A 50351-nucleotide genomic window follows, 5' to 3' on the forward strand; every position below is an offset into this window, starting at 1 on the left:
GCAGCCCGCCGGCCGGCCAGCCTCCTCGCGTCAGCTTTCCTTTTCTGCGGAGTCGCCTGCGGCTGCCCCGGCCGGCCGCAGCGCCATCGGGCGCTGCACGATCCACAGCCGGATCGCGAAGCCGATCGTCGCGAACGTCAGGCCGGCGGTGATGCCGACCCAGAAGCCGTAGGGACCGAGGCCGGTCCAGGCGGCAAGCGCATAGCCGAGCGGGATGCCGATCAGCCAGTAGGAGACGAAGGCGACGATGAACGGCACCTTGACGTCCTTGTAGCCGCGCAGCGCTCCTTGCAGCGCCGCCTGTGAGGAGTCGGACAGCTGGAAGACGAGCGCGAACAGCAGGAACGTCACCATCAGCGAGGCGACCTCGGGGTCGTTCGTATAGAACGAGGCGATGGCCGGGCGGATAAAGTAGAGGGCTGCGGCCGCCGTCACCATCAGTCCGACCGCCGTCGTCACGCCGAGCAGGGCGTACTGCCGCGCATGGCGAGCGCGTCCCGCGCCGGCCTCGTAGGCGACGAGGATCGTCAGCGCCATGCTGATGCTCAGCGGCACCATGAACAGCAGCGACGAGAAGTTGAGCGTCGCCTGGTGGGCGGCGATATACGTCGTGCTGAACATTCCGCCCATGAGCAGCGTCACGACGGCGAAGATGCTCGCCTCGAAAAACGTCGACAGCCCCATCGGAACGCCGATGCCGAGCAGCTCCTTCCAGCTGCGCCAGGACGGCGCGTACCAGCGCCGGAACAGCCGGTGGGGGCGCAGCGCCTCCGTGCGGAACGTCAGCCAGACCGAGACGCCGAAGATGAACCAGTACGTAATGCCGGTCGCGTAGCCGGAGCCGACGCCGCCGAGGCGCGGCATGCCGAGCTCGCCGAAGATGAGGCCGTAGTTGAGCAGGGCGTTCAGCGGCAGCGACGCGAGCAGCAGCGCCATCGTCATGCGGGTATAGCCCTGGGCTTCCCAGAAATACCGCAGCACATAGCTGCCGAAGAGAGGAATGAAGCCGATGGCGAGGCCGCCTAAATACTGCTTGGCGATGCGGTGCACCTCGTCGTCGAGCCCCATCAGCGACAGCGCGGGCTCGACGGCCAGCGAGCCGCCGATCAGGATGATCAGCGACATGAGCAGCGACAAGTAAAGCGCCTGCACGACCGGACGGGAGATCCCGTCCTTCTCGCCGCGGCCGATCATCTGGCCGATGATCGGCGTCACCGCCAGCAGGATGGCGTTCATCCCCGTCATGATCGGCATGAACAGGCTGGAGCCGACGGCGACTCCAGCGAGGTCGTTCGTGCCGGCGCGTCCGGACATCATCGTGTCGAGCACGCTCATCGCGGTGTAGCTCACCTGGGTGATGACGATCGGACCGAGAATCGTAAGGAACAGCAGCAGCTTCCCGCGCAGCGCGGGTTCGTGGCGAAGCATGATGAATACCCTCCAGCCGAGCATCGTTTTTCCAGCGGGCTTTCGGATCGTGGGAAGCCGGGGAAGTGTCTCGCTCCAAGAAATAAAAGAAGACCTGCCCCGCCAGGGGACAGATCAGTCTAGTGTATCATATTCCGTCAAGCAGGAGCAGGGGACAAAAGCCTCCAGGCCTAGTGCCGCGCTTCCAAAAAGGAACGCGGCGCTCGAACGCGATCCGCTCGCCCGCTGGCGCTGCCGTTGGCTCCTCGATGGCCCGCCGCCGCTGGCGCTGTCGAACGGCTCCGCTCAGCTCTGCCCGCTGCCGTTGGTGCTCCGCTCCGCCTGTCGTCGCTGGCGATTCGCTCTGCCCGCTGGCGCTGCCGTTGGTGCTCCGCTCGGCCCGCTGTCGACGGCTCCGCTCGGCCCGCTGGCGCCGCCGAACCGCTTTGCTCCGCCTCGCTGGCGCTGTCGACGGCTCCGCTCGGCCCGCTGGCGCCGCCGAACCGCTTTGCTCCGCCTCGCTGGCGCTGGCGATCCGCTCATCTTTGCTCCGCCACTAGCGATTCGCTCAACTCCGCCCGCAGCCGCTGTCGACGGCTCCGCTCGGCCCACTGGCGCCGCCGAACCGCTTTGCTTCGCCCGCTGGCGCTGGCGATCCGCTGCCGCTCCGCCCGCAGCCGATGCGCTCCGCTCAGCTCCGCGAAGGCTGCGAGGATTCGCGCGGGATGAGCCGATGCGGCACGATGACCCGCCGCTGCTCGATCGCCTCGCCCTTGATCGACTTCAGCAGCAGTCCGGCCGCCTGCAGGCCGAGCTGGTAGACGCCGATGTCGACGGAGCTGATCGGCGGCGTGCTGACCGGCGACATCGGATTGTCGTTGAAGCCGAAGACGGCCATGTCGCCCGGCACGCTGTAGCCGAGCTCGGAGAGCGTGCCGAGCAAGGTGAACGCGAGCAGGTCGTCCATGACGACGAGCGCGGTCGGCCGCTCCGGCCGTTCCATCAGAGCCCGCACGGCGGCCGTGCTGTCGGCGCGGATCCGATCGGCGCTGACGAGCCAGCTCGGATCGGGCTGGATGCCCGACTCGTCCAGCGCCTTGCGGTAGCCCTCGTAGCGGTCGGCGGAGACGACGAGGTCGAGCGGGCCGCTGGCGTAGCCGATGCGGCGATGACCCAGCTCCAACAGGTGCCGCGTCACGTCGTAGGCGCCCTGCACGTTGTCGTTGTCGACGGTCAGGATGTCCGGCCGCTCTGGGTCGCGCCCGATGAGCACGAACGGAAACTTCTCCTGCTGCAAATAGCGGATGACCGTATCGTCGCGCCGCGACTGAAGCAGGATGATGCCGTCCACCCGCCGGCCCTTGGCCAGACGTGTTACCGCTTCCAGCTCTTCCTGCTCGGAACGGCCCGTCTTCAGCAGGAGGTCGTAGCCGGCCCGTGTCGCCTGGCTCAGGATGCCGCGGGTGACGTCGGAGAAGAAAATATCGAGAAAGGCCTCGTCGGCGTTGCGCGGGAGCAGCAGGCCGATCGTCATCGTCGTGCGTGAAACGAGGTTTTTGGCCATCAAGTTCGGATGATAGCCGAGCTCTTCCATTACGGCCTTCACCTTCTCCGTCGTAGCGGCGCTGATGCGCGTGCTGCCGGAGATGACGCGCGAGACGGTCGAGGGAGAGACGCCGGCTTTTTTGGCGACATCGATTATCGTTACGTTCATCGGTTACAGTCCTCTGCTTATGCGGATGGCAGGCTGGGGGCGCCTGATGGAAACTATGAAAATTGTAAGCTTCGCTGCAAACAAAAGCAAGACGGCGGCGCGGCTCCCGGGCGTTCTGCGAAGGACTGCTGTCGAGGCCGGGGACCAGGTGCGGTAATCGCTTCCACAGGCTGGCTCTGCTCAAGCGGAGCGGGGAGGCGGGTCCTGCGGACGCAAGTCTTGCAGGAGGCCTTGCAGATGGCCTTGCAGGCGGTCCTTGCAGACGGCCTTGCAGGAGGCCTTGCAGACGGCCTTGCAGGAGGCCTTGCAGACGGCCTTGCAGGCGGTCCTTGCAGGCGGTCCTTGCAGGCGGTCCTTGCAGGCGGTCCTTGCAGGCGGTCCTTGCAGACGGTCCTTGCAGGCGGTCCTTGCAGACGGTCCTTGCAGGCGGTCCTTGCAGACGGCCTTGCAGGCGATCCTTGCGGACGGCCTTGCAGGCGGTCCTAACAGACGGAAGCAGGCACGCCTGCACCCGCGAATTCGTCACGCCGCTTCGGAGCAAGCCGAATCTCTTTTTTTGCCGGGTGTCGATTTCCTCCTCGCTCCTTCGTCGTCCAGTCAGAAGGCCAAACAGACCGAGAGAGGATGAAGGAGCATGCAACGAATCGATAGACGGAAAGCAAGCGTGGAAGCCGGATCGACGAATACCCTTAGAGGAAGCCGGGAAAATCGCTTGGAGCCCGGCCTCGGCCGAAGCTTGGAAGCCGCCCCGAAAGGAGGGGGGCTGCTGCTCGCCGGCGCGATGTCCGCGCCGCTGTTTTTCGCCGTGGCGATCGTCCTGATGCTCGTCCGGGAAGGATTCGACATCCGCAAGCACGCCATCAGCACGCTGACGCTGGGGGAGCTCGGATGGATCCAGAGCGCCGCCTTCGTCGCGGCCGGATGCTTGGCGCTGCTCGGCTCCATCGGCATCCGCCAGGCGCTGCGCGGCGGCGCGGGAAGCGTGGCAGGCCCGCTGCTCATCGCCGTCTACGGCATCGGCATGGCCTGCGCGGGGCTGTTCCGGCCCGACCCGGGCATGAGCTTCCCTCCCGGCGCTCCGGCAGGCATGCCGGCGACGATGAGCGTTTCCGCCGCCGTCCATTCCGGCGCCTTCTTCGCGGCCTTCCTGGCGCTCGTCGCGGCGTGCTTCGTGCTGGCCCGCCGCTTCGGGCGGACCGGAGAGCGCGGCTGGAAAGCCTACAGCATCGCGACAGGACTCCTCGCTCCGATCCTGATCGCCGCCGGCTCCAGCCCGGGCAGCTGGATCGGCGTCGCCATGGGGGCGGCCGGCCTGCTCGCATTCGGATGGCTGTCGCTGCTGTCGCTGCGCTTGCGCGCAGACCGCCATTCGGCTTGATCGGCCGCCGGCCGTTCGAGACGAAAAGAAGGCCGCTGCGCCGATGCTTCAAGCATCGGGCAGCAGCCTTTCGTCCGCGAGCCCGTGTCCGACCCGAACCTGCGGTCCGCGAGCCCGTGTCCGACCCGAACCTGCGGTCCGCGAGCCCGTGTCCGACCCGCACCTGCGCCCGCGAGCCCGAGGCCGACCCGCACCTGCGCCCGCGAGCCCGAGGCCGACCCGAACCTGCGCCCGCGAGCCCGAGGCCGACCCGCACCTGCGCCCGCGAGCCCGAGGCCGACCCGAACCCGGCGCCCTCAAGCCCGCGCTTCGCGGACCCGGGGCCCGCGAGCCGGCCGCCGGCACAGCCGTCCCGGCTGTCCCCGCTCTAGCGGCCGGAAGGGAAGCCGCCGGCGCTGATCGCGGAAGCCGCGCGCAGCAGCAGGAAGCCGCCTGGCGCCAGCTCGACGCTCAGCTTGCCGCCTTTCGCCCGCAGCTCGCCGCCGCCGAGCAGGTCGCTCCACGCCGCCTGATGGACGTCGAGCTGCACGGAAGCCGCTTTCGCGCCCGGATTGACCGCGATCAGGAAATGCTCCTGCTCGTCCTTGCGCTCGAGCACGAGCAGGCTCCCGCCCTCGGCCGCGTGCAGGAAGCCGAGCTTGCCGGTGCGCAGCGCCCGATGCTCCTTGCGGAGGGAGATGACCCGCTGGAAGAAGCCCAGCAGCTCCCGGTCCTGCTTGCTCTCGTCCCACTCCATGCACTTGCGGCAGTCCGGGTCGCCCGCGCCGTCAAGGCCGATCTCGTCTCCATAATAGACGCATGGCGCGCCGGGGAAGACGAACTGCAGCAGCGTCGCCAGCTTCATGCGCTCCTTGTCGCCGCCGCACAGCGTCAGCAGGCGCTCGGTGTCGTGGCTGCCGAGCAGGTTGAAGGCGACCTCGTTGGCCGAGTCGGGATAGCTCGCCATCAGCTCGCCGATCTTGTCCGCGAAGCGGTCGGCGCCGATGATGCCCTTGCCCGCGTAGTCGATGACCAGATGGGTGAACGGATAGTTCATGACCGCGTCGAACTGGTCGCCGCCGAGCCATGGCAGCGCGTCGTGGAACATCTCGCCGAGGATATAGGCGTCGGGGTTGACGTCCTTGACCGTCCGGCGGAACTCCCGCCAGAACGCCATGTCGACCTCGTTGGCGACGTCCAGGCGCCAGCCGTCGATGCCCATTTCCTCGATCCAGTAGCGGGCGACGCCGAGCAGGTAGTCCTTGACCTCCGGATTCTCCGTATTGAGCTTCGGCATGAGCGGCTCGAAGGCGAACGTCTCATACGTCGGCCGCCCGTCCTTCACCTGGATCGGCCATTCCATCACATGGAACCAGTCGGCGTACTTGGAGTCCTTCCCTTTTTCGCGCACGTCGCGGAACGGCTCGAACTCCTTGCCGCTATGGTTGAACACGGCGTCGAGCATGACCCGGATGCCGCGCTCGTGGCAGGCGTCGACGAGACGCTTCAGCAGCGCGTTGTCGCCGAAGTGGGCGTCGACCTTCATGTAGTCGGACGTGTCGTACTTGTGGTTGGTCGTCGCCTGGAACAGCGGGTTGAAATAGATCGCGTTCACGCCGAGCTCCTGCAAATGGTCGAGATGGTCGATGACGCCCTGCAGGTCGCCGCCGAAGAAGTTTTTCGGAGTCGGCTTGCCGCCCCAAGGCTCCACGCCCTCGGGATCGTTGGATGGATCGCCGTTCGCGAAGCGCTCCGGGAAGATCTGGTAGAACACCGCTTCCTTGACCCAGTCCGGCGGGGAGAAGACGTCGGCGCCGTTCAGGTACGGGAAGTCGAACATCTTGTCCGGATCGGACGGCTCGTCCTCGCGGAAGCCCTTCTCCTCGAAATAAAGCGTCTCGCCCGCGGAGCGCAGCTCGAACCCGTACTTCATGCGGCGCAGCGAAGGCTGCACGGCCGCCTGCCAGTAGTCGAACCGCTCGTCGGAGGGCAGCTTGGCCATGAACGTCTTTTCGAGCGTGCGCTCCCAGGCGTACTTGTCGCCGTGGATGAGGACGACCTCGTCCAGGTCGTCCTTCTTGGTGCGCAGCCGGATGTGCAGCGTCGCCTTGTCGTAGGCGTAGGCCCAGTTTCCGCGCGGGCGGTGGTAGATCGCTTCGAGATTCATGGTGATTCCTCCTCATCGGATATGGAGTCGGCGCGGCAGCCGCGCGGAGAGCGCGTCAGAAATAGAAAAGGCACAACCAGGCGGCGGCCGCGCGAGGTTGTACCCGGATGGCTGGGGTAGCATTGCCTTTGACTTCTGGGATCATTATAAAGGCAAGTCCCGCACTTTGGCAAGCGTTTGCACAACTTGTATTTCCGCTCTTTCCGATCCTGGGTCCAAGCAGGGCGTTTCGTTTTGGACCGCCGCCGCCGGCGAGCAAAAAAGGACGCATCGGAATGCGTCCTTTAATGAAAGCTTGAAGCGGATGGCGAAGGGCTGGCGCCCGATCCGCAGGGAGGCGGAAGAGACGGCGATTCTCGCTGGAGCACGGCAAGTCCGGCATCCTCCGGGGCCGCTGCGGATTCGCCGGCACTGGCGCTCGGCTGGAAGGAGATCGATTTCACGGCATCCGGTCCACGCCCGGAGCACAGCGGCGAGGAATGAAGCGCCGCAAGTCCGTCAGGCGCTCGCGCGGCGCTCCGGCTTCGGCTCCGCTGCAGCCTGCTCCTTCGCTGCGGCCTGCTCCGCCCCGGCCTGCTCCTCCGCCGCTTGCCGGCGAAGCGCCTCGGCGCGCTGCTTTTCGGCCGCGAGGCCGGCCTGGTTGAGCAGGTTCCACGGGTGGTTGTAGTGCGGCTGGAAGAAGAAGTCCACATAGGCCAGATCCTCGGTCGTCATGCGGTTGTGGATGCATACCGACAGCGTGTTGGCGGCCTGGGTCAGATCGGCCCTCGACAGGATCTGGGCGCCGAGCAGGCGTCCCGTCCCCCGCTCGTACACGAGCTTGAGCAGCGCCTCCTCGGCATCCGGCATGAAGTCCGGGCGATGCGACTCGCGCAGCGTCACGGCTGCGGCGTCGAGGCCGGCCGCCTCGGCCGCGGCCTCGGTCATGCCGGTCGAGGCGATGTTCAGGTCGAACAGCTTGATCGCCGACGTGCCCTGCGTGCCGCGGTACTTGACCTTCGGCTCGACGAGGTTCCGTCCGGCGAGCGTGCCCATGCGCACGGCATTCGTCGCGAGCGGGATGTACGCCTGCTGGCCGGTCGGGTTGTAGCGCACCGCGCAGCTGTCGCCGGCGGCGAGCACGTCGGGATCGCTCGTGCGCATGTACTCGTCGACGAGCAGCGCTCCGTTGTCCAGCATGTCGAGCTGGCCCTTCACGAGCTCGGTGCCGGGGCGGAAGCCGATGCACAGCACGACGAGGTCGGCTTCGTGCTCGCCCTTGTCGGTGACGACCTTGGCGACGCGGCCGTCCCGGCCCTCGAAGCGGCTCACCCTCTCGCCGAGCGCCGTGCGGATGCCGCGGCCGGCGAGCGCTTCCTCGGCGGCGTCGGTGAACTCGGCGTCCAGGTACTTGGCCATGACGCGGTCCATGTTGTCGAGCAGCGTCACCTCCTTGCCGAGATCGCTGAACGCCTCCGCCAGCTCAATGCCGATGTAGCCGGCGCCGATGACGGCGACCTTGCGGGCCGCTCCGGCGCGGGCGATGATCTCTTTGGCGTGGAAAAAGTTTTTGCACAGCTGCACGTTGTCCAGCCGGATGCCTTCCATGTCCGGAACGACGGGCCACGAGCCGGTCGTCACGACGAGCTTGTCGTAGCTGTCCTCGAACTCCTCGTTCGTCTCCAGGCTGCGGACGCGGAGCGTCTTGGCGGCCGTATCGATCCGCAGCACCTCATGGCGCATCCGCGTGTCGACGCCGAGGCGGGCGAGCTGCTCGGGGCTGCTGTAGAACAGTCCCTCGGGGTCCTTGACGACGCCGCCGACATGCAGGGCGATGCCGCACGACAGGAACGAGATGTTGTCGTTGCGCTCATAGACGGTGATGCGGGCTTCGGGATGCTCGGCCGCGATGGCTTTGACGGCGGCGGTTCCGGCGTGCGTGCATCCGATGACGGCGATTTTCATAAAGGTATTCCTCCTTGAGGGATGTAGGTCGATCGCGTGGCTTGCTTCTTGCGGCTTGCTTCTTGCTGCCGCCGCTGCTTGCAGGAGCTGCGCTTCGCTCATTATGTGAAATTAATCACAATGTTGGGCGAAAGGGAGACGATCCTGCTTCCCTGGGACTCTTGAGAGAGGGAGAGCCTTCGCGTCGGGACGGACCGAAGAGCGAAAGAAGCAGAATCGTCGGTGTCAGAGATGTTGTGAAATTAATCACAATGTCTTGATGGCTTTATCTTACCATCCGTCATCAGGGGACGCAAGGGGCATTCTCGCCGGATTATGGCGAGGCTGTGACAGTCGCCGCCAAGTCGTTTTCGGGCGCTCGGCTCCCGTATTCATACCCGCAGGCAAGCCTTTCGACGCAGCGTCTTCCAGCCGGCCGGAGGCATCTGCCGCGCGAAAAGGAAGAGCGGCGGCCAGAGCCGCTCCTGCCAACGGAAGAGCGGCACCCGGACCGTCCTGCCGACGGAAGAGCGGCCAGCGGACCGCTCATGCCGATGGTACAATACGGCCGTCGCCCCGCCTCCAGAGCGCTCCGCCGCCTGGCCCGCCTCCGCTAGCGCGAGGCGCGCAGCTCCTGCACGGCGGCGGCGATGCGGCGCGCCGCCTCCTCGGCCGTCGCCCGGCTGCAGGCGGCATTGAGCCGCATGAAGCCGGAGCCGCCCTCGCCGAACGAGGAGCCGGGGCTGAGCTGGATCCGGGCCTTTTCGAGGAAGAAGCGGTGCAGCTCCGGCTCCGCGAGGCCGAGGCCGCGGCAGTCGAGCCAGAGCAGGTACGTCCCCTCCGGCACGGAGGCGGAAATCTCGGGCGCGGAGCGGCGAAGCTCCTGGGCGAGGTACTGCTGGTTGCCGCGGATGTACGCGAGCGCCTCCTTGAGCCACTCCTCGCCGCCGTTGTAGGCTCCAAGGACGGCCGCGTGTCCGAGCGCGGACAGCGAGGCGAGCGCGCCTCGCTTCAGCTCGGCGGTGACGGCCGCGCGCAGCTGCGGATTCGGAATGATCATGTTGGACGTATTCATGCCCGCGATGTTGAACGTCTTGCTCGGCGACGTGCAGAGGAGCGCCAGCGCGGCCGCCTCCTCCGAGATCGAGGCGAACGGCACGAACCGCTCGTATGCGAGGTCCGCATGGATCTCGTCGGAAGCGACGAGCACGCCGTGGCGCGCGCACAGCTCGGCGAGCCGCAGCAGCTCCTCACGCGACCAAACGCGCCCGACGGGATTATGCGGGGAGCACAGGATCAGCAGCTTGACGCGCTCCTCGGCGAGCTGCTCCTCCAGCTCGGCGAAGTTCACCTCGTAACGGCCGTCGTCCCCGCGCAGCAGCGGGTTGAGCACGAGCTCGCGTCCGTTGTCCTCGACGACGGAGCGGAACGGCGGGTAGACGGGAGGCTGGATGACGACGGCATCCCCGGGCTGCGTGCAGGCGCGGACGATGACGGACAGCGAGACGACGACGCCGGGGCAGAAGCGCACCCATTCCGGCTGCGCCTGCCAGCCGTGGCGGCGGGACATCCAGCCGGCGACAGCCTGCTTGTACTCGGGCGTGACGCTCGTATAGCCGAGCACGCCTCTGCCGATCCTCCGCGCGAGCGCGTCCAGCACGCTCGGCGGCGCGGCGTAGTCCATGTCGGCGACCCACATCGGCAGGATGTCCTTGCCTTTGTGGAGATCCCATTTTTCGGAAGCGATGCCCTCGAAAGAAGGCGGGTTGTCGAACGTAGTCATCGAAAGGCTCCTCTCTGGCTTCGACCTGCGCAGGCTTCGCTGCAAGGCCATCTCGATCAGTCTATCGGAATGTCCGGCGAAAAAAAAGCCCGCGCCATCCCTCCCGATTATGCTGCCGCAAAGGCTCCGACGGCTGCCGAGGGATGGCGCGGCCGCGTTTGGGGAACCTTTGGATCCGGGTACGAAGAGGAAAAGAGGAGCAGAGGAGCGAGGCGCATGAAGCGAACAGGAAACGGCGGAGCCGGACGCGCGCTGGCGATCATGCTGGCCGGGCTGCTGGCGGGCGGAGGGACGGCGCAAGCGGCGGCGTCCGCAGGGTGGAAGGCGCAGGCCGAGAAGCAGGGCTCCAGCCAGGTCGTCGTCATCGACGCGGCGGGGCCGGACTCGTTCCGGGCCTCCTTCTCCTTTTATGAAAGGCAGGACGGCAAGTGGCTCCGCACGCTCGGCAAGGCGCCGGCGGTCGTCGGGAGAAGCGGCATCGGCAAGATGAAGGAAGGAGACGGCCGCACGCCGTCCGGCCTCTATCCGCTCGGAAAAGCGTTCGGCTCCGCCGGCAAGCCGCCCGGGCTGCGCCTCCCCTACACAAAGACGGACGGCTCGGACTTCTGGGTCGACGACCCGGCCTCGCCCGACTACAACCGCTGGATCCGCTCGGAAACGGGGCCGAAGGCGGAATGGGCCTCGTTCGAGCGGCTGCGTCAGCCGCTGTACCGCTACGCGGTCGTCATCGGCTACAACGAGCAGCCGGTCGTGCCCGGCAAGGGCAGCGCGATTTTTCTCCATCTGTGGCGTGGAGCGGACCAGCCGACCGCAGGCTGCGTCGCGCTGTCGGAAAGCGCCTTGCTCAAGCTGCTGGCCCGCCTGGACGCTGCGCGCAAGCCCGTGATCTTTATCGAATGAGCCCCAGCCCGGGGCGAAGCGTCAGGCCCGCAGAAACTCCAGTCCCGTATTGCGCATCTCGATCTTGAACGTGCAGCGGATGTCGCCCTGCCGGTACAGATCCGGCCACTGATCCGGCTTGATGCGGTCGCGGAACCGGTTGCCGAAGCCGAAGATGTCGGACCCCGCCTTCTGGGTTTTGGCGATCAAGCCTTTGCTCAGCTGATCGAGCTGCTCGGCGAGCTCCTCCTTGATCTCGTCCTCGCTGCGCCGCTTGGAATGCGATTTGTCGAGCAGGGAGACCGACAGCGAGATCTCCGCTTCGACGCGGGGCTTGCCGCCTGCGAGCCGGCTCCGGACACGGGTCTTGTTATGGACGATGTTGAGGTCGGAGCGGCTCATGAGCACGATCTCGGAGTCGGTCAGACGCTTGGTCATCATCTCGTACAGCAGCGACTCGTCCATCGTCAGCCTGCCTGCCATATGGTCGCTCCGGAAAAAGGCGTTGCCGGTCTGGATGAAATCCTTCTTCTCCTGGCGGAGCACCGGGATGAGATTGGCGTGCATCGGGTTGTGCAGCTTCGCGTACACCTCCCACAGCATCGTCTTGTTCTTGCGCGGGATGCCTCCGGCATACGGCTCGAAATAAAGCTTCGTGTAGATGCCGGCCAGCTCGCCTGCCGGATTCGGACTTTCGAAGATGCGCTTCATGCCGCCCTCGACGACGGCCACGACGGCATCGAGCGGCACCGTGCGCTCCCTCACCGCGAACTCGAGGTAAGGGAGCAGGCCGTACTGGGCGCTTTGCTCGTCCAGAAACAGGGCGCGCGTCGAGGAGACGTCGATCGCCTTGGGCAGCTTATACTGCACCCTGTTGACCGCGTCCATGACGGTGCTCCCTTCCTGGCTGACGGCAAAGAAGGAGCTCTTGTGGCCGCCGCCCATAGGGCTCGTCACCGGGACTCGGAACCACACCTCCAGCCGCTCGGGCGACTTCGCGTCCAGCCCCATCGCCCCGACGAGGAAGCGGTTGTCGACATCCTTGGAGTCCCAGCAGCCGCCGGCCGCCAGCAGGAGCAGCAGCGCCGCTGTCCCGCTCCATGCCGTCCGCAGCCGCGCCAGCGCCTTCGCCCTTCCCTGCTCCTTCCGTCCTTGCGCCTGCTCCCGGCGCCGTTCCGACGCCGGCGAGGCGGTCGGGTTTATCGGCTTCATTTGGACTCCTCCTTCGCAGTCTTCCTTTTGCCTGCGGCAAGCAGCAGCAGCGGAAAGGCGAACATCACATACATCCGGATGACCAGGCTGTTGAACAACCAGCTCTCGATGATGCGCCATTCCGGAATCCACGTCGCCACGGCGAAGACGACCGCGCTTGCCGTCAGGACGAGCTTGCTCACGGGGAGCTTCGGCCACAGCCCGTGAGCGACGCTGCCGATCGTCCGCAGCTTGAGCGCCATGACGACCAGGAGGCAGAACATCGTCGCCGACAGGAAGATCGACGTCAGATTTTCGAAAACGATCCAATACTGATAGACGGAGTCCATCTTGGTCACGAACGGAAACGTCAGGTTCGAGCTCAGCTCCCGCCCGAAGGTCAGGACGGGCAAGTAGACGAACGAGAGTACGAGCGCCGTGCCTACGCCGAGCGCCAGCAGATAGCCCTTTCGGTACGCCCGGCTTTCTTCGGCGTCGTAGCTGCCGCAAAGCGCGACGAACGCGAAGCCCATCCACAGAAAGGAGCCGCCGTAGAAGTCCCCGCTCAGCAGAAAGGCCGGTTCCGGCCTCAGCCAAGGCCCGCCGTAGTACAGATGCGTGTTGATGAAGCCGACGAGCAGCAGGAACAGCAGGATGGTGAAGGCGAGCAGGAACAGCAGCCTCGCCGCGCGGAAGATCGGCGGCAGGCCGGCTGCGGCCAGCAGCGCCGCCGGCACGATCATGCCGTCGAGAAAGGAGATCGGCGTCGTCGGCAGCAGCGTCATCGTGACCAGCTCGGAAAACGAGCGGAGCATGACGATGACGGCTCCGAAAGCGAACAGAAGCAAGGGAAACGTGAGCAGCCACGCGGCTGCGGGTCCGAGCAGGCCGCGCGCGTACGGCAAGAGCGGCTGGCCCTTCAGCCCGCGGAGCAGACGGACGTAGAGCAGGCAGCTGGCGGCGGATGCGCCAGCCCACAGCAGAATCGGGAGCCACAGCGCTCCATCGGTGCTGTTGATGACCAGGCTCGGATACAGGAAGCCGCCCGCCGCTCCGAAATAGAGGCTGAACAGGCAGAAGTAGGCGTAAGCGGACCGTTTAGGCTGCTTCGTCATGCTCCCCCGCCTTTCTTCTTCAGCATCGTCGTCAAATAAGGCGTGCCGAACGATTCCAGGCAGCTGAGGTAGAAGACGAGGCAGATGAGGCAGAAGACGATGCCGAGCAGGCCGGCGACAGCGGCGCCGATGCAGACGAAGTACTTCAGGATGCGCTGCACGAGCCCCATCTGATAGTCGATGACGATGAAGTTCGTGATTGCGGTCGCCGCCACGATGATGACGAGCAGGTTGCTCACGATATTGGCCTGGATGATCGCCTGGCCGAGCACGACGCCGCCGACCATCGTGACGGTGGCGCTGATCGCCTGAGGCAGCCGGGTGCCCGCCTCCGTGATGAAGTCGATGATGATGAGCATGAGCATCGTCTCGATGAACACCGGATACGGGACGCCCTCCCGGCTGGCGGCCGCGGCGAGGCTGATCTCCAGCCGGTTCACGTCGACGTTGATCGAGGTGAGGGCGATGTAGAGCGCGGGCAGCGTCAGGTTGCAGAACATCGCCAGGAAGCGCAGCGCGTTGAGGAACACCGAGACGAACGGATTGACATAGCTGTCCTCGGGCGAATGCCAGAAATCGGTGTAGACCGCAGGCAGCAGCAGCGCGAAAGGCGTGCCGTCAAGCAGGATCGCGATCTTGCCGCGGAGCAGGTCGCTGCTGACGCGGTCGGGCCGCTCGGTCAAGACCGCCTTCGGAAACAGCCTTGCCCAGCGCTTCGTGTCGATCAGCCGGAGCAGCTCTCCGGTGTCCTGCACGCTCTGCACGTCCAGTCCGTCCAGCGCGTCCTGGACGCGCTGCAGGCAGTCCGGATCGACCTTGTCCTCGGCATACATGACGGCCGCCTTGGTGCGGGTGGCCGTGCCGATATCCGAGACCAGGCACTTGAGCTTCGAGCTGCGGAATCGCTGGCGCACGAGCGCCGTATTGACCTCCAGGTTCTCGTTGAACGCATACAGCGGGCCTTGCAGCACGTTCTCGGTGAACGGCGAGCTGAGGCTGCGCTGCTGCACCTTATGCAGGTTGAGCACGAGGCCGTGCGAGGAGCCCTCCATGCAGAGCACCGCCATGCCGAGGCAGATGGCGTGCTCGGCGCTGTCCGCCTGGGCTTCCTGGAGCGCGGTGCCTTCGTATTGGCTGAGCCGCGATTCCAGCGTGCCCGCCTCCTCGGAGACGACGAAGCGGAGCTTGGCGGGCGAGGCGAGCGTGGACAGGTAGCACAGGCATACTTCCCGGCCGCCGTCCTCGCCGATCTTGACGCATATATAGTCGTGGGCATCGGCGAACAGGAGCGCCAGCTCCTTGTTCAAGGAGCGAGCCGGCTCGTCGACGGTCCACTTATGAAGGCTGGCGAGCAATGCCGGCATGGCAGAACCTCCCTTGGCAGAAAGTGCTATTCGGGAGTTAGTCTGTGCCGCCGCTGTCGGAACTATGCAGATGAAGCCGGCGATAGGCGGACGGGGAGAGGCCGGTCCAGCGCTTGAACTGGCGGCTGAAATGGGCGATGTCGCGATAGCCCAGCACCGAGGAGATCATCTGGATCGAATGCCGGGAATCCGCGAGCAGCTGCTTGGATTCATGCAGCACGAGCGAGGACCAGTACGCCCGCGGCGATTGGCCGTACACCTCGCGGAACACGCGTCCGCAATGCGAGGCGCTGATGCCGAGCTCGGCGGCGATCCGCCGCAGGCCGCCCGGTCCGTCGCCCTCGGCCTCATCCTCCTCGCCCTCGCCGCCCTTGGCCGCGCTCGCGCCGCCCGCCCCCGGTCCGCGGGCATGCCGGAAGTTCAGGCTCGCCGCGCCCTGCAGCCGGGAGGCGATCTCCTGCGCCAGCTCCTCCTTGGCGTACGAGGCGCGGGGGAGCAGCAGCGATTCGGCCGTGATCGCGTCCCACAGCATCGCGAACAGCTCGAACGCGGCCGCCTGCAGCCGCATCCGCGCGGCGACCGAGCTGGGGCCGCCGCCCTGGCCGGGCTCGAGCATCTTGCGCAGCACCGGGCTCGCCTTGCGGGCCAGCTCGCTCTCCGCGCGGAACAGCGTCTGGTCGAGCCGTCCGAGCAGCGGCAGGAACAGCCGGTCGTCGAGGTCGAAGTGCAGGCAGAAGTAGTCGAACGGCAGGCCGTCGCCGCTGCGGCTGCTGTGCAGCTCGCCCGGACGGATGAGCAGCAGGTCGCCGGGCGATTGGACGAGCTCGCGCCCGCCGACCGTCATGATCTGGCTGCCCGCGAGCAGGAAGTTGATCTCGTACTGGGGATGCTGATGCGGCGGATAGGACCAGTCCCCGCGCACTTCGCGCCGGTGGATGCCGAACAGGTTCAGCGTCGTCTTCACATCCGCGAACATCGTCTCGGACAGGACGGCTCCTCCGCCAGGAGCCGCAGCGGCGTCAGCCATTGGCGATTCTTCCTTCCTTGGGCCGCGGCCCTTTTTTTCAGTATACGGCTTGGCTTGATTTGGGTAAATAGTCGCCGGATTTGACCATTTCCGCCCTATCCATGCCGTGTTAGGATAAACGTAATCGCTTTCAAGGAAGGGGCTGTCCCGCTTGTCCGACAACCGGTTCTACAATGCTCATCACGCTCCGATCGGAGCTTTCGCCAGCTTCACGCTCGGCTATCCCGGCGCCAAAGGAGGACTCGGCCTCGAGCTCGGCCGGCCGGCCGACCAGAACGTCTACATCGGCCTCCAGTCGCGCGACGGCTCGCGTTATGAGGCGCTGCCGTTCTACGGCGCGCTCGGCGACGAGGCCGCGCGCTACGACGTCGAGAAGAAAGGCGCAGGCGGCCCGTCCCTGCTGCAGCCGTTCGCCTTCGCCGAGATCGGCCGCAGCCTGTCCGCCGGGGAAGACGTCTGGGAGGCGGGCGATCTGACGTTCCGCATCCTGTCGCCGGTCCGTCCGGTGCCGGACCCGGCGGCGGCCTCGGAGGAGGAGCTGAAGGCGGCGCTCGTGCCGGCCGTGTTCGCGGAGCTGACGGTCGACAATACGGCGGGCCGCATCCCGCGCCGGGCGTTTTTCGGCTACGAGGGCAACGATCCGTACAGCGCGATGCGCCCTGTCGAGGGAGACGGCTTCTCCGGCGTCGGCCAGGGACGCATCACGGCCATCGCGGCGCCGCATGCTCCGGGCGTGCGCACCGGCTTCGGCTTCTCGATGGAGAGCATCCTGACCGCGCGCCACGAGCAGCATCTGACGTTCGGGCTCGGCGGCACGGGCGCGCTGCTGCTCGACACGCCGGCGGGCGAGCGGCGCACGTTCCGCTTCGCGGTCTGCTTCTACCGCGGCGGCATCGCGACGTCGGGACTGGACGCTTCCTATTTGTATACGCGCTGGTTCGGCCGCATCGAGGACGTCGCGGCTTATGCGCTGGAGCATTACGAGGAGCTCGCCGCCTCCTGCCGCGCCGCCGAGGCGCGCTGGAGCGGGGACGGCTTGTCGGCCGACCAGCGGTTCATGCTGGACCACGCGATCCACAGCTACTACGGCAGCACGCAGCTGCTGGACGTGGACGGCGAGCCGATGTGGATCGTCAACGAGGGCGAGTACCGGATGATGAACACGCTCGACCTGACGGCGGACCAGCTGTTCTTCGAGCTGGAGCTGAACCCGTGGACGGTGCGCAACGAGCTCGACTGGTTCGTCAAGCGCTACAGCTACCGGGATACGGTGCGCTTCCCCGGCGACGCCGAGGAGCATCCGGGCGGCATCGCCTTCACCCATGACATGGGCGTCGCCAACGTCTTCTCGCCGCCGGGCCGCTCGGCCTACGAGCTGGCGGGCATCGACGGCTGCTTCTCCTACATGAGCCACGAGGAGCTCGTCAACTGGCTCTGCTGCGCCCTCGTCTACCTGGAGCAGACAGGCGACCGCGAGTTCCTGGAGCGCGCGCTGCCGGTGCTGCAGGACGGGCTCGAAAGCATGCTGCGCCGCGACCATCCGGACCCGTCGCTGCGGAACGGGCTGATGGGCCTCGACAGCTCGCGCACCGACGGCGGAGCGGAGATTACGACCTACGACAGCCTCGACGTGTCGCTCGGCCAGTCGCGCAACAACATCTATATGGCGGGCAAATGCTGGGCGGTGTACGTCGCGCTCGAGAAGCGCCTCGCCGCCGAAGGGCTCGCCGGCCTCGCGGCCGAGGCGGGCGCCCAGGCGGATCGCGCGGCGGCGACGATCGCGGCGCAGCTGAACGATCGCGGCTACATCCCCGCCGTCATCGGCGAGAACAACGATTCGCGCATCATCCCGGCGATCGAGGGATTGGTGTTCCCGTACTTCACGGGAGCGCGGGACGCGCTCGATCCGAACGGACGCTTCTCCGTCTACCTGGCGGCGCTTCGGACGCATCTGGCGACGGTGCTGCAGGAAGGGACCTGCCTGTTCCCGGACGGCGGCTGGAAGCTGTCATCGACGAGCGACAACTCCTGGCTGAGCAAGATCTACCTCTGCCAGTTCATCGCCCGCGAGATTCTCGGCCTCCCGTGGGAGGAGCAGGGGGCGGCGGCCGACGCGGCCCACGCCGCCTGGCTCAAGCATCCGGAGCTGTCGTACTGGGCGTGGAGCGACCAGATTCTCGCCGGCGAGATCATCGGCAGCAAATATTATCCGCGCGGCGTGACCGCGATCCTGTGGCTGCGCGAGAGCGGCAGCCGCGCGCTCGCGGCGGAAGGAGGCGAGCGCGATGCGGCAAGCCGCGCAGGCTGAGCCGGGCAGCGGCTACGACGCCTGGCTTGGAGCGCCGCCGGCGAGCGGCGACGCCCGGCGGCAGGCTCGGGCGTGGATGGAATTCCTCCACGCCCCCGAGCCGGCGGCGCCGATCGCCGCCGCGCTGGCGGAGCTGCGCGCCGCGGCGATCGGCCTGACCGGCCGGGAGCCGCAGCCGGGCCTGCCGCCCGAGGACGGACGCGGCATCGTGCTCGGCACGCCGGCGGGCTGCGCCGAGGCGGCCGATGCCGCGGACGGCCTGCCGGATGATCCGGCAGGCGAGAGCTACCGGCTCGTCGAGCGCGGCGGCCTGCTCGTCGTCGCCGGCTCCGGCCCGGCCGGCGTGCTGTACGGCGCGTTCCACCTGCGCCGCCTGCTGCGCTCCGGCGCGCCGCTCGCCGGGCTCGACGTCGCCGAGCGGCCGGCCAACGCGCTGCGCATGGTCAACCAGTGGGACAACGCCGACGGCAGCGTCGAGCGCGGCTATGCAGGCCGCTCGATCTTTTACCTGGACGGGGAGTTCGTGCCGGACCGCACGCGCATCCGCGACTACGCCCGCCTGCTCGCCTCGGCCGGAATCAACGGGCTCTCGATCAACAACGTCAACGTGCATGCCCGCGAGACGCGCTTCATCGGCGAGGAGGATCTGCCGAGCGTCGCGGCCGTGGCCGGCATCCTGCGCGGCTGGGGCATCTCCCTGTACTTGAGCGTCAACTATGCCGCGCCGGTCGAGGGCGGCGGCCTGGACACGGCCGATCCGCTCGACGAGGGCGTGCGGAGCTGGTGGCGCGAGGCGGCGGACCGCATCTACCGGCACATCCCGGACTTCGGCGGCTTTCTCGTCAAGGCCGACTCCGAGTTCCGGCCGGGTCCGTTCACCTACGGCCGCGACCATGCGGACGGCGCCAACATGCTGGCGGACGCGCTCGCGCCGCATGGCGGCCGTATCATCTGGCGCTGCTTCGTCTACGACTGCCGCCAGGACTGGCGCGATCGCGGCACCGATCGGGCGCGCGCGGCGTACGACCATTTCAAGCCGCTGGACGGCCGTTTCAAGGACAACGTGTTCCTGCAGGTGAAGAACGGCCCGATGGACTTCCAGGTCCGCGAGCCGGTGTCGCCGCTCATCGGGGCGGTGCCGCGCACGAACCTGCTGGTGGAATTCCAGATCGCGCAGGAGTACACGGGCCAGCAGCGCCATCTGTGCTACCTCGTGCCGCAGTGGAAGGAAGCGCTCGACTTCGACACCCGGCTGAAGGGCGAGGGCTCGACCGTGAAGCGGATCGCGAGCGGCGAGCTGCACGGCCGTCCGGCGGGAGGCCTCGCCGCCGTCTCCAACATCGGGGACGACGCCAACTGGACCGGGCATCTGCTCGCGCAGGCGAACCTGTACGGCTTCGGGCGCCTCGCCTGGCAGCCGGAGCTGTCCGCGGAGCAGATCGCGCGCGAGTGGGCGGAGCTGACGCTCGGCGACCGCCCGCAGGCGGCCGACGTCGTCTGCGGCATGCTGGCGCGGTCCTGGAGCATTTACGAGTCGTACACGGCTCCGCTCGGCGTCGGCTGGATGGTCAAGCCGAACCATCATTACGGCCCGGACGTCGACGGCTACGAGTATTCGATGTGGGGCACGTACCACTTCGCCGACCGCGACGGCATCGGCGTCGACCGCAGCTCGGCGAGCGGCACCGGCTATGCGGCGCAGTACGCCGAGCCGGTCGCCGGGTTGTACGAGTCGCCGGAGACGACGCCCGACGAGCTGCTGCTGTTTTTCCACCATGTGCCGTACACGCATCGGCTGCGCTCGGGCAAGACGGTCATCCAGCATATCTACGACTCCCGCTTCGAGGGAGCGGAGCGCGCGCAGGGGCTGCTGGCTGATTGGGAGTCGCTGCGCGGCCATGTGCCGGAGCCGGCGTACAGCGAGACGCTGGAGCGGTTCCGCCACCAGGCGGAGCATGCGCGCGAGTGGCGCGACGTACTCAACACCTACTTCTGGCGCAAGAGCGGCATTCCGGACGAACGGGGCCGCAGGATCTACTGACTGGATAGGCGTGCTCGGGCGACGGTGCCAGCGACGATCGCGCGGATGGCGCGGCGCAAGGGAAGAACTTCCCTTGCTCGGGGCCGTGACAGGCGGATCGAGTGAAACAAGGGAAGAACTTCCCTTGGCCTACAAAGAGGAGGAGGGCTGCCTGTGAAATGGACGATTGGCGAGGCCGTATGGCGACTGCTGCATCCAGAGCCGGAAGCGGCCGGCGTCGACGGCTCGGACGGCCCGCATGCCGCCGCCTCACTTGCATCGGCCCCCGGCCAGCCAGAAGCCGCCGCCTCACTTGCATCGGCCCCCGGCTTGCCAGAAGCCGCCGCCCTGCTTGCATCAGCCGCCGGCGGCTCGGCCGCCGGAGCCGGCAGCGCGCCTCTGTCAGCCGGCGCGGACGGCCTGCTGGCCGGCGATCCGCAGCGGACGCTGACCGGCATCGCCGTGTCGTTCGCCGCGTCGCTGGACGCGCTGGAACGGGCCCGGGACGCCGGAGCGAACCTGCTCGTCGCGCATGAAGGCCTCTACTTCAGCCACCAAGCGGATGCCGCATGGACGGCGGGCAGCGCGGCCGCGCAGGCGAAGCGCCGCCGGATCGAGGCGAGCGGCATCGCCGTCTGCCGCTGGCATGACGGTCCGCACCGGCTGCGGCCGGACGTCATCACGGCAGGGCTCGTACGCCGGCTCGGCTGGGAGGACGCCGTCATCCGGACGCTGCCGGAGGCGACGATCATCCGGCTGCCGGAGCCGCTGAGCGCGGCCGCGGCGGCGGAGCTTGCCAAGCGCCGGCTCGGCGCAAGCGGCGTGCGCGCGGCGGGCGACCTGGCGCATCCGTGCCGGACGGTTGCGGTCACGGTCGGCTATCGCGGCGGCGGCGAGCTGGCCGCACGGCTGTACGAGGAGCATGGAGCGGAGCTGCTGCTCGCGGGCGAAGGCCCGGAGTGGGAGGCGCCGGAGTACGTGCGGGACGCGGTCCGGCTCGGGCGCCGGATTGCGCTGCTGTACGTCGGGCACGCCGCGAGCGAGCAGCCGGGCATGGAGCTGGCGGCGGAGCGGATCGGCAGGCTGCTGCCGGGCGTGCCGGTCCTTTTTTTGAACGAGCGGGACGGAATCCAGATCATCTGAGGGGGAATCGGCATGACGGAAGCGGGCACGGGCACGAAGGCTGGAGCGTTCCACACCGGAACGTACCGCAGCGTATTCCGCGAGGCGGGCTACGGAGAGGAAGAGATCGCCGCGCGGCTTGCGCAGACGTGGCGAGAGCTGTTCGAGGACGGCGACGAGACGCGCATCTACTACGAGACGGACGACGGGATGGGCTACCTGCTCGATACGGGCAATCTCGACGTGCGCACCGAGGGCATGTCGTACGGCATGATGATGGCCGTGCAGCTCGGCCATAAGGATGTGTTCGACCGCATCTGGCGCTGGAGCTGGCAGTACATGCATATGAAAGAAGGACCGGGAGCCGGCTACTTCGCCTGGTCCTGCCTGCCGGACGGCACGCGCAACTCGAACGGCCCCGCTCCCGACGGCGAGGAGTACTATGCGCTCGCGCTGCTGTTCGCCTCGCATCGCTGGGGCGACGGCGAGCATCCGCTCGACTACGGCGTCAAGGCGCGGGAGCTGCTGAGCGTCTGCATCCACAAAGGCGAGGACGGCGTCGGCGACCCGATGTGGAACCCGGACAACAAGCTGATCAAGTTCGTTCCGAACTGCGAGTTCAGCGACCCGTCCTACCACCTGCCGCATTTCTACGAGCTGTTCGCGCTGTGGGCCGACCCGTCCGACCGGCCGTTCTGGCAGGAGGCCGCAGCGGCGAGCCGGGCGTACATCTGCCTCTCCTGCCATCCCGAGACGGGGCTGGCGCCGGAATACGCCCATTACGACGGCACGCCCAACGACGAGCGCGGCTACGGCAAGTTTTTCAGCGACGCCTACCGCGTCGCGGCCAACATCGGCCTCGACTGGGAATGGTTCCGCGCCGATCCGGAGCAGCCGGCGATCGCCGGCCGCATCCAGTCGTTCTTCGCGGACAAGGAGCCGGAAGACTACCGGCGCTATCAGATCGACGGCACGCCGCTCGAGGAAAAATCGCTTCATCCGGTCGGCCTGCTCGCGACCAACGCCGCCGCCTCGCTGGCCGCGGAAGGAGAGCTGGCGCTGGAGACGGCGCGCCGCTTCTGGGAGACGCCGGTGCGCACCGGGGAGCGCCGCTACTACGACAACTGCCTGTACCTGTTCGCCATGCTGGCGCTGAGCGGGCGCTACCGAATCTGGATGCCGGAGCGCGCATAAGCGGCCGCGCCGGCAGGCGCCGGCCGAGCTCGAGCGGGAGGCCGCCGGGCGGATCCCATTCCTACGGAGGAGGTATTGCCATGCACAAGGTCATGCTGGTCGACGACGAGGGGTATGCGCGGCAAGGACTGAGGACGATGATCGACTGGGAGGACTGCGGCTTCGAGGTATGCGGGGAGGCGGAGGACGGCGAGGAGGCGCTGCGCCTGATCGGCGAGCTGTCGCCGGATCTGGTCATCACCGACATCCGCATGCCGGAGGTGAGCGGGCTGGAGCTGATCCGCTCGGTGCGCGAGCAGGGCAACGACAGCGTCAAGTTCATCATCGTCAGCGGCTACGGCGACTTCGCCTACGCCCAGCAGGCGATCAAGTTCGGCGTCCGCGACTTCATCCTGAAGCCGGTCGACGACGGCGAGGTGACGGGAGCGCTGCGGGAGCTGGCCGGACAGATCGAAAAGGAATCCCGCGATCCCGGCGCGGCCGTCCCGCCGGTCCGCGCCGCGCTCGACAAGCTGCTGCGCGGCGACGCGCCGGCGGAGGCGGGAGCGGAGTACGCCCGCCTGCTCGGCGTGCCGCAGTCCGCTGCCTGCGGCTATCTGCTCGTCGAGGCGCACTGCCCGGCCATGAGCGCCGAGCCGGCTGAGGAGGACGCCGAGGCGGAGGACAGCCTCGGCGCGGCCATTTCCGCGGCAGCGGCCTCGCTCGGCCTGAAGCATGATGCGAGCTGCGTCGACCGGCCGCGGCCGGGGCTGTACGGCCTCGCCGTGCATCTCGCTCCGGCCGATGCCGGCACGACGCTCGAAGGGCTGGCCGAGCGGCTGGCCGCCCGGCTCGGCAGCCGGCTCGGGCGGCCGTTCACCGTCTATGCGGGCGGCCAGGCCGCGTCTTCGGCCGGTCTTCGCGTCTCCCGCCAGGAGGCGATGGAGGCGATGCAGTACCGGTTCGCCTATCCGGAGCGGCGCGCGCTGTGCCGCAGCGCGCTGCGCGGCGAGGAGCTGCGGCGGATGGAGTTCGATCCGAGCGAGCATGCCGCGCTGAACGAGCGGCTCGAGGACGGCGACCCGCTGCTTCGGCAGGAGGCGGTGCGGCGCATCTTCGAGCGCTTCCGGGAGCAGCGCTTCGCGCCCGATGCGGTCCATCACGCGATCAGCCGCTTCGCCTTCGGCGCCATCGCCGCCATCCGCTCGCTCGGCGGCGACGAGAAAGAGCTGCGCTCGCTCGAGCCGCTGCTCGCCTGGCGCGACCGGCCGCTGTCGCCGGACGGCTTGCGGGAGCGGTTCGCCGCGTTCGTCGAGGAGAGCCGGGAGCTGACCAGCCGGCTGCGCAGCAGCGGCGCCAAGGGAGACATCGCCCGCATCAAGCAGTACATCGACAGCCGGTTCCACGAGGAGATCAGCCTGAAGAGCATCGCCGCCCGCTTTTACCTGAACCCGGTCTATCTCGGCCAGCTGTTCAAGAAGAGCTACGGCGTCTACTTCAACGACTATCTGCTCCAGCTGCGCATCCAGCAGGCGAAGCTGCTGCTGCGGCAGACGGAGAAGCGGGTGTACGAGATCGCCCGCTGCGTCGGCTTCGACAATCCGGACTACTTCATCTGCAAGTTCGAAAAGGTCGAGGGCAAGTCTCCGACCGCCTACCGCAACGAGCTGAAGACGGGGTGAAGGATCGCGTCAACGCAAAAGGACAAAGCCGGAAATAATCGGGCCAGGATAGCCCCTGAGGGGCGGAAGAAAGAAGACAGAGCAAGGACCGGAAGCCTGGAACGAACAGGCGGCCGGTCCTTGTTTGGCTTTCCTCGGCTTGGGGAGCTCTGCGGCGGCAGCTGCCGGTCAGTCCTTCAGCACCAGATCTCCCCGCAGCAGCTTCCGTTCATAGCTGGAGCTCGGATTCAGAATCCGCCACAGCAGCTGGTCGACCGCCCGCTTGCCCAGCAGCTCCTCGTTCACGCTGATGGTCGCCTTGCAGGACGGAGGAGGGTTGACATGGTCGAATCCAGTAAAGACGACCTTGCCGTCGATCGGAATCCCGATCCGCTCGAACGACTCGATCGTGTAGTTGACGTAGAAATCGTTGGCGCATACGAACACTTCCGGCAGCTCGCGCGAGGCGAACGTCTCCTCGAGCGTCGCGTAGAACTCATCCAGCCGGTGGTCGAGCAGGGCGGGCAGCTGCTCCTGCGGAATGCCGCTTTCGGCCAGGGAGGCGTTGAATTCCAGCCAGCGCTCCCGATAGCTGTGGGCATCCTTGATGTTGCCGATGAACTGGAACTTCCGGTACCCGCGATGGATCATCGCGTTCATCATCTCCCGCATGCCGGCGAAGTTGTCGGTGAACACCGTGTCGCAGTTGAAGCTCGGATCGAGATGATCGACCATGACGATCGGAATGTTCAGCTTGCGGATGTCGAACAGCGTCGATGTCGAGACGTTGCCGATCGTCAGGATGCCCATGATTCCTTCCGGGTTGAGCAAGGAGAACATGGACTCGTCCTGCGGCTCCGTCAGCGTCAGGATATTGATTTTTTTCTTGCTCAGGCTCGCGGAGATGCCTTCGAAGATCGGCCCCCAGTAGGAGGATTCGCGGTTCTGGTGGCGGACGTTGGGGAACAGCACCAGGATCGTTCCGGACCAGGTCCGCACGTCGAGGTCGACCAGCTCGTTGAAAACGGCGACCGGCTCCTTGAAATATCCCATCGTTCCCGCTGTCTTCAAGATCATTTCCCTCGTCTGCGTGCTGACGCCCGGCTTGCCCGACAACGCCCGCGATACGGCATATTTCGATAGGCCGGTCTGATCTGCGATTTCTTGAATGGTCACTTTGCCCCGCATCGTATCATCCTCATCCTTATCCAGCTTCTGCTTCTCCCGTCTCCTAATAAAAACGAGATTAAATAACATTTTGTTATGTTAACAACATACCATTGCCAGGGCGTTCGCGCAACCTAAAAGCTTCCTGCCTTAAAGGGGTTCCGACGGTTCTAAACTTGGATGCCAGACCCATATAAAGCGTTTTCAAAATTTATCTTGACCTTTCCAAATTTAAGAATTATGATCCGTTATGAAAATAAAAATAACAAAACCTAAGGGGATGATAACAAAAGGGCCGGAAAGGCGTTTTTGTTCCACGAGGTTTGCAAGCGCTTCAAAAAGGATGGCGCGCATTCATCAATCATTTTGGGAGGGTTCGGGATGAAGAGAAGACCGAAGATGGGCCTGGTGCTGGGGATGAGCCTCACGCTGCTGCTGTCCGCATGCAGCGGCAACAACGGAGGCGGAGCGGCGACGAACGGAGCGGCCGCGACGCCGGGCAGCGAGCCGGCCGCCAGCGCGGCTCCGGCCGAGACGGCGGCGCCGGAGGCGGCTCCGCCTGACCTGGGCGGACGCGTCCTCAAGTTCGCCGCCTGGTGGGATCTCAAGCCGGCCGGCAACACGGCCTCGGAGAAGGAGCGGCTGGCGAAGATCGCGGAAGTCGAGAAGAAATACAACGTCAAGATCGAGTTCGTCAACGTTCCGTTCGAGGAGTACATGCCGAAGTTCACGGCGACGGTGCTGACCGGCGAGCCGTTCGCCGACATCATGCAGATGGAATACAAGTCGGCGCTGCCGGCGGCGCTCAAGGGCCAGCTGCTGAAGGTCGACGAGTTCACCTCTCCCGAGGACGACATCAACCAGGAAAAGAAGCTGATGGTGCGGACGCCGGCGATCGCCGGACAGGAGTACGGCTTCGACAATCCGGGCATGGCCGGCTCCGGCATCCACTACAACCGCGACCTGTTCAAGAAGCTGGGCCTGCCGGACCTGCAGGAGCTGTACGCCAGCGGACAGTGGAACTGGGACAAATTCCTGGAGATCGCCAAGCAGGCGACCAAGGACACGGACAACGACGGCAAGACCGACACGTACGGCTTCTCGGGCTGGTCGATCGACATCGCCCGCAACTTCGTCGCCGCCAACGGCGGGGCCTTCGTCGACCCCGAGAACAAAGCGGAGGGCTTCACGAATCCGAACACGATCGAGGCCGTCGAATTCGTCAACAAGCTCTACAACGTCGAGAACGTCGTCAAGAACAAGACGGGCGACCGGATGAACTACGAGGAGTTCAACACGTTCAAGGACGGCGACGTCGCGATGTTCCCGGCGCCGATCTGGGCGGTGAGCAGCGAGCTGCCGTTCGACTTCGGCGTCGTGCCGTTCCCGGTCGGCCCTCACGGCAGCGACAAGTTCACCTTCGCGGACAGCGGCAGCGCGGCCAAGTTCATTCCGAAAGGGGTCAAGGATCCCCAGCTCGTCTACAAGATCTACGAAGAGACGTTCGACATCGCCCAGACCGAGGACTTCCCGGGGCAGGAATGGCTGGAAGGCCAGTACAACCATGAGGAAGACATCATGATGATGAAGGACAACATCAACGGCAAGGGGCAGATCGTGCTCGAGGACGCGTATCCGGACTACCCGACCGGCAAGTTCCTGACGGACATCCTGGTGAACAGCCAATCGGTGACCGCTTCGGCGCAGAAATACAAGCCGGAGGCCGAGGCTTCCATCGGCAAGCTCGGCAATTGACCGCATCGAACGGCCAGCAACGGGGGAGCTTGCGCTCCCCTTTTTTCGTGAAGGGAGGATTCGGGTGAACATCAGCCATCGTCGAAAAAAGAACGCCCCGGTCCGCTTGGCCGCGGCGGCGCTGAGCCTGGCGCTGCTGCTGCCGCTCGGCCTGCCCCCTGTCCGGGCGGAGCAGGCGCAGCCGCCTGACGCCACGAGCGCCGCGGCCGAGCCGTCCGCGGAGCACGGCACGGCCGCGATGCGCGAGCGTCATTACGCGGCTTATTTGGCGGAGCACGAGGAGGCCAAGGCGCCGGGCGAAGAGATCGTCCTGCAGGCCGCCCAGGCGAGCCGCTGGGAGGGAGAGGGCTTTCGCCAGCTGCAGGACTACGAGGGGATGGACGGCGTCTCGCTGCTGACCGGCGAGTCCGGCGCGGCTGAATGGACCTTCGACGTCAAGGAGGAAGGCTTGTACCACATCAGCCTGCTCTACTACCCGATCGAGGGCAAAAGCTCGGCGATCGAGCGCGCCTTGTCCATCGACGGGGAGCGTCCGTTCCGGGAGGCGGGCTTCCTGCAGTTCGACCGGATCTGGGACAACGTGCAGGATCAGGTGCAGCGGGACAACCAGGACAACGACCTGAGGCCGAACCAGGGCGAGGCGCCTAGGTGGAGCGAGGCGGCGTTCGCCGACTCCGACGGCTACGAGAACGAGCCGTTCCAGTTTTATTTTTCCGCCGGGACGCACACGCTGCGGCTGGAGTCGACGCGCGAGCCGATGGTGATCCGCCAGCTCAGGCTGCATCAGCTGCCGTCCCCGCCGACCTACTCCGAGTGGATCGCCGAGCAGGAGAGCTCGGGACGGGCGGCGACGTCCGGCCGGCTGGTCACGGTGCAGGGAGAGGCCGCATCCGCGAAGTCGTCCCCGACGCTGTATCCCGTCAGCGAGCGGGCGAGCGCCGCGGTCACGCCGTACAGCAGCTCCAAGATCCGCATCAACGCGATCGGCGGCTACAACTGGCGCATCCCGAACCAATGGCTCGAATGGGAAATCGACGTCCCGGAAACGGGCCTGTACCGGATCGCCTTCAAGTCCAAGCAGAACTTCGTCCGCGGCATCTACTCGACCCGCAGGCTGACCATCGACGGCGTCGTGCCGTTCCGCGAGATGGAGAACGTGGCGTTCCGCTACAAGAGCGGCTACCGCATCGACGTGCTCGGCGGCGAGGAGCCGTATCTGTTCTACCTGGAGAAGGGAACGCGCACGCTGAGGCTGACCGCCTCGCTCGGCGAGTTCGCTCCGCTCATCCGCGAGGTCGAGGACAGCCTGTTCAACCTCAACGCGGCGTACCGCAGCATTCTGATGATCACGGGCAATACGCCGGACCCGTTCCGCGACTATCAGGTCGACCGCAAGATTCCCGGCTTGATGGAGTCGCTGCAGGCCGAGCGCGACCGGCTGCAGGCCGTCTCCGCCCGCATCGTCGAGCTGTCGGGAGGCTCGGGCGACCAGGAGGCGCTGCTGGACACGATGGCGGAGCAGCTCGAGTCGATGATCGACGAGCCCGATACGATTCCGAAGCGGCTGGCCGCCTACAAGACCAATACCGGCGGCCTCGGCACCTGGGTGCAGAAGGCGCGCGAGCAGCCGCTGCAGATCGACGAGCTGTACGTCGCTTCCGCGGACGCCGAGCTTCCCCGCAAAGGAATGGGCTTCGGCGCGAAGCTGAAGCATGAGGCGCTGACGTTCCTGAGCTCGTTCTTCACCGATTACAACCAGATCGGCAACGTATCGAAGGACGACGAGCAGCGCAGCGTCACGGTATGGATCGGGAGCGGCCGCGACCAGGCCAATACGATCAAGGCGATGATCGACGAGACGTTCACGGCCGAGACCGGCATCGGGGTGAACCTGAAGCTGGTGAACATGGGCACGCTGCTGCCGGCGACGCTGGCCGGCCAAGGTCCGGACGTCGCGATGCAGATCGGCAACGACCTGCCCGTCAATTTCGCCATGCGCAACGCGGCCGAGGATCTGACCCGCTTCCCCGACTTCGAGGACGTGCGGGATCGGTTCCGCCCGAGCGCGATGGTGCCCTACAGCTATGGCGACGGGGTGTACGCCTTGCCGGAGACGCAGACGTTCAACATGCTCTTCTACCGCAAGGACGTGCTGCAGGAGCTTGGCCTCCGCGTGCCGCAGAGCTGGGAGGACGTCTCGGAGATGCTGGCGGTGCTGAGCAAGAACCATATGCAGTTCGGCCTGCCGCCCGTCGTCCAGGGGACGGTGCAGGGGGAGAACGTGCCGCCGAACTCGCTGTACGCCGCGCTGCTCTATCAGAACGGCGGCCAGTTCTATCGGAACGGCGGCCGGGAGTCTGATCTGGACTCGCGCACCGGCATCGAGACGTTCAAGGCGTGGACGGAGTTCTACACCGACTACAAGCTGGAGAAGGAATTCGACTTCGCCAACCGGTTCCGCACCGGACAGATGCCCGTCGGCATCGCCGACTATACGACCTACAACCAGCTGTCCGTCTTCGCGCCCGAGATCCGCGGCATGTGGGGCTTCGCCCCGATCCCCGGCACGCCCGGAGCCGGCGGATCGCTCGACCGCTCCGTCCCGAGCGGCGGCAGCGGCGTCGTCCTGCTGAGCAAGGCGCAGGACAAGGACGCGGCGTGGACGTTCATGAAGTGGTGGACGAGCGAACAGACGCAGACGAAGTTCGGACGCGAGATGGAAGGGCTGATGGGAGCCGCCGCCCGCTATCCGACCGCCAACATCGCCGCGCTCGACAGCCTGCCCTGGCCGGCGGAGGACTACGCCAGCCTGAAGCGGCAGTTCGAGTGGGTGAAGGGAGTTCCCGAGGTTCCGGGCGGCTACTTCACCGGACGCCATCTGTTCAACGCCTTCTACAAGACCGTGAACGGCGGCGTGGAAGCGCGGGAATCGATCATGGACTACGTCCAATACATTCAAGACGAGATCCGGACGAAGCGCAGCGAATTCGGATTGCCTCGCTAGAGGAGGGAAGCGATCATGCAGACCTGGTGGAGCATGAAATGGAAGGAAGTCAAGACGAGCCGGCAGTCCTATGCGATGCTGGCTCCGTACATGATCCTCTTTTCGGTGTTCACCGTGCTTCCGGTGCTCATATCCATCGTACTCAGCTTCACCTATTTCAACATGCTGGAATTTCCCAAGTTCATCGGCTGGCAGAACTATACGCGCCTCTTCCTTGAGGACGACGTCTTCCTGATCGCGATGAAAAACACGCTGCTGTTCGCCGTCATCACGGGCCCGGTCAGCTACATGGCCTGCTTCGTATTCGCCTGGATCATCAACGAGCTGTCGCCGAAGCTGCGGGCGTTCATGACGCTCGTCTTCTACGCTCCGTCGATATCCGGCAACGTCTTCTTCATCTGGCTGATGATCTTCTCCGGGGACCGCTACGGCATCATGAACGGGATGCTCATGAAGCTCGGCATCCTGCTGGAGCCGATCCAATGGCTCAAGACGGAAGCCTACATCCTGCCGATCATCATCCTCGTGCAGCTGTGGCTGAGCCTCGGCACCGGCTTCCTCGCGTTCATCGCCGGCCTCCAGACCGTCGACCGCACGCTGTACGAGGCCGGGGCGGTCGACGGCATCCGCAACCGCTGGCAGGAGCTGTGGTTCATCACGCTGCCGTCGATGCGGCCGCAGCTGATGTTCGGAGCGGTCATCCAGATCACGACGGCGTTCGCCGTGGCGGACGTCTCGATCGCGCTGGCCGGCTTCCCGAGCGTCAACAACGCGGCCGCGACGATCGTCACGCATCTGATGGACTTCGGCACGACGAGATACGAGATGGGCTATGCGTCCTCCATCGCGACCGTGCTGTTCCTGATCATGGTGGGAGCCAACCTGCTCGTCCAAAAACTGCTGCGCAAGGTAGGTGAGTGAGGCCGTGAACTTCTCGTTGCCGCTTCGCCGCAAGCGGGTGAACCGCTCGCTCGGAGGCACGATCTCGCTGTTCGCGCTGCTCGTGCTGTTCGGCTGCTTCATGATCCTGCCGCTCGTCTATGCCGTCAACAACGCCTTCAAGCCGCTGGACGAGATTTTCCTGTTCCCGCCGACGCTGTTCGTCCGCAATCCGACGCTCAACAATTTCGTCGACCTGTTCGCCCTGATGGGCAACTCGTGGGTGCCGTTCTCGCGCTACATCTTCAACACCGTCTTCATCACCGGCGCGGGCATCCTCGGCCATGTCGTGCTCGCCTCGGCGGCGGCGTACCCGCTCGCCAAGCATAAGTTTCCCGGCAAGAAGGCGATGTTCGGCATCGTCGTCCTGTCCCTGATGTTCACGCCTGCCGTAACGGCCATCCCCAACTACATGATCCTGTCGTGGCTGGGCCTGATCGACACGTACTGGGCCGTCATCGTGCCGGCGTTCGCCTACTCGCTCGGCCTGTACCTGATGAAGCAGTTCATGGAGCAGATCCCGGATTCGCTGCTGGAGGCCGCCAAGATCGACGGCGCGAGCGAATACCGCATCTTCTGGACGATCGTCATGCCGAACGTCAAGCCGGCCTGGCTGACGCTCGTCATCCTCCAGTTCCAGATTTTGTGGGGGACGGACGGCAACGGCTTCATCTACAGCGAGCAGCTCAAGTCGCTGCATTTCGCGGCGGGCCAGATCGTCGCCGGCGGCATCGCGCGCGCCGGAGCGGCGGCCGCGGTCGCGCTCATCCTCATGAGCGTGCCGATCACGATGTTCATCTTCTCCCAGAGCCGGATCATCGAGACGATGGCCACCTCGGGAATGAAGGATTAGGAGGGAAGTCCATGAAACTCCATGCGTGCCTGCTCTCGCTGTCGGCGGCGGCGCTGCTGGCGCTCGGCCTTCCCGGCCCGGCCTTCGCCGAGTCGGCGCCGTACGAGAGCTACAATTACGACTCCTGGAGCGACGCGGTGCCGGCTCCGGCCGCCTACTTGCCGGAGAAGAGCGTGAGCGGCGCCGACCTCGGCGTCGGCGATTTCGTCGAGCCGAGCGACATCGCCGTATCCGCCCGCGGCCTGCTCTACATCGTCGACAGCGGCAATGCCCGGATCGTCGTCGTGGACGGGGACTGGCGGGTGAAGTCCGTCATCGACCGCTTCGAGCGGGACGGACAGCCGGACGGCTTCAGCAATCCGACGGGCCTGTACGTGGACGAGGCCGAGCAGCTCTATGTCGCGGATTCCGGCCATTCCCGGATCGTGGTGCTCGGCGCCGACGGAGCCTTCATCCGGACGATCGAGAAGCCGAGCTCCGACATCCTGCCCGACGGATTCGCCTTCACGCCGCTGAAGGTGGCCGTCGACAAGGCCGGGCGCGTCTATGTCGTCGCCAAGGGCATTTTCGAGGGCATCATGCAGTTCGACGGCAGCGGAGCGTTCATCGGCTATGTCGGCACGAACAAGGTGTCTCCGGACTATGCGGAATATTTCTGGAGGATGCTCTCGACCAAGGCGCAGAAAGCCCAGATGGTGCTGTTCGTCCCGACGGAATTTTCCAATCTCGACATGGACGGCAAAGGCTTCCTGTTCGCGACGAACATCGACCCCGGCTCGCGCGAGCCGATCAAGCGGCTCAACCCGTCCGGGGACGACGTGCTCAAGCGCTTCGGCTACTTCGACGTAGCCGGGGATATCCGGTACCGCTCGGCGGTGGGGCCGTCGCGGATGATCGACGTGAACGTGCGCGAGAGCGGCCTCTACAGCGTGCTGGACTCCAGCCAGGGCAAGGTGTTCACCTACGACCATGAAGGCAATCTGCTCTACATCTACGGCGGCAAGGGCAGCCAGCGCGGCACGGTCAAGACGCCGGCGGCGATCGAGCAGCTCGGCGACCGGCAGCTCGTGCTGGACCGCGGCCGGGCGAGCATCGAGGTGTATGCCCCGACGAGGTACGGCAGCGCCGTCAACAAGGCGGCCGGGCTGCACTACACCGGCGACGAGCGGCAGGCGGTTCCCGCCTGGAAGGAAGTGCTGAAGCTGAACGCCAACTTCGACCTCGCCTACATCGGCATCGGCAAGTCGCTGCTGATGGAGCGCAAGAACAAGGAAGCGATGACGTACTTCGAGCTCGGCATGGACCGCGACTCCTACTCGGTCGCCTTCAAGCGATATCGGCGCGAGGTGATGAAGGAGCACTTCGGCACGGCGCTGACGATTCTGCTCGCCGCCGTCGCCGCGTACGCGCTCTGGCGGCTGGCCGGGCGCAGGCTGCTGCGCGGCGGACGGTCCGCCGGACCGCCGCCGCCATGGACTTCATCGAAAGCGAAGGAGGGCTGAGCATGAAGCGAAGCGACCTGTCTTTTCCGCTGCATCTCATCGTGCATCCGTTCGACGGCTATTGGGATCTCAAATATGACGGCCGCGGCCGCGTCCGGATCGCGCTGATCGTGCTCGGCCTCGTCGTCGTCTCCACGATCGTGCAGAGCCAGTATGCCGGATTCCTGGTCAACTACAACGATCCCCGGCAGCTCAACAGCATCGTCCAGCTGCTGACGATCGTCGTGCCCTTTTTCCTCTGGTGCGTCTCCAACTGGTCGATCACGACGCTTCTGGACGGGGAAGGGAAATTCAAGGAGATCGTCATGGCGACGGGCTACGCGCTCGTGCCGATGGCGCTGATCTACCTGCCGATGACCGTCGCCAGCCGCTTCATGGTGATGGAGGAGACGGCCTTCTATTACCTGATGCTGTCCGTCGCCTCCCTATGGTTCGTGGCGCTGCTGTTCGTCGGCACGATGACCGTGCATCAATACACGGCGCTCAAGACGATCGTGACGATGGCGCTGACGGTCGCCGTCATGGGCATCATCGTTTTCCTCGGCACGCTGGTCGCGAGCATGGCGCAGCAGATGATCGAGTTCGTCGTCAACATCTATCGGGAATTGTCTTTCCGCACTTAAGGGGGCGCAGCTGTGAAAAAACCGAAGAGAACAACGGCGGCCTGGATCGGAGGCGCCGTCTGCGTCGCGGCCGCCTGCGCCGTCCTGCTGCTCGGCGACCGGGGGGCGAAGGCGGTGCCGGCCTCGGCCTACGCGGACGTCGCCGCGCCGCTGGAGGCGGGAGCGGAGCTGAAGGCTCTGCCCGACGCCACGGACGGCGTGCCCGGCATGATCCTGGCGGCCGAATCCGACCGGCTCTCCTTGTACTACGACATGGAGACGACCGAGATCGCCGTCAAGGACAAGCGGCAAGGAGACGTCTGGTACAGCAATCCGCCCGAGCGCGAGTCCGACGCCAAGGCTTCGGGCTTCGAGAAGGAGCTGCTCTCCTCGCAGCTGTCCGTCTCGTTCCGCGATTCCGTCGGCACGCTGGAAACCTATACGAACTTCGCCCAGAGCATCTCCTCCAAGCAGTTCAAGGCGGAAGCGATTCCGGGCGGCCTGCGGGTCGTCTATACGATCGGCGACACGTCGCTCGGCGTCGACGCGCTGCCTCGGCTCATCACCAAGGCCCGGCTGGAGGAGAAGGTGCTCTCCAAGCTCGACAGCTCCTCCGCCAAGTACGTCGAGAAGCGCTATTATCCGACCGAGGCCGATCCCGAGCTGCTGGAGCGCCTCGACGCCCAGGTTTCCAAGCCGCTCGTGCTGAGCAAGATGACCGAGGCGTTCGAGAAGGCCGGCTACACGCCGGACGATCTCGCGGCCGACAACGCTGCCGCCGGCATCGAGGGCGGAGCCGCCTCGACCAAGCCGAACTTCACCGTGCCGCTGGAATACCGCCTGGACGGCGGCTCGCTGCGGGCGACCGTGCCGATGGGCCGGGTGGAGGAGGGCGCCGGCTATCAGATCCGCAGCCTCGACGTGCTTCCTTTTTTCGGCGCGGCCGGCAGCGGGGAGCAGGGCTACATGCTCGTGCCCGACGGCTCGGGCAGCCTCATCCATCTGAACAACGGCAAGGTGAAGGAAGAGCAGTACGTGCAGCGCATCTACGGCATGGACCCGAACGACAACAGCTGGCGGCGCGGCCAGGTGAGCCAGAGCGCGCGCATGCCTGTGTTCGGCCTGAAGGCGGGTAACGCGGCGTGGCTCGCGACGATCGAGCAGGGCGACGCGCTCGCGAGCGTCGCGGCCGACATCAGCGGCAAGAAGAACAGCTACAACTTCGTCCACAGCCGCTTCCACGTCCGCGGCGAGGACGTGCTGGAGCTGTACACCGGCAACAAGGTCCAGGAGATCCAGCTGCTGAACGACCGGCTTCATCGGGGAGACCTCACGGTCCGCTACAGCTTCCTCGACCATGACGCCGCCAGCTATTCCGGGATGGCGGCCGAGTACCGCTCGCAGCTGCAGGCGTCCGGCGTCCTGCAGCCGCTGCAGGAGCAGGGGAGCCTTCCCTTCTACCTGGACATTCTCGGCGCGGTCGACAAGCGGAAGTCGTTCCTCGGCGTGCCGTACCGCTCGCTCGTGACGATGACGACGTTCGAGCAGGCGGGAAGCATCGCCGAGCAGCTGAAGCAGCTCGGCGCGAGCCGCGTCCTGATGCGCTACGAGGGCTGGTCCAGCGGCGGCGCCGAGCACGGCTCCCCGGACTCGCTCCGGGCCGCGGGCGGCCTCGGGGGAGAGCGCGGCCTCAAGGCGCTGCGCCAGCAGCTGGAGAGCCAGGGCGGCCTGCTGTTCCCGGACACGGCCTTCCAGCGGATCTACCGGGACGACGGGGGCTTCAAGCCTTCCGCGGACGCGGCGCGCTTCGTCACCCGCGAGCAGGCGGAGCTGTATCCGTACAACCGTGCGCTGAGCCGGATGGACATGACGCTCGGCTCCTTCTACCTGCTGTCGCCGACGAAGCTTCCTTCCTACGTGGACGCCTTCCTCGCCGGCTTCAAGCGGCAGGACGCCGCCTCCGGAGTCGCCTTGCGCGATCTGGGCGACGTGCTCGCCTCGGATTACCGGGAGGGGCGGGTCGTGCAGCGGGAGGCGGCCAAGACGATCGTGGAGCGGGAGCTCGGCAAGATCTCCGGCAGCGTCGGCCGGACGCTGCTCGTCGGCGGCAACGCGTACGCCTGGAAGGACGCCGACCATCTCGTCGACGTGCCGACGGGCTCCAGCGGCTTCGTCCTCACCGACGAGGAGGTGCCGTTCTACCAGATGGTCGTCCACGGCTCCATTCCTTACGCCGGGCAGGCGTGGAACCTGGCCGACGAGCAGGATATGCGCAAGCAGCTGCTGCGCTCGCTGGAGCTGGGAGCGGCTCCGCGCTTCTATTTGTCGCATGAGCCGTCGTCCAAGCTGAAGTTCACCTCGTTCGACGCCCGCTTCTCCTCGGAGAGCGGCCTCTGGCTGAAGGAAGCCGCCGCGCTCTATCTCGAAGCCGACAAGGCGCTCGCGCCGGTGCAGAACGACGTCATCGCCGAGCATGTCCGCCATCCCGGCGGGGTCGTGGAGGTGCGTTACGCCAAGGGCACGACGTTCCTGATCAACTATTCGGATCAGCCGCAGACCGTGAACGGGCGGACGCTCGCGCCCGAAAGCTACTGGATCGGAGGGAAGGCCTCATGAGAATGGCACCGCTGTCGCTGGCCCGCAAGCGCTCCTTGCTCGGGCTCGCGTTCATCGCGCCCTGGCTGCTCGGCTTCGCGTTCCTGTTCGCGGCTCCCCTGCTGCAGTCGATCCGCTTCAGCCTCAGCAAGCTGACGGTCGAGCCGGGCGGCTACGCGCTGCAGTCGGTCGGCCTGGACAATTTCCGGAATGCGCTGTTCGTCGACGCCTCGTTCAACCGGATCCTCACGCAATCGGTCGCCGAGATGGCGCTGAACGTGCCGATGATCCTGTTCTTCAGCCTGTTCTCCGCGACGCTGCTGAACCAGAGGTTCCGGGGCCGGGCGCTGGCGAGGGCGGTGTTCTTCCTGCCCGTCATCCTCGCCTCGAGCGCGATCTCCGCGGCGGAGGCGTCCGGCCTGATCAACCTCGTCGGCGATGCGACGGCCGTGAACGAGATGGCCGGGTCCAGCTCGTCCTACAACGCGATGTCGATGGTCATGCTGCTCGGCGACGCGGGGCTGCCCGACGCCTTCGCCGACTATATCGTCAGCGCCATCCTGCGCATCTACGACATCATCACGAGCTCCGGCGTGCAGATCCTGATCTTCCTCGCCGCGCTCCAGTCGGTGCCGTCGGCGATGTACGAGGTCGCCAAGATGGAAGGCGCGACCGCGTACGAATCGTTCTGGAAGATCACCTTTCCGCTCGTGAGCCCGCTCATCCTGACGAACGTCATCTATACGATCATCGATTCCTTCAGCGGCAGCGCCGTCACGGACACGATCTTCAAGACGGCGTTCACGACGCAGAACTTCGGCCTGAGCGCGGCCATGTCGTGGATCTACACCGTCATCGTCGGCATCATCCTGGCCGTCATCGGCTGGACGCTGTCCCGCAAGGTCCACTACGACTGACCGAATAGAAGGAGGAGGAAACCGATGCAAGCAATGCCCGAGGCCGCTCCCGCCGCGGCCGCACCGTCCCGGAGCCCAAACATGCGGCTGCAGAAGGCGGGGAAGAAGTCGGCCGACATGCTGTACGTCCTGTTCCGCTACCTGCTGCTTGCGGGAATCTCGTTCATCATCCTCTACCCGCTGCTCATGAAGGTGTCGATCGCCTTCAAGGACAAGGCGGACATCTACAACCCGACGATCTACATGATTCCCGTGCACTTCACGCTCGACAACATCCGCATGGCGGCCCGGATCCTCGACTACGCGCCGTTGCTCGGGAATACGCTGCTGTTCGCCGCGGCGACGACGGCGCTGACGGCGGCCTCCTGCGCCCTCGCCGGATACGGCTTCGCCCGCTTCCCGTTCCCGGGCAGCAGCGTCCTGTTCGGACTGGTCATCCTGACGATCCTCGTGCCGACCGGCACGCTGATGGTGCCGATGTACCTGAACTTCCGCAGCTTCGACCCGCTCGGCCTCGTCCAGCTGCTGACGGGCAAGCCGGGCTTCAACCTGCTCAACACGTACTGGCCCTCGCTGATCGCTTCGGCGACGGCGATCGGGCTCAAGGCGGGGCTGTTCATCTACATCTTCCGCCAGTTCTTCAAGGGCATGCCCAAGGAGATCGAGGAGGCAGCCCTCATCGACGGCGCGGGCGGGCTGCGCACGTTCGCCAGCATCATGATGCCGAACGCGGTTCCGCCGCTCATTACTGTCGTGCTGTTCAGCTTCGTCTGGCAGTACAACGACACGTTCTTCACCTCGCTGTTCATGAACGAGCTGAAGCTGATGCCGACCAAGATCAGCACGCTCGCCGCGCAGGCGAACATGCTGATCCCGGGCATGCTGGGCACGTCCGCCGGCGGGGGAGCGGTCAAGGCCGATCCGAACCATGTGGCGATGATCATCGACACCGGCATCCTGCTCGCGATCCTTCCGCTCGTGCTGCTTTATCTCGCCGTGCAGCGCTATTTCGTCGAGAGCGTCGAGCGCAGCGGCATCATCGGCTGACCCGCCCCGGCGCTTGCCGGCGGCAGCCGAATCCAGACTTGGCAAGGAGGAAGGAACGATGGAACAGCTACGCGACTCCCGGTTCGGCGGGCAGGGCATGGCCGATCGCGACGCCGGAGACGGCGCCAGGCGGCTCATGGCCTTCCTGAGGGACCAGTACGGCCGCAGATGCTTGACCGGCCAGCAGATCGGCGTCGCCTCGACGCCGGAGCTGGACCTCATCCGCGAGACGACGGGGCATTATCCCGCGATCGGCGGGTTCGACTTCATGGACTACTCTCCGTCCCGCACGGAACGGGGATCGTCCGGCAAGGACACGGAGCTCGCCATCGACTGGTGGCGGAGCGGAGGCATCGTCACGTTCTGCTGGCATTGGAACGCGCCGCAGGATCTGATCGACGAGCCGCCGGACAAGAGCTGGAGCAGCGGCTTCTATACGAAGGCGACGACGTTCGATCTGGCGCGGGCGCTGGCCGACGAGGACTCCGACGGCTACCGGCTGCTCCTGCGCGACATCGACGAGATCGCGGTCCAGCTGGCGAGGCTGCAGGAGGCCGGCGTGCCGGTGCTGTGGCGGCCGCTGCACGAGGCGTCCGGCGGCTGGTTCTGGTGGGGGGCGTCCGGCCCCGAGGCGTGCATCGCCCTGTGGAACCTGATGTTCCGGCGGCTGACCGGCCTGCATGGCCTCCACAACCTGATCTGGGTGTGGAACGGACAGCATGCGGACTGGTACCCGGGCGACGAGACGGTGGACATCATCGGCGAGGACATCTATCCGCCGGCGCGCAGCCACGAGTCGCAGGCGGGCCGGTACCGGCTCGCCCGATCGTTCTCCGCGGAGGACAAAATCGTCGCGATGACGGAAAACGGCGCGCTGCCGGACCTCGACGCGATGGCCGCCGAAGGCGCGCTCTGGGCGTGGATCTGCACCTGGTACGGGGAGTACGTCTATGAGCGGGGCGGCGAGGACGGCCGCATCGCCTACTCCGGCAAGCATACCGAGGCGGAGCGCCTGCGGGCCTTTTACGCCCATCCGCTCGCCCTCTCCCGCGACCAGCTGCCCGACCTGGCCTCCTATCCGCTCGCCGGCGAGCTCCGCGCGGCCGAGGGAGGGCGGGCATGACGGCATCTGTCCTTCGTTTTCGCCAATGGATGTTCAAGTCGAGCGGCAGCGACGAATGGATGCCGGCCGTCGTTCCCGGCTGCGTGCATGCCGACCTGCTGCGCAACCGCGTCATCGCCGATCCGTTCGGCTCCGACAACGAGCGCGAGCTGCAATGGATCGACAAGCTGGACTGGGACTACGAGACGAGGTTCGACGTTCCGGCGGAGATGCTGCTGCTGCCGAGCCTCGAGCTGGAGTTCGACGGGCTGGACACGTATGCGGACGTGAGCCTCAACGGCAGGCCGGTGCTCTCGGCGGACAACATGTTCCGCCGCTGGAGCGCCGACGTCAAGGGCATCGCGGCGGAAAAGGACAATGTGCTCCGCGTCGTCTTCCGCTCGCCGGTCCGCGAGGACCTGCCGAAGCTCCGGGCGCTCGGCATCGCCCTGCCCGCGGCCAACGACCAGTCGGAGCTCGGCGGCCTCGGCGACGACAAGATCAGCGTGTTCGCCCGCAAGGCGCCGTACCACTACGGCTGGGACTGGGGACCGCGCTTCGTCACGAGCGGAATCTGGCGAGAGGCCCGGCTGGCCGGCTGGAGAGGCAGCCGCATCGCCGACTTCTTCATCCGCCAGGACGAGATCACGGCGCAGACGGCCCGGCTGACGGCGCAGGTCGAGGTGCGCACGCTGGCCGCCTGCGCCGCCGTCCTGCGCATCAGCGAGGGCGGGCGCCGCTGGGAGCGGCAGGTGGAGCTGCGGCCGGGGACCGACGTCCTGTCGGTGGAGCTGGAGCTCGAGCAGCCGCGGCTCTGGTGGTGCCGCGGCCTCGGGAAGCCCGAGCGCCATGCCTTCAAGGCGGAGCTGCTCCGGCCGGGCGACGGGGAGCCGATCGACGAGGCGACGGTCGTGACGGGACTGCGCACGGTCCGTCTGAATACGGAGCGGGACGAGCGCGGAAGCCGCTTCGTGCTGGAGCTGAACGGCGTGCCGGTGTTCGCCAAGGGGGCCAACCACATCCCGCATGACAGCTTCCCGTCCGAGGTGCCGGTGGAGAAGTACCGGGCAGAGGTCGAGGCGGCCGCGGAATGCGGCATGAACATGCTGCGGGTATGGGGAGGCGGGCTGTACGAGGACTCGGCGTTTTACAACCTGTGCGACGAGCATGGCCTGATGGTGTGGCAGGACTTCATGTTCGCCTGCAGCATGTATCCGTCCGACGACGCCTTCCTCGCGAGCGTGGCGGCGGAGGCGGAGGACAACCTCAAGCGGCTGAGGCGCCATCCCAGCCTTGTGCTGTGGTGCGGCAACAATGAGATCGACTCCGCCTGGTCGCAGTACGACGAGCAGGGAGGCTGGGGGTGGAAGGGCCGCTTCTCGGCGGAGCAGCGGAGCGCGATCTGGAGCGGCTACGAGAAGCTGTTCCATGTCCTGCTGCCCCGGGCGGTCGAGGCGTTCTCTCCGGGAGTGCCGTACTGGCCGTCCTCCCCGCTCGCCCGACTGTCCGGCGACGCCGGCCAGCACGGGCATGCCGATGCCGGCGAGGGCGACGTCCATTACTGGGGCGTGTGGCACGGCATGGAGCCGTTCGAGGCGTTCCGCGGCAACGTCGGACGGTTCATGAGCGAATACGGCTTCCAGTCGTTCCCGCAGCTGTCGACGATCCGAACCTATGCGGAGGAGAGCGAGCTGGAGCTGGAGTCGAGGCCGATGCTCGCGCATCAGAAGCATGGCGGCGGCAACCAGCGGATCCGGCATTTCATGAACCTTTACATGAGCGAGCCCAAGGACTTTCCGTCGTTCGTGTATCGGAGCCAGGTGCTGCAGGCCGAGGCGATGAAGGAGGCGATGGAGGCCCACCGGCGCGCCAAGCCTTATTGCATGGGCAGCCTGTACTGGCAGATGAACGACTGCTGGCCGGCGGCCTCCTGGTCGGGCATCGATTATTTCGGCCATTGGAAAGCGCTCCAGTATCAGGCGAAGCGCAGCTTCCGGGAGACGCTCCTCTCGTTCGGCGACAGCGGAGGCTTGCGTTCCCTGCATGCGGTGACCGACCGTCCCGGCGGCGTCCGCGGGAGGCTGACGCTGCGGCTGCTGGAGTTCGACGGCACGGAGCGGCGCCGCGAGGCCATGGAGGTGCGGCTGGACGAGGCCGGCTCCTCCGTCCTGCTGGCTTTTCGGGACGAGGATTGGCTCGGCGGGCTGCCGGCGGACTCCGCCGTGCTCGTCGCCGCCCTCGAAGAGGACGGAGGGGCGCCGCTTGCGGAGGCGTGGCATTATTTCGTCCCGCTCAAGCAGCAGCGGCTGGAGCGGCCGCGCATCTCTGTCACCGAGGCGGAGGACGGAAGCTGGACCGTTTCGTCCGATACGCTGGCGCGGCAGGTGCGGCTGACGGCGGAGCAGGCCGGACGGTTCTCGGACAATTTCTTCGACGTGCTGCCGGGCCTGCCGAGGACGGTGTCGTTCCACGGCGCCTCGGGGCAGCCGGCCCGGCCCGGCCGCATCTCCTGGATGTCCATGCAGGACACCGGGGCGGACCGGATCGAAGGCGGCTCATGAAGGCATACCACAAGCGATGGGCTGCCGCGATGCTGGGACTGGCGGCCGCAGCGGCCGTCTGCGCCGTCCTGGCGGCGATGCTGGTCAAGCCCGAAAAGGAGATGGCGATGGACGATTATGTGAAGCGCATGCAGCCCGGGTGGAATTTGGGCAATACGTTCGATGCGATCGGAGACGAGACTTCATGGGGCAATCCGCGGACGACGAAGGATCTCGTCGAGGCGGTGGCCGGCCAGGGCTACCGGAGCCTGCGGCTGCCGGTCACCTGGTTCCACCGGACCGGGCCGGGGCCGGAATACCGGATCGATCCCGCTTTTCTGGACCGCATCCAGGAAGTCGTCGATTGGGCGCTCGAGGCGGACCTGCTCGTCATGCTCAACCTGCATCATGATTCCGGCGAGTGGATCAAGGACATGGGCAGCCGCCATGACGAGGTGAAGGCCCGCTACGAGGCGCTCTGGCGGCAGATCGCGGAGCGGTTCCGCGGCTATCCCGAGCAGCTGATGTTCGAGAGCGTCAACGAGCCGCGCTTCTCGGACGACTGGAACAAGGACGATCCCGCGTACTTCGCGATGCTCGACGAGCTGAACGTGGCCTTCTATGAAATCGTGCGCGGCTCGGGAGGAGGCAACTCGCGGCGGCCGCTCGTCCTCTCGTCGATGACGGCCAGCGCGTCGCAGGCGAGGCTGGACGAGCTGCTGCGGACGATGCGCAAGATGGAGGACGAGCGGCTGATCGCGACGATCCACTATTACGGCTACTATCCGTTCAGCGTCAATCTCGGCGGAGCGACGACGTTCGACGAACGGGCGAGGCGCGACCTGGAGGAGACGTTCGACCGCGTGGCGGCGACCTTCTCTCCCGCCGGCATCCCCGTCGTGCTCGGCGAGTTCGGCCTGCTCGGGTTCGACAAGTCGCTGGACACGGTGCAGCAGGGGGAGAAGCTCAAGTATTTCGAGCATCTGGCGTACTACGCCCGCGAGAAAGGCTTCGCGACGATGCTGTGGGACAACGGCCAGCATTTCAACCGCCTGACGCGCAGCTGGTCGGACGCCCGGCTGCGGGAGACGATGGTCGCCGGCTGGACCGGCCGCTCCTCCACGACGTCGCCCGACACCGTGTACATGCAGGCCGGCGAGCCGGCGGCGGAAGCCGTGCTGCAGCTCGATCTGAACGGCAACCGGCTGCAGGCGGTCGCCGCGGGAGAGAGGACGCTGAAGGAAGGCGCTGACTACACGGCGGAGGACGGCCAGCTGAAGCTGTCGGCGGCGCTGCTCTCGTCGCTCGTCGGCGGCCAGGCCGGCGATGTCGCCCGGCTGACGCTGTCGTTCAGCGGCGGAGCGGACTGGGACGTGTTTGTCGCCGTCGTCTCGCAGCCCGTGGCCCAGGATTCGACCGGCTCGATCGAGGGGCTGGCGATTCCGGTCGCGTTTGGCGGCGAGCGGCTGTCGACGCTGGAGGCCGAGTATGAGGACGGAGGCGTGCCGGGGCCGGGCGAGTGGACTCCGTTCAAGGAGTACGGCCTGGCGTTCGCGCCCTCCTATCCGACGGGCGACATCATGCTCAAGAAGCCGCTGCTGGAATCGCTGCAGGAGGGGCGCAAGGTCCGGCTTCGCCTGCATTTCGGGAGCGGCGCCGTGCTGAGCTACAGCATCGTGCGCGCAGGCTCCAAGATCGAAGGAAAGGCGGGCTGAGCCCGCCGGGGAACGGCCGCTCTCAAAGAAAGCGCCTTCCCGCATCGTCCCTTTCGGTAGACAGGGCGGCGAAAGCCGACTAAAGTCTACTTGAAAGGGCTTTTTTTGCTTGGAGCCGCCAGCGGCGGCAGCGCAAGGTCCTTAATCGAAACAGAGACGGGGATACGGAGATGCGATTCAGCTTGAACCACGTCCGCCTTCGCAAAAAGATGCTCATCGTCTATATCGTCTGCGTGCTCATCCCGATCGTGCTGACGAACATCGTCTTTTATCAGGTGACGACCCATAACGTCCGGCAGCAGAAGCTGAGCGACATCTCGGCGGCGATGGACCAGATCCGGCGCGACTTCCTCGACCAGATGGACGTCGCGGCCGGCATTTCTTCGATCTTCTACACCGACGCCAAATTCAACGAGGCGATCGAGCGCTCCTACACGAGCTCCTCGGAATATGTGGATGCCTACTACGCGGACATCTACGCCACGATGTACCGCTACTCGCCGATCTACAAGGCGATCCGCGACGTCGCCATCTATACCCCCAATCCGACCATCGTCGGGGGCGGCGGGATGCGGCCGATCACGGAGGAGGTGGAGGCCTCCTCGTGGTACCGCGCGCTCGCGCTCGGCGGCGGCGACGGCTCGCCGATCGTCATCCGCAGCGTCAACGAGACTTCCCACGGTCCGGAGACGGTGTTCAGCTTCGTGCGCCGGCTCGACTATTTCGGCCAGAAGCACGGCCGCTATCCGATCCTCAAGATCGACATCGGCTACAGCGCCATCAGCGCGCTGATGCGCAACGCGACGCTGCAGGGAGACGTGTACCTCGTCGGGCCGGAAGGCCGGATCGAGGCGGCGTCCGGCGGCGCGGAGCGGCAGCAGGAGCAGGCGTCGTTCCTGCCCGAGGCGCTCGCGGCCGACGCGATCTCGGTGAGCAAGCCGATCGCCAACGTCGATTATTTGCGCGGCTGGAGCCTCGAGGGCGCGTTCCCGGAGCATCGGGTGCTGCAGGATGTGTACAAATCCCGCAACTTCGTCGTCTACCTCGCGCTGCCGAACATCCTCGTGCCGACGCTCATCATCCTCTGGTTCACCCGCTCGCTCAGCTCGCGGCTCGCCCGCATCCTGCACCAGATGAAGCGGGTGCGCAACCATTCGTTCGAGCCCGTCGAGCAGCCCGACTACCGCGACGAGATCGGCCAGCTGACGAACGAGTTCAACCGCATGACGCTGCAGATCAAAAGCCTGATCGACGACGTCTACCTGGCCGACATCCTGCGCAAGGATCTCGAGATCAAGCGCAACCAGGCGCAGCTGCATGCGCTGCAGAGCCAGATCAATCCGCATTTCCTCTTCAACGCGCTGGAGACGATCCGCATGCGCAGCCTCATCAAAAAAGAGGAGGAGACGGCCAAGATCATCCACAACATGGCCAAGATCTTCCGTCGCTCGCTCTCCTGGGACCGCGACTGGATGACCGTGCGCGAGGAGCTCGAGCTGATCCACTGCTTCCTCGAGATCCAGAAATACCGCTTCGGCGACAAGCTGGACTACTCCGTCGTGGCCGACGACGAGGCGCTCGGCTGGCTCGTGCCGAAGATGTCCGTCCTGCCGTTCGTCGAGAACGCCAGCATCCACGGCATCGAGAAGAGCAAGCGCGGCGGCAGCATCAACCTCTTGTTCCGCGTCGAGGGCAGCGCGCTGATCGCCGAGGTGGTCGACGACGGAGCCGGCATGGAGCCGGAGGAGCTGGAGGCGATCCGCGGCGGGCTGCAGCGGGACGAGCCTTTCGGCGACCATGTCGGCATCCAGAACGTCTATCGGCGCTTGCGCCTTTATTACGGCGAACGGTTCGAGCTGCAGATGGACAGCGTCCGCCGCCAGGGCACGAGCGTGCGCATCCGCCTTCCGCAGCGCGAGGAAATCGCGGAGCCGGCAGCGATCCGAGGCAACTCCTAAACTTTTTAGGGTAGGAGCTAAAGTTTGCAGGGGTGTCGGTAAAGCGCTTCCGTCATAAAATGAAAGTGCTTACAGGAACAGCTGCACATTCACGGACGATAGGGAAGGGGAGCAAAGAGATGGTCAAGACGAAAAAGGGCTTGCTGGTCCTCGCGGTAGCGATGGCCACGGCGCTGGCCGGCTGCAGCGGCAACTCGGGCAATTCCGGGAACGCGGGCAGCAACGGAGGAGCGGCAGCTCCGGAGGCATCGGCGAACGCGGGCGCAGGCGAGAAGGCGGCGCCGGCGAAGGATCCGGTCACGTTCACGTATTTCAACGCCGGAGCCCAGGTGCCGAACATCGAGTCCAACAAGACGAAGATCGGCAAGCTGCTCGAGGAGCAGACCGGCGTCAACTTCAACCTCCAGTATCCGGTCGGCGACGTCAATACGAAGATCGGCACGATGATCGCGAGCGGCAACTATCCGGACGTGCTCTCGCCGGATACGGCCATCGACAAGGTGCTTGACGCCAAGGCGTTCATCCCGCTCAACGAGCTGATCGAGAAGCATGCTCCGAACATCCAGCGCGTCTATGGCCCTTACATGAACCTGATGAAGGCGGAGGACGGCAACATCTACTTCCTGCCGTTCAGCCCGGTCGTAGGCGAATACATCTCCAACCCGACGATCGAGCAGGGCGCGTTCTTCATCCAGCGCCGCGTGCTGAAGGAAGCCGGCTATCCGAAAATCAAGACGCTGGACGAGTACTTCGACCTGATCGACAAGTATAAGGCGAACCACTCCGGCGACAAGCTGACCGGCTTCACCTCGCTCATCTACGACTGGCGCACGATGGGCATCTTCAACCCGCCGATGCATCTGGCCGGCTATCCGAACGACGGCGACGTCATCGTCGACATGACGAGCCACGAGGCCAAGACGTATTCGAACACCGACAACACGAAAAACTGGCTGAAGAAGCTGAACGAGGTCAACAGCAAGGGACTTTACGACGAATCCTCGTTCGTCAACAACTACGACCAGTACCTGGCGAAAATCTCCTCCGGCAACGTGCTTGGCTTCTTCGACTACGGCTGGCAGGTGAACCAGGCGCTGCAGAACATCAAGAAGACGGGCAACGACGACCTCGACTACATGCCGCTGCCGATCGTGTTCAGCGGCGTCGAGAAGGACCAGTACCTCGATCCGCCGTCCTTCGTCAACAACCGCGGCGTCGGCATCACGACGTCGGCCAAGGATCCGGTGCGCATCATCGAGTTCTTCGACAACATGCTCAAGGAAGAGAACCAGGTGCTCATCCAGTGGGGCGTCAAGGGCGAGGAGTACGAGGTGGACGACAAAGGCCGCTTCTACCGCACGCCGGAGCAGATCGAGATGCTCAAGGACAACAAGACGCAGGAAAGCATCGGCTTCTCCTACTTCAACTACAGCTGGCCGATGTACGGCGGCGGCTCCACGCTGGCCGACGGCAACTCGTTCAACGCCGGCCGCCAGCCGGAGGTCGCGCAGGCTTCGTTCACCGAAGGCGACAAGCTGATTCTCGAGAAATACGGCGCGAAGACGTTCTCCGACCTGTTCGCCAAGCCGGATGAGCGTCCGTGGTACCCGGCCTGGAGCATCTCGCTGGAGCAAGGCTCGCCGGCGCAGATCTTCACGCAGAAGTCCAAGGACCTCAAGCTCAAGTACTTCTCCAAGCTCGTGCTGGCGAAGCCGGAGCAGTTCGACGGCATCTGGGACGAATACCTCAAGGAATTCAACAAGCTCGACGTGAAGGCCTACGAGGAGACGATGACCAAGGAAGTCGCCGCGAAGATTGCCAAGACGCAAGGCAACTGAGAACAGGCTGAATGGTTTCGGACCGGACCGGGTCAGTCGCACCGGTCCGGTTTTTGCCGATCGGCATGCCGGTTGGATAGGAGAGGAGAGATACGATGCGCAGCCAAGAAACCGCCGCCGTCCCGTCCGCGCCGTCCGCGGAGCCGGGAAAGGTAGGACGCTGGTTCAGGACGCTGTCCAAGCAGAAGGCGCTGGTGCTCATGTCGGTGCCGTTCGTCATCTGGATTTTCATCTTCAAATATGTGCCGCTGTGGGGCTGGACGATCGCCTTCCAGCATTACCGCCCGAACCTGGGCATGTTCGAGCAGGAGTGGGTCGGCCTCGAGCAGTTCCGCTTCCTGTTCTCCGACGACTCGTTCCTGCGCGTCCTGCGCAATACGCTGGCGATGGCCGTCATCAAGCTGGTGCTCGGCTTCGTCACCGCGATCGCTCTGGCGATCCTGCTCAACGAGGTGCGCATCGCGTTCTTCAAGCGCGCCGTGCAGACGATCAGCTACCTGCCGCACTTCATCTCCTGGGTCGTGGCGGCGAACATCATCTCGACGGCGCTGTCGATCGACGGCGGCATCGTCAACGAGCTCTTGATGTGGCTCGGCATCATCGACCGGCCGATCATGTGGCTCGGCGTCGGCCATTACTTCTGGGGCATCCTCGGCGCCTCCGAGGTGTGGAAGGACGTCGGCTGGAATACGATCGTCTATCTGGCGGCGATGACGATGATCGATCCGTCGCAGTACGAGGCGGCCGAGATCGACGGCGCGAACCGGATGCAGCGCATCCAGCACATCACGCTGCCGGGCCTCAAGCCGGTCATCATCATCCTGCTCATCATGAACCTCGGAAACATCCTCGAGACGGGCTTCGAGCCGCAGTACCTGATGGGCAACGGCATGAACGCCGACTATTCGGAAAACCTGGAAATCTTCGTCCTCAAATACGGCATCTCGATGGGCAACTTCTCGCTCGCGACCGCGGCCGGCATCTTCAAGACGGTCGTCAGCTTCATCCTGCTGTTCGGAGCCAACTCGCTGGCGAAGCGTCTTGGCGAGCAGAGACTGTTCTAAAAGGAGCGATGTATCATGGCAACACCGGCAGCGCAGCAGGTTGGCGCGGGCAAGAAGCCCGAAAAGCCGCGCAAGGTGTACAAACGGTTCCAATCCCCGGGCGACCGCCTGTTTGACCTGTTCAACTTCATCTTCCTTTCCCTGCTCGTCATCTTCACGCTCTACCCGTTCCTCAACACGCTGGCCGTGTCGCTGAACAACGCCAACGACTCGATCCGCGGCGGCATCTACTTGCTGCCGCGCGACTTCAGCCTCGACAACTACAAGTACGTGTTCCAGGAAGCGACGATCTTCCACGCGACGCTCGTCTCCATCCTGCGGACGGTCATCGGCACGATCGTCACGGTGTTCTGCTCCGCGATGGTCGCCTATACGATCAGCCGGCCGGAGTTCCTGCTGCGCCGCTTCGTGACGGTGACGTTCATCCTGACGATGTACCTGAACGGCGGCCTCATCCCGAACTACCTGCTCATGCGCGACCTGGACCTGATCGGCAGCTTCTGGGTGTACATCGTGCCGGGCATCATCGGGGTGTTCAACATGATCGTCATCCGCTCCTTCATCGAAGGGCTGCCGGAGGGCATCATCGAGTCGGCGCGCATCGACGGCGCGGGCGAGTTCCGCACGTTCATGCAGATCGTCATTCCGCTGGCGCTGCCGGCGCTCGCCACCGTGGCGCTGTTCACCGGCGTGTTCCAGTGGAACTCGTGGTTCGACGTCTTCCTGTACAACTCCGAGAAGGCCAACCTCAGCACGCTGCAGTACGAGCTGATGAAGATGCTGGCCAACTCCAACTCGAACTCGTCGATGACGTCCGCCTCGGCGTTCGCCAACAGCGCGAACGCGAGCGCCAACTTCGTCACGCCGACGTCGATCCGCGCGACGATGACGATCGTGGCGAGCTTGCCGATGATCATCGTTTATCCGTTCCTGCAGAAATACTTCGTCAAAGGCATGACCGTCGGCGGCGTGAAGGGCTGAGCCGACGGGAAGCCGCTGGCCCCCGCCGCTCGGAAGCCTGGCTTCCGAGCGGCGGGGGTTATTGGCGTAGTCCGCCGCTTCGCGGACGGCTGGAGCCGCTTCGCGGACGAAGCTGCGTGCCGGGGAGAGCCGCTGCGCGGACGGAGCAGCGTGCCGAGGACAGCCGCTGCGCGGAGGGAGCTGCGTGCCGGGGAGAGCCGCAGCGCGGACGAAGCTGCGTACCGGGGAGAGCCGCTGCGCGGACGGAACCTCCCTCCGATTCCGCTGAAGCCCAGATTCCTCTGATCTCCCTTTCCGAAACGGAAGGAATCCGGCCTTCAAGGGAACCGCTGCCGCTTCTCCAGGAGGATTCCGTCCGCTCCGCTGGGCCAGCACGCCCACTGCCGCAGCACAAGCGACCTTTGCTCCAAGTCCAACTTCGCTCGGATGGTCGCGCTTCACTTGACCTACCAAGCGATCGTCCGCCGGACGCCTGCAACCCGACATTTTCGGGTTACAGCCACTGGCCCGAGCTCCCGGACGCCCGCAACCCGACATTTTCGAGTTACAGCCTCTGAATCG

The 50351-nt window shown here is 65.7% G+C and carries 33 protein-coding genes; 23 read left to right on the forward strand and 10 right to left on the reverse strand.

Annotation, left to right across the window (positions count from 1 at the left end):
* Positions 1–30: 30 nt before the first annotated feature.
* A complete protein-coding gene (locus H582_RS29230) occupies positions 31–1428 on the reverse strand; it encodes an MATE family efflux transporter (RefSeq protein WP_052333596.1) in 1398 nt (465 codons plus the stop codon).
* Between the two features lie 670 nt (positions 1429–2098).
* A complete protein-coding gene (locus tag H582_RS0122980; protein WP_028600409.1) occupies positions 2099–3121 on the reverse strand; it encodes a LacI family DNA-binding transcriptional regulator in 1023 nt (340 codons plus the stop codon).
* A gap of 634 nt (positions 3122–3755) precedes the next feature.
* Between H582_RS0122980 and H582_RS0122990 the strand changes: the two genes are divergently transcribed.
* Positions 3756–4499 carry a DUF998 domain-containing protein gene (locus H582_RS0122990; RefSeq protein WP_084137558.1) on the forward strand — a complete coding sequence of 248 codons (744 nt, stop codon included), beginning with the start codon at positions 3756–3758 and terminating at the stop codon, positions 4497–4499.
* 367 nt (positions 4500–4866) lie between these two features.
* Here H582_RS0122990 and H582_RS29235 read toward each other — a convergent pair whose 3' ends face one another.
* The 3 genes from H582_RS29235 to H582_RS0123010 form a co-directional block, all read right to left on the reverse strand.
* The gene (locus H582_RS29235) at positions 4867–6645 is read right to left on the reverse strand and encodes an alpha-glycosidase (protein ID WP_052333578.1); all 1779 of its coding nucleotides are present in this window, start codon (positions 6643–6645) and stop codon (positions 4867–4869) included.
* A 498-nt stretch (positions 6646–7143) separates the two neighbouring features.
* Positions 7144–8589 carry an FAD-dependent oxidoreductase gene (locus H582_RS0123000; RefSeq protein WP_028600412.1) on the reverse strand — a complete coding sequence of 482 codons (1446 nt, stop codon included), beginning with the start codon at positions 8587–8589 and terminating at the stop codon, positions 7144–7146.
* Positions 8590–9181: 592 nt separating this feature from the next.
* The gene (locus H582_RS0123010; protein ID WP_028600413.1) at positions 9182–10351 is read right to left on the reverse strand and encodes a MalY/PatB family protein; all 1170 of its coding nucleotides are present in this window, start codon (positions 10349–10351) and stop codon (positions 9182–9184) included.
* A gap of 216 nt (positions 10352–10567) precedes the next feature.
* Here H582_RS0123010 and H582_RS31430 point away from each other — a divergent pair, with 216 nt between their 5' ends.
* Positions 10568–11251: a L,D-transpeptidase family protein gene (locus H582_RS31430; RefSeq protein WP_240479068.1), complete on the forward strand. Its 684-nt coding sequence runs from the start codon at positions 10568–10570 to the stop codon at positions 11249–11251.
* Positions 11252–11272: 21 nt separating this feature from the next.
* On the opposite strand, the gene H582_RS0123020 is transcribed toward H582_RS31430, so the two are convergent.
* From H582_RS0123020 to H582_RS0123035, 4 genes are read right to left on the reverse strand one after another with little or no spacing between them, the layout of a single operon-like run.
* Positions 11273–12442 carry a Ger(x)C family spore germination protein gene (locus H582_RS0123020; protein ID WP_028600415.1) on the reverse strand — a complete coding sequence of 390 codons (1170 nt, stop codon included), beginning with the start codon at positions 12440–12442 and terminating at the stop codon, positions 11273–11275.
* Positions 12439–13536, reverse strand: a complete 1098-nt coding sequence (locus H582_RS0123025) for a GerAB/ArcD/ProY family transporter (RefSeq protein ID WP_028600416.1) — start codon at positions 13534–13536, stop codon at positions 12439–12441. The genes H582_RS0123020 and H582_RS0123025 overlap by 4 nt, the downstream gene beginning before the upstream one ends.
* A complete protein-coding gene (locus H582_RS29240) occupies positions 13533–14900 on the reverse strand; it encodes a spore germination protein (protein WP_052333579.1) in 1368 nt (455 codons plus the stop codon). The genes H582_RS0123025 and H582_RS29240 overlap by 4 nt, the downstream gene beginning before the upstream one ends.
* Positions 14901–14937: 37 nt before the next feature.
* On the reverse strand, positions 14938–15927 hold the full coding sequence (locus H582_RS0123035) for a helix-turn-helix domain-containing protein (RefSeq protein ID WP_028600417.1): 990 nt from the start codon (positions 15925–15927) through the stop codon (positions 14938–14940).
* A gap of 151 nt (positions 15928–16078) precedes the next feature.
* On the opposite strand from H582_RS0123035, the gene H582_RS0123040 reads away from it, so the two are divergent.
* The 5 genes from H582_RS0123040 to H582_RS0123060 all read left to right on the forward strand — a co-directional run bounded on the left by H582_RS0123040 (position 16079) and on the right by H582_RS0123060 (position 24232).
* Complete coding sequence (locus tag H582_RS0123040; RefSeq protein WP_028600418.1) at positions 16079–18235, forward strand: glycoside hydrolase family 52 protein; 2157 nt, start codon at positions 16079–16081, stop codon at positions 18233–18235.
* The gene (locus tag H582_RS0123045; protein WP_028600419.1) at positions 18213–20276 is read left to right on the forward strand and encodes an alpha-glucuronidase family glycosyl hydrolase; all 2064 of its coding nucleotides are present in this window, start codon (positions 18213–18215) and stop codon (positions 20274–20276) included. Before H582_RS0123040 ends, H582_RS0123045 begins: the two co-directional genes overlap by 23 nt.
* A gap of 153 nt (positions 20277–20429) precedes the next feature.
* On the forward strand, positions 20430–21398 hold the full coding sequence (locus H582_RS0123050) for a Nif3-like dinuclear metal center hexameric protein (RefSeq protein WP_052333580.1): 969 nt from the start codon (positions 20430–20432) through the stop codon (positions 21396–21398).
* 12 nt (positions 21399–21410) lie between these two features.
* Positions 21411–22571 carry a family 8 glycosyl hydrolase gene (locus tag H582_RS0123055; protein ID WP_028600421.1) on the forward strand — a complete coding sequence of 387 codons (1161 nt, stop codon included), beginning with the start codon at positions 21411–21413 and terminating at the stop codon, positions 22569–22571.
* Between the two features lie 80 nt (positions 22572–22651).
* Positions 22652–24232: a response regulator transcription factor gene (locus H582_RS0123060; RefSeq protein WP_028600422.1), complete on the forward strand. Its 1581-nt coding sequence runs from the start codon at positions 22652–22654 to the stop codon at positions 24230–24232.
* A 168-nt stretch (positions 24233–24400) separates the two neighbouring features.
* Here the strand turns inward: H582_RS0123060 and H582_RS0123065 are convergent, their stop codons facing one another.
* Entirely contained in the window at positions 24401–25399 is a 999-nt protein-coding gene (locus tag H582_RS0123065; RefSeq protein ID WP_028600423.1) for a LacI family DNA-binding transcriptional regulator, read from the reverse strand.
* 360 nt (positions 25400–25759) lie between these two features.
* On the opposite strand from H582_RS0123065, the gene H582_RS0123070 reads away from it, so the two are divergent.
* From H582_RS0123070 to H582_RS0123145, 16 genes are all read left to right on the forward strand, one after another.
* Positions 25760–27133: an ABC transporter substrate-binding protein gene (locus H582_RS0123070; RefSeq protein WP_028600424.1), complete on the forward strand. Its 1374-nt coding sequence runs from the start codon at positions 25760–25762 to the stop codon at positions 27131–27133.
* 64 nt (positions 27134–27197) lie between these two features.
* Positions 27198–30137 carry an extracellular solute-binding protein gene (locus tag H582_RS29245; RefSeq protein WP_240479069.1) on the forward strand — a complete coding sequence of 980 codons (2940 nt, stop codon included), beginning with the start codon at positions 27198–27200 and terminating at the stop codon, positions 30135–30137.
* Positions 30138–30152: 15 nt separating this feature from the next.
* A complete protein-coding gene (locus H582_RS0123080) occupies positions 30153–31058 on the forward strand; it encodes a carbohydrate ABC transporter permease (protein ID WP_043111862.1) in 906 nt (301 codons plus the stop codon).
* 4 nt (positions 31059–31062) lie between these two features.
* Positions 31063–31929, forward strand: a complete 867-nt coding sequence (locus H582_RS0123085) for a carbohydrate ABC transporter permease (RefSeq protein ID WP_028600426.1) — start codon at positions 31063–31065, stop codon at positions 31927–31929.
* Positions 31930–31940: 11 nt separating this feature from the next.
* Positions 31941–33431 (forward strand): NHL repeat-containing protein, encoded by a 1491-nt coding sequence (locus H582_RS29250; RefSeq protein ID WP_052333581.1) that lies wholly within the window; start codon positions 31941–31943, stop codon positions 33429–33431.
* A 2-nt stretch (positions 33432–33433) separates the two neighbouring features.
* A complete protein-coding gene (locus tag H582_RS0123095; protein WP_028600427.1) occupies positions 33434–34054 on the forward strand; it encodes a Yip1 family protein in 621 nt (206 codons plus the stop codon).
* 12 nt (positions 34055–34066) lie between these two features.
* Positions 34067–36649, forward strand: a complete 2583-nt coding sequence (locus H582_RS0123100; protein ID WP_052333582.1) for a DUF5696 domain-containing protein — start codon at positions 34067–34069, stop codon at positions 36647–36649.
* On the forward strand, positions 36646–37545 hold the full coding sequence (locus H582_RS0123105; RefSeq protein ID WP_028600429.1) for a carbohydrate ABC transporter permease: 900 nt from the start codon (positions 36646–36648) through the stop codon (positions 37543–37545). The genes H582_RS0123100 and H582_RS0123105 overlap by 4 nt, the downstream gene beginning before the upstream one ends.
* Positions 37546–37626: 81 nt before the next feature.
* Complete coding sequence (locus H582_RS0123110) at positions 37627–38592, forward strand: carbohydrate ABC transporter permease (RefSeq protein ID WP_028600430.1); 966 nt, start codon at positions 37627–37629, stop codon at positions 38590–38592.
* Between the two features lie 58 nt (positions 38593–38650).
* On the forward strand, positions 38651–39715 hold the full coding sequence (locus tag H582_RS29255; RefSeq protein WP_052333583.1) for a glycosyl hydrolase: 1065 nt from the start codon (positions 38651–38653) through the stop codon (positions 39713–39715).
* The gene (locus H582_RS0123120) at positions 39712–42255 is read left to right on the forward strand and encodes a beta-mannosidase (protein ID WP_028600431.1); all 2544 of its coding nucleotides are present in this window, start codon (positions 39712–39714) and stop codon (positions 42253–42255) included. The genes H582_RS29255 and H582_RS0123120 overlap by 4 nt, the downstream gene beginning before the upstream one ends.
* Positions 42252–43949, forward strand: a complete 1698-nt coding sequence (locus tag H582_RS0123125; protein WP_028600432.1) for a cellulase family glycosylhydrolase — start codon at positions 42252–42254, stop codon at positions 43947–43949. Before H582_RS0123120 ends, H582_RS0123125 begins: the two co-directional genes overlap by 4 nt.
* A 182-nt stretch (positions 43950–44131) precedes the next feature.
* Positions 44132–45907 carry a cache domain-containing sensor histidine kinase gene (locus H582_RS0123130; protein ID WP_052333584.1) on the forward strand — a complete coding sequence of 592 codons (1776 nt, stop codon included), beginning with the start codon at positions 44132–44134 and terminating at the stop codon, positions 45905–45907.
* 119 nt (positions 45908–46026) lie between these two features.
* Positions 46027–47745 (forward strand): ABC transporter substrate-binding protein, encoded by a 1719-nt coding sequence (locus tag H582_RS0123135; RefSeq protein ID WP_028600434.1) that lies wholly within the window; start codon positions 46027–46029, stop codon positions 47743–47745.
* A 200-nt stretch (positions 47746–47945) separates the two neighbouring features.
* A complete protein-coding gene (locus H582_RS0123140) occupies positions 47946–48809 on the forward strand; it encodes an ABC transporter permease (protein ID WP_228551822.1) in 864 nt (287 codons plus the stop codon).
* A gap of 15 nt (positions 48810–48824) precedes the next feature.
* Positions 48825–49790 carry a carbohydrate ABC transporter permease gene (locus H582_RS0123145; protein ID WP_052333585.1) on the forward strand — a complete coding sequence of 322 codons (966 nt, stop codon included), beginning with the start codon at positions 48825–48827 and terminating at the stop codon, positions 49788–49790.
* Positions 49791–50351: the final 561 nt, after the last annotated feature.

This window comes from Paenibacillus pasadenensis DSM 19293 (genome assembly GCF_000422485.1).
GTDB classification, from domain to species: Bacteria; Bacillota; Bacilli; order Paenibacillales; family Paenibacillaceae; genus Paenibacillus_O; species Paenibacillus_O pasadenensis.

Coding starts and splice junctions, on each gene's coding strand:
- H582_RS0123110 (WP_028600430.1), top strand. CDS start 37,627: ATGCGGCTGCAGAAGGCGGGGAAGAAGTCGGCCGACATGCTGTACGTC.
- H582_RS0123065 (WP_028600423.1), bottom strand. CDS start 25,399: ATGCGGGGCAAAGTGACCATTCAAGAAATCGCAGATCAGACCGGCCTA.
- H582_RS0123125 (WP_028600432.1), top strand. CDS start 42,252: ATGAAGGCATACCACAAGCGATGGGCTGCCGCGATGCTGGGACTGGCG.
- H582_RS0123020 (WP_028600415.1), bottom strand. CDS start 12,442: ATGAAGCCGATAAACCCGACCGCCTCGCCGGCGTCGGAACGGCGCCGG.
- H582_RS29230 (WP_052333596.1), bottom strand. CDS start 1,428: ATGCTTCGCCACGAACCCGCGCTGCGCGGGAAGCTGCTGCTGTTCCTT.
- H582_RS0123025 (WP_028600416.1), bottom strand. CDS start 13,536: ATGACGAAGCAGCCTAAACGGTCCGCTTACGCCTACTTCTGCCTGTTC.
- H582_RS0123095 (WP_028600427.1), top strand. CDS start 33,434: ATGAAGCGAAGCGACCTGTCTTTTCCGCTGCATCTCATCGTGCATCCG.
- H582_RS0123135 (WP_028600434.1), top strand. CDS start 46,027: ATGGTCAAGACGAAAAAGGGCTTGCTGGTCCTCGCGGTAGCGATGGCC.
- H582_RS0123010 (WP_028600413.1), bottom strand. CDS start 10,351: ATGACTACGTTCGACAACCCGCCTTCTTTCGAGGGCATCGCTTCCGAA.
- H582_RS0122980 (WP_028600409.1), bottom strand. CDS start 3,121: ATGAACGTAACGATAATCGATGTCGCCAAAAAAGCCGGCGTCTCTCCC.
- H582_RS0123070 (WP_028600424.1), top strand. CDS start 25,760: ATGAAGAGAAGACCGAAGATGGGCCTGGTGCTGGGGATGAGCCTCACG.
- H582_RS0122990 (WP_084137558.1), top strand. CDS start 3,756: ATGCAACGAATCGATAGACGGAAAGCAAGCGTGGAAGCCGGATCGACG.
- H582_RS0123045 (WP_028600419.1), top strand. CDS start 18,213: ATGCGGCAAGCCGCGCAGGCTGAGCCGGGCAGCGGCTACGACGCCTGG.
- H582_RS29250 (WP_052333581.1), top strand. CDS start 31,941: ATGAAACTCCATGCGTGCCTGCTCTCGCTGTCGGCGGCGGCGCTGCTG.
- H582_RS0123060 (WP_028600422.1), top strand. CDS start 22,652: ATGCACAAGGTCATGCTGGTCGACGACGAGGGGTATGCGCGGCAAGGA.
- H582_RS0123080 (WP_043111862.1), top strand. CDS start 30,153: ATGCAGACCTGGTGGAGCATGAAATGGAAGGAAGTCAAGACGAGCCGG.
- H582_RS0123145 (WP_052333585.1), top strand. CDS start 48,825: ATGGCAACACCGGCAGCGCAGCAGGTTGGCGCGGGCAAGAAGCCCGAA.
- H582_RS31430 (WP_240479068.1), top strand. CDS start 10,568: ATGAAGCGAACAGGAAACGGCGGAGCCGGACGCGCGCTGGCGATCATG.
- H582_RS0123000 (WP_028600412.1), bottom strand. CDS start 8,589: ATGAAAATCGCCGTCATCGGATGCACGCACGCCGGAACCGCCGCCGTC.
- H582_RS29240 (WP_052333579.1), bottom strand. CDS start 14,900: ATGCCGGCATTGCTCGCCAGCCTTCATAAGTGGACCGTCGACGAGCCG.
- H582_RS29235 (WP_052333578.1), bottom strand. CDS start 6,645: ATGAATCTCGAAGCGATCTACCACCGCCCGCGCGGAAACTGGGCCTAC.
- H582_RS29255 (WP_052333583.1), top strand. CDS start 38,651: ATGGAACAGCTACGCGACTCCCGGTTCGGCGGGCAGGGCATGGCCGAT.
- H582_RS0123105 (WP_028600429.1), top strand. CDS start 36,646: ATGAGAATGGCACCGCTGTCGCTGGCCCGCAAGCGCTCCTTGCTCGGG.
- H582_RS0123055 (WP_028600421.1), top strand. CDS start 21,411: ATGACGGAAGCGGGCACGGGCACGAAGGCTGGAGCGTTCCACACCGGA.
- H582_RS0123035 (WP_028600417.1), bottom strand. CDS start 15,927: ATGGCTGACGCCGCTGCGGCTCCTGGCGGAGGAGCCGTCCTGTCCGAG.
- H582_RS0123120 (WP_028600431.1), top strand. CDS start 39,712: ATGACGGCATCTGTCCTTCGTTTTCGCCAATGGATGTTCAAGTCGAGC.
- H582_RS0123140 (WP_228551822.1), top strand. CDS start 47,946: ATGTCGGTGCCGTTCGTCATCTGGATTTTCATCTTCAAATATGTGCCG.